Origin of the sequence: Pseudomonas sp. C1C7, assembly GCF_013359595.1 — a bacterium.
Classification (GTDB): Bacteria; Pseudomonadota; Gammaproteobacteria; order Pseudomonadales; family Pseudomonadaceae; genus Aquipseudomonas.
In genome coordinates this window covers 1-45,694 of record NZ_JABFMP010000048.1, presented here as the reverse complement: position 1 = coordinate 45,694, position 45,694 = coordinate 1, and the positions used below count along the sequence as shown (strand labels likewise).

Annotated in this window: 49 protein-coding genes, 1 tRNA gene and 1 pseudogene; 30 read left to right on the top strand and 21 right to left on the bottom strand. The window is 61.6% G+C overall.

All coding sequences use genetic code 11. From position 1 onward, the window contains the following. On the bottom strand, positions 1-337 hold a 337-nt coding region (locus tag HNO86_RS27145; protein ID WP_372242566.1), incomplete at its 3' end, for a toxin VasX. Positions 338-778: 441 nt separating this feature from the next. Continuing rightward, on the bottom strand, positions 779-997 hold the full coding sequence (locus HNO86_RS27140) for a PLDc N-terminal domain-containing protein (RefSeq protein WP_175380001.1): 219 nt from the start codon (positions 995-997) through the stop codon (positions 779-781). A 662-nt stretch (positions 998-1,659) separates the two neighbouring features. On the opposite strand from HNO86_RS27140, the gene HNO86_RS27135 reads away from it, so the two are divergent. Further along, positions 1,660-1,983 (top strand): hypothetical protein, encoded by a 324-nt coding sequence (locus tag HNO86_RS27135; RefSeq protein WP_175380000.1) that lies wholly within the window; start codon positions 1,660-1,662, stop codon positions 1,981-1,983. Positions 1,984-2,112: 129 nt separating this feature from the next. On the opposite strand, the gene HNO86_RS27130 is transcribed toward HNO86_RS27135, so the two are convergent. Beyond that, on the bottom strand, positions 2,113-2,622 hold the full coding sequence (locus HNO86_RS27130) for an Lrp/AsnC family transcriptional regulator (RefSeq protein WP_175379999.1): 510 nt from the start codon (positions 2,620-2,622) through the stop codon (positions 2,113-2,115). 164 nt (positions 2,623-2,786) lie between these two features. Here HNO86_RS27130 and HNO86_RS27125 point away from each other — a divergent pair, with 164 nt between their 5' ends. From HNO86_RS27125 to HNO86_RS27110, 4 genes are all read left to right on the top strand, one after another. Continuing rightward, positions 2,787-3,803 (top strand): 1-aminocyclopropane-1-carboxylate deaminase, encoded by a 1,017-nt coding sequence (locus HNO86_RS27125; RefSeq protein ID WP_175379998.1) that lies wholly within the window; start codon positions 2,787-2,789, stop codon positions 3,801-3,803. 157 nt (positions 3,804-3,960) lie between these two features. Then, positions 3,961-4,425, top strand: coding sequence for a transketolase (locus HNO86_RS27120; protein ID WP_175379997.1), 465 nt, complete (start codon positions 3,961-3,963; stop codon positions 4,423-4,425). Positions 4,426-4,481: 56 nt separating this feature from the next. Beyond that, entirely contained in the window at positions 4,482-7,181 is a 2,700-nt protein-coding gene (gene mdeB, locus HNO86_RS27115) for an alpha-ketoglutarate dehydrogenase (RefSeq protein WP_175379996.1), read from the top strand. A gap of 68 nt (positions 7,182-7,249) precedes the next feature. Continuing rightward, positions 7,250-7,990: a sulfite exporter TauE/SafE family protein gene (locus HNO86_RS27110; RefSeq protein ID WP_175379995.1), complete on the top strand. Its 741-nt coding sequence runs from the start codon at positions 7,250-7,252 to the stop codon at positions 7,988-7,990. Here the strand turns inward: HNO86_RS27110 and HNO86_RS27105 are convergent. Beyond that, positions 7,987-8,313 carry an AzlD domain-containing protein gene (locus HNO86_RS27105; RefSeq protein WP_175379994.1) on the bottom strand — a complete coding sequence of 109 codons (327 nt, stop codon included), beginning with the start codon at positions 8,311-8,313 and terminating at the stop codon, positions 7,987-7,989. The two genes, HNO86_RS27110 and HNO86_RS27105, sit on opposite strands and share 4 nt — an antisense overlap. Beyond that, on the bottom strand, positions 8,310-9,047 hold the full coding sequence (locus tag HNO86_RS27100; protein ID WP_175379993.1) for an AzlC family ABC transporter permease: 738 nt from the start codon (positions 9,045-9,047) through the stop codon (positions 8,310-8,312). The genes HNO86_RS27105 and HNO86_RS27100 overlap by 4 nt, the downstream gene beginning before the upstream one ends. Before the next feature lie 210 nt (positions 9,048-9,257). On the opposite strand from HNO86_RS27100, the gene HNO86_RS27095 reads away from it, so the two are divergent. After that, positions 9,258-10,136 (top strand): LysR family transcriptional regulator, encoded by an 879-nt coding sequence (locus tag HNO86_RS27095; RefSeq protein ID WP_175379992.1) that lies wholly within the window; start codon positions 9,258-9,260, stop codon positions 10,134-10,136. A 34-nt stretch (positions 10,137-10,170) separates the two neighbouring features. Here the strand turns inward: HNO86_RS27095 and HNO86_RS27090 are convergent, their stop codons facing one another. Then, positions 10,171-10,380 (bottom strand): hypothetical protein, encoded by a 210-nt coding sequence (locus HNO86_RS27090; protein ID WP_175379991.1) that lies wholly within the window; start codon positions 10,378-10,380, stop codon positions 10,171-10,173. 45 nt (positions 10,381-10,425) lie between these two features. Next, positions 10,426-11,136, bottom strand: a complete 711-nt coding sequence (locus tag HNO86_RS27085; protein WP_175379990.1) for a PIG-L family deacetylase — start codon at positions 11,134-11,136, stop codon at positions 10,426-10,428. Between the two features lie 579 nt (positions 11,137-11,715). Here HNO86_RS27085 and HNO86_RS30370 point away from each other — a divergent pair. After that, positions 11,716-11,850: a hypothetical protein gene (locus HNO86_RS30370; RefSeq protein WP_256672783.1), complete on the top strand. Its 135-nt coding sequence runs from the start codon at positions 11,716-11,718 to the stop codon at positions 11,848-11,850. A gap of 128 nt (positions 11,851-11,978) precedes the next feature. On the opposite strand, the gene HNO86_RS27080 is transcribed toward HNO86_RS30370, so the two are convergent. Next, entirely contained in the window at positions 11,979-12,200 is a 222-nt protein-coding gene (locus tag HNO86_RS27080; protein ID WP_175379989.1) for a hypothetical protein, read from the bottom strand. A 248-nt stretch (positions 12,201-12,448) separates the two neighbouring features. Between HNO86_RS27080 and HNO86_RS27075 the strand changes: the two genes are divergently transcribed. Next, positions 12,449-13,294 (top strand): diguanylate cyclase domain-containing protein, encoded by an 846-nt coding sequence (locus HNO86_RS27075; RefSeq protein ID WP_372242565.1) that lies wholly within the window; start codon positions 12,449-12,451, stop codon positions 13,292-13,294. A 26-nt stretch (positions 13,295-13,320) separates the two neighbouring features. Here HNO86_RS27075 and HNO86_RS27070 read toward each other — a convergent pair whose 3' ends face one another. Next, positions 13,321-14,115 carry a DUF1206 domain-containing protein gene (locus HNO86_RS27070; RefSeq protein WP_175379988.1) on the bottom strand — a complete coding sequence of 265 codons (795 nt, stop codon included), beginning with the start codon at positions 14,113-14,115 and terminating at the stop codon, positions 13,321-13,323. Positions 14,116-14,674: 559 nt separating this feature from the next. On the opposite strand from HNO86_RS27070, the gene HNO86_RS27065 reads away from it, so the two are divergent. Continuing rightward, positions 14,675-15,115 (top strand): CBS domain-containing protein, encoded by a 441-nt coding sequence (locus HNO86_RS27065; protein ID WP_175379987.1) that lies wholly within the window; start codon positions 14,675-14,677, stop codon positions 15,113-15,115. Between the two features lie 70 nt (positions 15,116-15,185). On the opposite strand, the gene HNO86_RS27060 is transcribed toward HNO86_RS27065, so the two are convergent. After that, positions 15,186-15,273, bottom strand: a tRNA-Ser gene (locus tag HNO86_RS27060). A 123-nt stretch (positions 15,274-15,396) separates the two neighbouring features. Here HNO86_RS27060 and HNO86_RS27055 point away from each other — a divergent pair. Next, positions 15,397-16,068, top strand: a complete 672-nt coding sequence (locus HNO86_RS27055; RefSeq protein WP_110963322.1) for a Bax inhibitor-1/YccA family protein — start codon at positions 15,397-15,399, stop codon at positions 16,066-16,068. Positions 16,069-16,134: 66 nt separating this feature from the next. On the opposite strand, the gene HNO86_RS27050 is transcribed toward HNO86_RS27055, so the two are convergent. Next, the gene (locus tag HNO86_RS27050; RefSeq protein ID WP_175379986.1) at positions 16,135-16,572 is read right to left on the bottom strand and encodes an Lrp/AsnC family transcriptional regulator; all 438 of its coding nucleotides are present in this window, start codon (positions 16,570-16,572) and stop codon (positions 16,135-16,137) included. A gap of 136 nt (positions 16,573-16,708) precedes the next feature. Here HNO86_RS27050 and HNO86_RS27045 point away from each other — a divergent pair, with 136 nt between their 5' ends. Next, positions 16,709-17,605: a DMT family transporter gene (locus tag HNO86_RS27045; protein WP_175379985.1), complete on the top strand. Its 897-nt coding sequence runs from the start codon at positions 16,709-16,711 to the stop codon at positions 17,603-17,605. On the opposite strand, the gene HNO86_RS27040 is transcribed toward HNO86_RS27045, so the two are convergent. Both HNO86_RS27040 and HNO86_RS27035 read right to left on the bottom strand, forming a co-directional pair. After that, positions 17,602-18,645 carry an FUSC family protein gene (locus HNO86_RS27040; RefSeq protein ID WP_175380003.1) on the bottom strand — a complete coding sequence of 348 codons (1,044 nt, stop codon included), beginning with the start codon at positions 18,643-18,645 and terminating at the stop codon, positions 17,602-17,604. The genes HNO86_RS27045 and HNO86_RS27040 overlap by 4 nt on opposite strands. Positions 18,646-18,688: 43 nt before the next feature. Continuing rightward, positions 18,689-20,314 (bottom strand): NADP-dependent glyceraldehyde-3-phosphate dehydrogenase, encoded by a 1,626-nt coding sequence (locus HNO86_RS27035; protein WP_175379984.1) that lies wholly within the window; start codon positions 20,312-20,314, stop codon positions 18,689-18,691. 291 nt (positions 20,315-20,605) lie between these two features. On the opposite strand from HNO86_RS27035, the gene HNO86_RS27030 reads away from it, so the two are divergent. From HNO86_RS27030 to HNO86_RS26985, 10 genes are all read left to right on the top strand, one after another. After that, positions 20,606-21,502: a Dyp-type peroxidase gene (locus HNO86_RS27030; protein ID WP_175379983.1), complete on the top strand. Its 897-nt coding sequence runs from the start codon at positions 20,606-20,608 to the stop codon at positions 21,500-21,502. After that, positions 21,499-22,467, top strand: a complete 969-nt coding sequence (locus HNO86_RS27025; protein ID WP_175379982.1) for a Gfo/Idh/MocA family protein — start codon at positions 21,499-21,501, stop codon at positions 22,465-22,467. The genes HNO86_RS27030 and HNO86_RS27025 overlap by 4 nt, the downstream gene beginning before the upstream one ends. A gap of 258 nt (positions 22,468-22,725) precedes the next feature. Further along, complete coding sequence (locus HNO86_RS27020) at positions 22,726-23,478, top strand: GntR family transcriptional regulator (RefSeq protein WP_175379981.1); 753 nt, start codon at positions 22,726-22,728, stop codon at positions 23,476-23,478. Next, the gene (locus tag HNO86_RS27015) at positions 23,475-25,217 is read left to right on the top strand and encodes a fumarate reductase/succinate dehydrogenase flavoprotein subunit (protein ID WP_175379980.1); all 1,743 of its coding nucleotides are present in this window, start codon (positions 23,475-23,477) and stop codon (positions 25,215-25,217) included. Before HNO86_RS27020 ends, HNO86_RS27015 begins: the two co-directional genes overlap by 4 nt. Before the next feature lie 25 nt (positions 25,218-25,242). After that, a complete protein-coding gene (locus HNO86_RS27010) occupies positions 25,243-25,488 on the top strand; it encodes a ferredoxin family protein (RefSeq protein ID WP_008060065.1) in 246 nt (81 codons plus the stop codon). A 152-nt stretch (positions 25,489-25,640) separates the two neighbouring features. Then, the gene (locus tag HNO86_RS27005; RefSeq protein ID WP_175379979.1) at positions 25,641-27,047 is read left to right on the top strand and encodes an ABC transporter substrate-binding protein; all 1,407 of its coding nucleotides are present in this window, start codon (positions 25,641-25,643) and stop codon (positions 27,045-27,047) included. A 40-nt stretch (positions 27,048-27,087) separates the two neighbouring features. After that, entirely contained in the window at positions 27,088-27,870 is a 783-nt protein-coding gene (locus HNO86_RS27000) for an ABC transporter permease (RefSeq protein WP_175379978.1), read from the top strand. Continuing rightward, positions 27,870-28,718 carry an ABC transporter ATP-binding protein gene (locus tag HNO86_RS26995; RefSeq protein WP_175379977.1) on the top strand — a complete coding sequence of 283 codons (849 nt, stop codon included), beginning with the start codon at positions 27,870-27,872 and terminating at the stop codon, positions 28,716-28,718. The genes HNO86_RS27000 and HNO86_RS26995 overlap by 1 nt, the downstream gene beginning before the upstream one ends. After that, positions 28,715-29,677, top strand: a complete 963-nt coding sequence (locus HNO86_RS26990; RefSeq protein WP_175379976.1) for a HEAT repeat domain-containing protein — start codon at positions 28,715-28,717, stop codon at positions 29,675-29,677. Before HNO86_RS26995 ends, HNO86_RS26990 begins: the two co-directional genes overlap by 4 nt. Further along, positions 29,674-29,955 carry a gamma-butyrobetaine hydroxylase-like domain-containing protein gene (locus HNO86_RS26985; RefSeq protein WP_175379975.1) on the top strand — a complete coding sequence of 94 codons (282 nt, stop codon included), beginning with the start codon at positions 29,674-29,676 and terminating at the stop codon, positions 29,953-29,955. The genes HNO86_RS26990 and HNO86_RS26985 overlap by 4 nt, the downstream gene beginning before the upstream one ends. 79 nt (positions 29,956-30,034) lie before the next feature. Here the strand turns inward: HNO86_RS26985 and HNO86_RS26980 are convergent, their stop codons facing one another. Next, positions 30,035-30,916 carry a LysR family transcriptional regulator gene (locus HNO86_RS26980; RefSeq protein WP_175379974.1) on the bottom strand — a complete coding sequence of 294 codons (882 nt, stop codon included), beginning with the start codon at positions 30,914-30,916 and terminating at the stop codon, positions 30,035-30,037. A gap of 114 nt (positions 30,917-31,030) precedes the next feature. On the opposite strand from HNO86_RS26980, the gene HNO86_RS26975 reads away from it, so the two are divergent. From HNO86_RS26975 to HNO86_RS26965, 3 genes are all read left to right on the top strand, one after another. Further along, complete coding sequence (locus HNO86_RS26975; protein ID WP_175379973.1) at positions 31,031-31,708, top strand: MOSC domain-containing protein; 678 nt, start codon at positions 31,031-31,033, stop codon at positions 31,706-31,708. 254 nt (positions 31,709-31,962) lie between these two features. Beyond that, the gene (locus HNO86_RS26970; protein ID WP_175379972.1) at positions 31,963-32,352 is read left to right on the top strand and encodes a tautomerase family protein; all 390 of its coding nucleotides are present in this window, start codon (positions 31,963-31,965) and stop codon (positions 32,350-32,352) included. Between the two features lie 33 nt (positions 32,353-32,385). Next, entirely contained in the window at positions 32,386-33,432 is a 1,047-nt protein-coding gene (locus HNO86_RS26965; RefSeq protein ID WP_175379971.1) for a nitronate monooxygenase family protein, read from the top strand. Between the two features lie 14 nt (positions 33,433-33,446). On the opposite strand, the gene HNO86_RS26960 is transcribed toward HNO86_RS26965, so the two are convergent. Beyond that, the gene (locus HNO86_RS26960) at positions 33,447-34,334 is read right to left on the bottom strand and encodes a LysR family transcriptional regulator (protein ID WP_218583539.1); all 888 of its coding nucleotides are present in this window, start codon (positions 34,332-34,334) and stop codon (positions 33,447-33,449) included. A gap of 146 nt (positions 34,335-34,480) precedes the next feature. On the opposite strand from HNO86_RS26960, the gene HNO86_RS26955 reads away from it, so the two are divergent. Then, positions 34,481-35,020, top strand: a complete 540-nt coding sequence (locus HNO86_RS26955) for a carbonic anhydrase (protein ID WP_175379970.1) — start codon at positions 34,481-34,483, stop codon at positions 35,018-35,020. A 75-nt stretch (positions 35,021-35,095) separates the two neighbouring features. Here the strand turns inward: HNO86_RS26955 and HNO86_RS26950 are convergent, their stop codons facing one another. After that, on the bottom strand, positions 35,096-37,543 hold the full coding sequence (locus HNO86_RS26950; protein WP_175379969.1) for a TonB-dependent receptor: 2,448 nt from the start codon (positions 37,541-37,543) through the stop codon (positions 35,096-35,098). Positions 37,544-37,790: 247 nt separating this feature from the next. Between HNO86_RS26950 and HNO86_RS26945 the strand changes: the two genes are divergently transcribed. Further along, positions 37,791-38,237 carry a cupin domain-containing protein gene (locus tag HNO86_RS26945; protein WP_175379968.1) on the top strand — a complete coding sequence of 149 codons (447 nt, stop codon included), beginning with the start codon at positions 37,791-37,793 and terminating at the stop codon, positions 38,235-38,237. A 178-nt stretch (positions 38,238-38,415) separates the two neighbouring features. Here HNO86_RS26945 and HNO86_RS26940 read toward each other — a convergent pair whose 3' ends face one another. Further along, entirely contained in the window at positions 38,416-39,768 is a 1,353-nt protein-coding gene (locus HNO86_RS26940) for an MFS transporter (protein WP_175379967.1), read from the bottom strand. 135 nt (positions 39,769-39,903) lie between these two features. Here HNO86_RS26940 and HNO86_RS26935 point away from each other — a divergent pair, with 135 nt between their 5' ends. Next, entirely contained in the window at positions 39,904-40,794 is an 891-nt protein-coding gene (locus HNO86_RS26935; RefSeq protein ID WP_175379966.1) for a LysR family transcriptional regulator, read from the top strand. An 80-nt stretch (positions 40,795-40,874) separates the two neighbouring features. On the opposite strand, the gene HNO86_RS26930 is transcribed toward HNO86_RS26935, so the two are convergent. Beyond that, complete coding sequence (locus HNO86_RS26930; protein WP_175379965.1) at positions 40,875-41,138, bottom strand: hypothetical protein; 264 nt, start codon at positions 41,136-41,138, stop codon at positions 40,875-40,877. Between the two features lie 327 nt (positions 41,139-41,465). On the opposite strand from HNO86_RS26930, the gene HNO86_RS26925 reads away from it, so the two are divergent. Together HNO86_RS26925 and HNO86_RS26920 are read left to right on the top strand one after the other, a co-directional pair. Continuing rightward, complete coding sequence (locus HNO86_RS26925) at positions 41,466-42,530, top strand: hypothetical protein (RefSeq protein ID WP_175379964.1); 1,065 nt, start codon at positions 41,466-41,468, stop codon at positions 42,528-42,530. A gap of 16 nt (positions 42,531-42,546) precedes the next feature. Beyond that, positions 42,547-42,900 carry a DUF1428 domain-containing protein gene (locus tag HNO86_RS26920; protein ID WP_175379963.1) on the top strand — a complete coding sequence of 118 codons (354 nt, stop codon included), beginning with the start codon at positions 42,547-42,549 and terminating at the stop codon, positions 42,898-42,900. Positions 42,901-43,176: 276 nt separating this feature from the next. On the opposite strand, the gene HNO86_RS26915 is transcribed toward HNO86_RS26920, so the two are convergent. Further along, on the bottom strand, positions 43,177-43,368 hold the full coding sequence (locus HNO86_RS26915; protein WP_175379962.1) for a hypothetical protein: 192 nt from the start codon (positions 43,366-43,368) through the stop codon (positions 43,177-43,179). Positions 43,369-43,489: 121 nt separating this feature from the next. Between HNO86_RS26915 and thpR the strand changes: the two genes are divergently transcribed. Next, positions 43,490-44,029 (top strand): RNA 2',3'-cyclic phosphodiesterase, encoded by a 540-nt coding sequence (gene thpR / locus HNO86_RS26910; protein ID WP_175379961.1) that lies wholly within the window; start codon positions 43,490-43,492, stop codon positions 44,027-44,029. A 103-nt stretch (positions 44,030-44,132) separates the two neighbouring features. On the opposite strand, the gene HNO86_RS26905 is transcribed toward thpR, so the two are convergent. Both HNO86_RS26905 and HNO86_RS26900 read right to left on the bottom strand, forming a co-directional pair. Then, positions 44,133-45,230: a polyamine ABC transporter substrate-binding protein gene (locus tag HNO86_RS26905; RefSeq protein ID WP_175379960.1), complete on the bottom strand. Its 1,098-nt coding sequence runs from the start codon at positions 45,228-45,230 to the stop codon at positions 44,133-44,135. 165 nt (positions 45,231-45,395) lie between these two features. Next, positions 45,396-45,694 (bottom strand): annotated as a pseudogene (locus HNO86_RS26900) (putrescine ABC transporter permease PotI); the annotation flags it as partial.

The following is a 45,694-nucleotide window of genomic DNA, read 5'->3' as shown; positions in this document are numbered from 1 at the left end:
CGGTCCATTCGTGGCGAATGAGCATCTCGCGTTCCACCTGATACTCATGGAAGGTGTCGTCGGCGCTGCTCCACACGTACAGCCAGCCGTCCCGCAGCTGGCGCAGGGTGTAGCTGCGGGTCTTCAACGGCGGCAGGGTGGGGGCTGACCATTTTTTCGGAAGCGGATTCGGGCCTTGAGAACTGCCTTTTTGCGGCGACTCGTCCACGGCATAGCGAACGGGGAAAACCGCGACCTCCCTTTGCATCAACCCGCACTGGCCGGAGCCTACGGGCACGTTCTGAAATCGCTGATTACGCCTGGCCTGTCTCAACTGGGATTCTGTTGCGTAGCTCATCACATGTCCTTGTGGTTTTCGGTGTTCTGCAGGGCAAAACCGCCATGCGGGGGATGAACACGTAGTCAAGGAACGTGCCAGAGATAACGAAGGTCAATGAATTCAGGAGGATGAGGCGATTACGTGGAGACTATGGACGCCGAAAAGGCGAAAAAACCCTGAAAAGTGCGCAAGAAGTTGCGCAGTGCCTGGCAACTTCTTGCGCACTCGTCTGTACACGCCGGACGACGCGCTCTGCAGCAATGTTCACACAGGGTTATCCACACTTTTAGTGTGCAACTTCTTGCGCATCATGGCCCGAGGGCATCATGTCGGGATTGCGCAGAAAGGACGTGTAGGAGCGAGCTTGCTCGCGATGGACGTCAACGATAACGCTGGCTGTCTGATGCCCCGCGGTGGCCGGGCCTCCATCGCGAGCAGGCTCGCACACAGGGGTGGTGTTTATTGTCGGGTTTGCGGTGAATTCGGGTTATGCGAAATATGCTTGGGCCCCGCCAGCAGCCAGAGCAACAGCCCAAACAGGGGCACGAACACGATCACCACCATCCACACCCCCTTGGTGCTCGATTTCCCCTCACTCTTGCGCACCCGGTTGATCGCCCACAATTCCGCAACCAAGAGCACTGCCGCCAGCACGATCCACGTCGGTTCAAATTGCATGAGTTACCTCCTGATAGTCCCTGGTTTAGGTACGACCGGATCAGCAGGGTTCATTAAATTTCGGCTTCGCATGGGCTTTCGGTTGTCCGCAGATTCTCCGCCACCCCCGCCTGTAGGAGCGAGGCTTGCCCGCGAAGAGGCCAGCAGATCCGGCATTGATGGCGGCTGATACTCCGTCTTCGCGGGCGAGCCTCGCTCCTACAGGCGGGGGGCGTTATCGAGTGTAGGAAATATCTGTATTTCCTAGGACGTGGGAATGCCCGGTGGCTGCGGCTTGGAGGGGATTGATGTTGTTTTGGGAAGGCGAATGCCGCTGGTCCTAGGACATTTCTGGGCAAGGTCTTCGGAGATTTCCTTCGAATTGTGGCGATTTGCGTGAAGTGGTTTGGAAGGTGTTGGGTGGGTAGGCTTTGGTGGTCGCTGGTCATCCAGAGACAGGGTGTAGGAACCCTTCTAGACCGATGGGATGCATTTGGCGTCGAAGCCTGGTTTGCGGCCGTTTACCGGCGTCCGTAAGATCACCTGCGGCGGCTGTGCACGGGCACGCTTCGGCGTGGTCGAGTTTTCCCAAAGGTCTCGATATTCCTACCCCGTGCATGGCTGCCACCCTAGCCCGTAGGAAGGCTAACGGCAGCTCCGTTTCTCCTTTGGGAATTTTGAAAATGAAAACACTTCATCCAGATCCACCCTACGAAAAACCATTGCCTCCCCCCGGCAACCGCTACATGGCCATGACCGGCAATTGCAGCGACATGCCCACTTTCTTCATCGACACCCATGTCCCGCTCGACATTCTGATGGACGCTGCCAACTACCGGATCCGCGCAGTCGTCGAGGTCCTGGAAAACCTGTCCATGCGCGGTTCGATCGAGTGTGAATCCTTCATCCTCAGCGACTTCGCCTTGCTATGCGCCATCCCGTTACGTGATGGTTGTGATGTGCTGGATGTGATTGGCCGGCGATTGCGCGCGCGGCCTTCCCAGTAACACATCCCCTTGTGGGAGCGGGCTTGCTCGCGAAGGCGGTGTGTCAGTCGACGATGATGTCGTTTGACACTGCGCATTCGCGAGCAAGCCCGCTCCCACACAACGGCGGGGAAATACGATCGAATCAATTCAGAGTGGAATCTGCGGCGTCGACAACACCTGCCGCAACCCCATGAACGAGCGAATCTGCCGCACGCCCGGCAGGTACAGCAGTTGTTCGGCATGCAGCCGGTTGAAGCTCTGGCTGTCCTTGGTGCGCAGCAGCATGAAGTAGTCGAATTCCCCCGTGACCACATGGCACTCCATGCAGCCCGAGACCTTTTGCGCCGCGGCTTCGAAGGCGGCGAAGGATTCCGGGGTGGAGCGGTCCAGCACCACGCCGATCAACACCACCATGCCGGCGTCCAGCGCATCGGGGTTGAGCAGGGCGACGATGCCCTTGATCAGCCCGGCCTGCTTGAGCCGTTCGACACGTCGCAGGCATGCCGGCGGGCTCAGTTTCACTTTCTCGGCCAGGGCCACATTGGAGATGGAAGCGTCGCGTTGCAGGGCCTTGAGGATGGCGCGGTCGGTGCGATCAAGTGGCATCGGCTCTGCAGCCTGGGTGGCGGATCGTTTGTGATTATTTGTTGCGTTCATGTCGACCTGTACGCAATAAAGTTTCTTTGAGATGTTTCTGTAAGGAATAAAGCAACTATAAATCGACAAAATTTGCAACACGGATTTTCAGGTTTTTTCTTAATATTGAAATATCGAAGCCCGCCAGAGTGCTTGGATATCCCACCCCATTAAGGATTAGCGCCATGAACCTGAATCGTTTTAAACGTTATCCGTTGACCTTCGGCCCATCGCCCATCACTCCCTTGAAGCGCCTCAGCGAGCACCTGGGCGGCAAGGTCGAGCTGTATGCCAAACGTGAAGATTGCAACAGTGGCCTGGCCTTCGGTGGGAACAAGACGCGCAAGCTCGAGTACCTGATTCCCGAGGCGATCGAGCAGGGCTGCGACACCCTGGTGTCCATCGGCGGCATCCAGTCCAACCAGACCCGTCAGGTGGCGGCGGTCGCGGCGCACCTGGGCATGCAGTGCGTGCTGGTGCAGGAGAATTGGGTGAATTATTCCGACGCGGTGTATGACCGGGTCGGCAACATCGAGATGTCGCGGATCATGGGCGCAGACGTACGCCTCGATGCAGCAGGCTTCGACATCGGCATTCGTCCCAGCTGGGAGAAGGCCATGAGCGATGTGCGGGAGCGGGGCGGCAAGCCGTTTCCGATTCCGGCCGGTTGTTCCGAGCATCCTTACGGTGGCCTGGGGTTTGTCGGTTTTGCCGAGGAAGTGCGGCAGCAGGAACAGGAGCTTGGCTTCAAGTTCGATTACATCGTGGTCTGCTCGGTGACCGGCAGCACCCAGGCCGGGATGATCGTGGGGTTTGCCGCCGACGGTCGTTCGAAAAAGGTGATCGGGATTGATGCGTCGGCCAAGCCGGACAAGACCCGTGCACAGATCCTGCGCATCGCCCGGCATACGGCGGAACTGGTGGACCTGGGCCGTGAGATCACCGAAGAGGATGTGGTGCTCGATACGCGCTTTGCGCATCCGGAATACGGGCTGCCCAACGAAGGCACGCTGGAAGCGATTCGTCTGTGCGGGCGGCTGGAAGGGGTGTTGACCGATCCGGTGTACGAGGGCAAATCGATGAACGGGATGATCGAGATGGTGCGTCGCGGGGAGTTTCCGGAGGGATCGAGAGTGCTGTATGCGCACCTGGGTGGGGTGCCGGCGTTGAATGCGTACAGCTTTCTGTTTCGTAACGGTTGAGTAACTGCACATGCAGTCCCCTGTGGGAGCGGGCTTGCTCGCGAAAGCGGTGTGTCGGGCAGCGCAAGTGTCGACTGACACGACGCCTTCGCGAGCAAGCCCGCTCCCACATTTGATCCTGTGTTATCTGAGGCTTTGTGTGACAGGAGTCACCACCATGCAAGGAACACCGCCATCCGCCACCTGGCTCAAACCACCCTCGGCCGATGCCGCCGTGGTGATCGTGTCCAGCGCCACGCTGCCGCCATACATGAACCACCAACTGCACAGGGCCATCGACGACTGGGACCAGGTGGCCCATCTGGTCGTCCAGCAATCCGGGGCTTTCATGCAGGACTGGTTGCAGGCCGGCTCCAACCCGGACGAGCCGACGCTCGCCGCCACCTGTCAGGCCAGCCAGTTGCTGAGCTGCGTCGCCAAGGGCTGCTTTTTGCTGGATGTCGAAGTCGGCCCGGTCCCCAGCCTCACCTGGCTCGGTTCGGTGCGCGGTCATCCGTTGCGGCTGGTCAGGCTCGGCAAGGAGGCGTCGTCCCATGCCGCGATGGATCAGCAGGTGGAGGAGATTCTCGCGCTCACCCGGACGCTGGCCAAAAGCGTGTTGCAAGAACGCTGTGGTCTCTAGCGAAAGTCGCGCAGAGCGACCACATTGATGTAATGCCGATTTTGCAGGAGTCGCCCATGAACCCGTCCGATCAACACGCCCAATCACCGGGCCAGGCAGCGGAAGACCTTCAGGAAATCGCCGAGTGGCGCGACGCCTTGCTCTCGGTCATCGCCTATGGCGGCACGGAGCAGGCGAAAAGGATCCTCGATACCTTGCTGGCGGTGGCCAGCGAAGCGGACATCGGGTGGCGCCCCAGCCTCGGCTCTCCCTACATCAACACCATCAGCGTCGACCGCCAGCCGGTGTTTCCCGGGGACCTGGCCATCGAGGAGCGCCTGGCGTCGATCATGCGCTGGAACGCCCTGGCGATGGTGGCCCGGGCCAATCAGGCCTACGGCGAACTGGGCGGACACATCGCCAGTTATGCCAGCGCCGCCGATCTGTTCGAAGTGGGTTTCAACCATTTTTTCAAGGCCCGAACCCAGAGCAGCGGTGGCGATCTGGTGTTCTACCAGCCGCACTCGGCGCCGGGTGTCTACGCCCGCGCTTTCCTCGAAGGACGGCTCGAGGAGCGGGACCTGCACCACTATCGGCAGGAAATCGGTGCCCGGGCCAACGGCGCCCGGGGCCTGTCGAGTTACCCGCATCCGTGGCTGATGCCCGACTTCTGGCAATTTCCCACCGGCTCCATGGGCATCGGCCCGATCAGCTCGATCTACCAGGCGCGCTTCATGCGTTATCTGCAGCATCGCGGTTTGCTGGACACCAGCGGCCGCACCGTCTGGGGCGTGTTCGGCGACGGGGAAATGGACGAACCGGAAAGCATGTCGGCGCTGACCCTGGCGGCGCGCGAAGGGCTGGACAACCTGGTGTGGGTGGTCAACTGCAACCTGCAACGGCTGGATGGGCCTGTGCGTGGCAACGGTCGGATCATCGACGAACTGGAAGCGCTGTTCGGCGGCGCCGGCTGGAACGTGATCAAGCTGGTCTGGGGTTCCGACTGGGACGGCCTGTTTGCGCGGGACACCGATGGGGCGCTGGTCAAGGCGTTGTCCGCCACCGTCGATGGCCAGTTCCAGACGTTCGCGGCAAAGGACGGTCAGTTCAACCGCGAGTACTTCTTCGGCCAGAACGAGGCCTTGGCAAAACTGGCCCAGGGCCTGAGCGACGAGCAGATCGACCGTCTCAAGCGCGGTGGCCATGACCTGGTGAAAATATTCGCCGCCTATCATGCCGCCCAGCGCGAAGGTCGAAAGCCCACGGTGATTCTGGCGCAGACCAAGAAAGGCTTTGGCATGGGCGAGGCGGGGCAGGGGCGGATGACCGTGCACCAGCAGAAGAAGCTCGACCGGGAGGCGCTGATCGCATTCCGCAACCGTTTCAACCTGCCATTGACCGATGAACAGGCCGCCGAGTTGAGCTTCTTCAAACCCGACGAAAACAGCCGTGAAATGCGCTACCTGCACGAACGCCGCCGGGCCCTGGGTGGTTATCTGCCGGCGCGACCCTCGGCTTGCCCGCCATTGGCCATCCCCGAGGTCGACAGCTATGCCGGCTTTGCGATCGCCGCCGACGGCAAGGAAATGTCCACCACCATGGCCTTCGTGCGCATGCTCGGCGGGTTGCTGCGGGACCGGCAACTGGGGCCGCGCATCGTACCGATCGTGGCCGATGAGGCTCGCACATTCGGCATGGCCAGCCTGTTCAAGCAGATCGGCATCTACTCCAGCGTCGGCCAGCGCTACGAGCCGGAAGACATCGGTTCGATCCTCAGTTACCGCGAAGCCCTCAACGGGCAGATTCTGGAAGAAGGCATCAGCGAGGCCGGGGCGATCAGTTCCTGGGTGGCGGCCGCGACCAGCTATTCGGTGCACGGCCTGCCCATGTTGCCGTTCTACATCTACTACTCGATGTTCGGCTTCCAGCGTATCGGCGACCTGATCTGGGCCGCGGCGGATCAACGGGCCCGCGGCTTCCTCCTGGGCGCCACCGCCGGGCGCACGACCCTGGGCGGCGAGGGCCTGCAACACCAGGACGGCAGCAGCCACCTGATGGCCGCGATGGTCCCCAACTGCCGCGCTTACGATCCGGCCTTCGCCTGCGAATTCGCGGTCATCCTCGACCACGGCATGCGCCAGATGCTGGAGCGTCAGGTGGACGAGTTCTACTACGTCACCCTGATGAACGAAAACTACCCGCAACCCAACCTGCCCGAGGGTGCGGAGCAGGCGATCATCAAGGGCATGTACCGCTTCGCTCGGCATGAGGTCGCCGATGCGCGCGGCAGTGTCCAGCTGCTGGGGTCGGGGGCGATCCTGCGCGAAGTGATTGCCGCATCGCAGTTGCTGGCCAGCGACTGGAACGTCGACAGCCAGGTCTGGAGCGTCACCAGCTTCAGCGAGCTGGCCCGGGATGCCCGGGAGGTCGAGCGCTGGAACCGCCTGCATCCGCAACAACCGGCCCGCCGCAGTCACCTTCAGGCTTCGCTCGAGGGATCTGCACCGATCATTGCCTGCTCCGATTACGTGCGCGCCTTGCCCCAGCTGATCGGCAGTTACCTCGATGGCCGCTACACGGTGCTGGGCACCGACGGCTTCGGCCGCAGCGATACCCGTGACAGGCTGCGCAGGTTCTTTGAAGTGGACCGTTATCAGATCGTGTTGAGTGCGCTGACGGCGCTGGTTCACGAAGGCAAGCTTGCGGCGAGCGTTTGCGGCGAGGCGATTGCGAAGTACGTCATCGATATCGACTGTGTTGCGCCATGGGAGAGCTAGGATCTTCCTAAACCCGACGCCTGGCCGTAAGGTGGCCGAAGTTTTCAACGGTCGAGACGGAGCAAGGCATGTCGCTGGTCGAGTTATTTTTGTTGGGGATACCGGCGGTCTTGCTGACGGGGATTTCGAAGGGCGGTTTCGGTGGTGCGTTGGGCGGCATTGCCGTGCCGTTGCTGGCGCTGAACATGCCGCCCACCCAGGCGGCGGCGATCATGCTGCCGATCCTGTGCCTGGCCGATATCACCGGGCTGCGGCGCTTTCGGGGCAAGTGGGACAAGGGCAACCTGAAGATCATGATTCCGGGCGCCCTGGTCGGCGTGCTGATTGGCGCGCTGTCGTTCGGTGCCTTGAGTGAGCGGCTGATCGCGCTGTTGATGGGGGGCATCGCGATTGCGTTTTTCTGCCTGAACGTCTGGACCGCTCGGCACACCCTGGCGCCGGCGCAACCCCATGCCGGCAAGGGCACCTTCTATTCCGCCCTGGCGGGTTTCACCAGTTTCGTCGCACACGCGGGCGGGCCGCCGCTGATGATGTACCTGCTGCCGCAACAGATGGACAAGGTGCGCTACATCGCCACCACCAACGTGTTCTTCCTGCTGACCAATGCGATCAAACTGGTGCCCTATGCGCTGCTGGGACAGTTTACGACGACCAACCTCGGCGCCAGTCTGGCGCTGGCTCCGATCGTGATTCCCGGGGTCTGGCTGGGGATCTGGCTGCAGGGGCGGGTCAACCAGAAATGGTTCTATCGCATCGCCTGGTTCGGGCTGCTCGTCACTGGGGTGCAGCTGGTGCTGCATAACCTCTAAAGCCCCCAGTATTTCAGCGCCCACAACGTGCCCATCCCGACCAACAGCGTGAGCAAGGTACTGCGGGTTCGCCAGGCGACGAGGGCTGCGAGTATCGCCGCAGGAATCTGCGGATTGCTCCAGTCGAACGTCCCGTGGCGATCGGGGTAGACCACCGCCGGCAACACCAGCGCGGCCAGCACGCTCGCCGGGACGTAGAGCAGGGCGCGGCTGAGCAGCGGCGGGATGCGCAAACTGCCGTAGAACTGGATGAAGGACAGGCGAATGGCAAAAGTACCGGCGCCGATCAACAGAAACAGGCCCCACTGGGACAACTCGCTCATGAGGCCTCCTGTTCGGCGTCGGTGGCTTGTGCGGTGTTCAAATCCTTTCGCAGATGCTCGACGACAAGTCCGGCGATAACACCGCCGAGCGAAGCCGTGAGCATGCCCAGGTTGTAGGGCAGGTCGACGCCGAGTATCGCCAGCGAACCTCCCGCAATGGCGGCGCTCAAGGTCGCGGCATTGCGGATGCTGGGGATCAGCAGCGCCAGGAATGACAGAGGAATCGCGAAGCCCAATGACCAGGACTCGGGTATGCGCGCGCCCAGAAACACGCCCGCCAGCACCGCCAGGTTCCAAGCCAGCCACATCGTGATCGCGGCGCCCATGTAGTAGGGAAACGCGAAACGGCCGAGTCCGCCCGCGGCCGTTCTCAGGCTGAACAGCGCGAACACCTGATCGGCGAGCAGATAGGACAGCGGCCAGGTTTTGCGCCGGGGCAGATCGTGCAGGTGCGGCGCGAGCGATGCGCTGTACATCAGAAAGCGAAGATTGATCACCAGCGCGGTGAGCACGATGGTCACCGGCAGGGCGCCGTTCTGCAGCATCTGCAAGACGGCGATCTGCGCCGATCCTGAATAGAACAGCAGCGTCATGCCCATGGCCTTGGTGGCCGACATGCCCATCCCGGCAGCGGTGACGCCAGCGATCAAGCCAAAAGGAATGACCCCGGTGGTCAAAGGGGAAGCGCTGTGAGCACCGTGCACGAACGCCTGTGTCCCACTTCGATAATTCATTTGAGTTCCTTGAGCTTGAGCGGGCGGTTTAGCGTAAACAGATGTTTCATGATCAAAATAATGCGCGCGCCAACTGGGAACAACGGTAGATTTCTGAAATATTAGGCCTAGAAAAAATGAGGCTCACGGCCAGTCAAGAGATTGAACGGGCGATGAGTAAATTGTGGCGAGAATCTGTTCGGCTTAACTTACAGGCATCAGGCGCACTCCATGTTTCTCGACTCTCCCATCCGCCACACCCTGCAACTCAACGCCCTGCGCGCCTTCGAGGCCTCGGCCCGTCTCGGCGGCTTCGCCCGGGCGGCCCATGAGCTGAAGGTGACACCCGGCGCTATCGCCGCCCAGGTCAAGGCGCTGGAAAACGAATACGGCGCGGCCCTGTTCGAACGCCATGCCAAGGGCGTGCGGCTGACGGCCCTTGGCGAAAGCATGAAGGACCAGTTCATCGAAGCATTCGACGCCGTAGAGGAAGCCGCCCGAACCCTGCGCCGACTCTCCGCTCCACAGCGGGTGCATATCGTCACTTCGCCTGCGCTGGCCGAACTGTGGATCGGCCCGCGCCTGCCACGCCTGACCGAAATGCTGGCGCCCATCGAAATTTCCGTCACCGCCGTCGATGAAGCGCCCAACCTCAAACGCAGCCCTTTCGATCTCTGCCTGTTCTACACCGAGCAGCTTGAGCGCGGGCAACGCATGCTCGCGGTCGAGGAGGTTCTGCCGGTCTGCGTGCCTGCGCTGGCGGCCCGGATCAGTCAACCAGAGGACCTTGCCGATGTACGCTGCATCGCCGATGTGGGATGGAGCGACTGGGACGTCTGGACCCGTTCGGTCATGCCCGGCCAGAAGTTCGTGGCGCGCGGGCCGGGTTTTTCGCTGTACTCCATCGCCGTGCAACAAGCCTTGCTGGCGTCGGGTGTGCTGATCGGCCGGCGCAGCCTCATACAGCGCTATCTGGACAGCGGTGAACTGGTGGCGCCGGTCGATCAGTCAGTGCCACTGGGGATGGTCATCGCGGCGTGGAAACTGCCGGGAGCCAAGGGCAACCGCATGGTGGCTGCGGTGGAAGAGGCGTTGATGCAGCTGGCGTAGCCGCCAGCGCACGGATGAGGCTGGAAGCGCTGTTTCAGTCCGGCGCCATGAACACCGCCAGCGTCAGCTTGATGAACTCTTCATTTTTGTCGATGACGTCCAGGGCGGCATGCACGTTGTCGGCAATGTCCTTGGCGCCGTGCTGCTCGGCCCAGTTCGTGAGCTCCATGATGGCCGCTTCGAGAGCGAGCTGGTTCTCGTTGATCTTGTACAGCAGGGAAGGGAGCAGGTCGGAATTTGGCATCACGAATCCTCAGGTTTCGGGTCAGCGTAGCTCACCAATGCGACACTATTCGAGATCCAGCTGCCAATAACGTTCAAGAGCAAACATATCCGCCCGCTTGGCGGCTCCGAATTGCGCCAGTTGACTGCGATACGCGCCGACGGCGTGGGCTTTCTTTTTAAGGCTCGAGGTGGCGAACTCGACCGGCCGCATCCTCAGCCCGGCCTGCTTGCAGGCGGCGAGCCGGGTAAGCACCAGGCCGGGCACCTGCCGATAGACCGCCTCCTCGTAGACCAGCCATTTGTTGGGATGATCGATGGCGTCATCCTCGGCGTATTCTTGCGAACGCAGAAACGCTTCGCGTACCGCCAGACAGGCGTTGCTGGTCAGCAGATGGTCGGGGTGCAAAAGCCCCATGGGCAAGACCACGGTGCCGCCCCGTTGCTCGAGGATCGCTTCCAGCGCCGGTACCAGGTCGCTCGTTTGATAGGTCCGACCGTACTGGCCGTCCCAGAAACTCAGCCGAATCCCTATCGTCCCAAGCCTGCGCATCGCTTCCGTATCTTCATCACGCCGGGCAAGCACCGCCTGATTCGCGCTATTGAAACCCGTTGCCGCATCCCAGGCCGTGGTCGCGACTTCGGGATCCGGCACGCCCGCGAAGACGGTGATGACCAGCGCGTCGGGACTTTCGGCCAAAAGACAACCGCAACTGAAGACCGCATCATCGAGATGGGGGGAGACGACGGTGATTTTCTTGGGGATCGGCAAAAACATTTGATTTCACGTCCTGACAGCAAAGCGCTTGTCACTTCAGCCATTCACGCAAACCGTGCCTCTTCTTGGTTATAGCGATCGGGCGCGCAGGGCGGCGTTGAAAGGGAGTTGACTTGAAAAAGAAATATTGTGTTTAGGAGTACTTATTATTTGCAGTTTGGGAGGCTGGATTTTCTTTACGGTCAGTCGCGCCATTGTGCATGAACCTCTGCCACACTGAAGTATCAAACCCATTGGGAAAGGGAAAACAATGGAGCACCCGATGAGCCCGAACAGTCACGATTCGATGCGCAAGTTGAAAGCCTCGCTCGCAAAGGACCGCAGGGATAAGGAATGGCCGGAGGCGACGTGTGAGGCTTGTCACTTGCCATTCCGCTATCACTGCAGCTGGACGCCGGCGCCGGTGTTTTGCAGAAGCTGTCGGGCGGGTCGGGACGCAGCGCACAAGTCGGACGAGGGTGACGCTGGAGCACTCCCCTAGCTGTTTTCATAGAGAGGGGCGCTCATCGATATGTTTTGACTCTTCGGTTCTCGATCGATATATAGCCTCGCGTCATTAATGTATTGGAAGGTCATGTCATGAGTAACGAGAACGAGGCTCCTGAACCGGAGCATGAACATCTTCTTGACCATGAGTTCGCGTCTCAATATGACGAAGACGAGGAGTATGAGGACGAGGACCTGAATTCCTATCTGGACGAAGAAGACGATTAAGCCCGTTCTGTCCACGAAGGTGGGAGCGCGAATTGAACAATGGAATGAACTGGAAGTTTCATTCCAAGAGATTGAGCCCTGGCATCCCCCAGGGCTTTTTCATGTGCGCTGCGAAGTAATGAACGCGCTCAGTCATCACCCAGAAACTGCCTCGCCCCCTCCGACTCCATATCCATCGCCCACACAGGCGCGACCAGACCGCGCGCTATCGTTTCCTGTCGATGCACTACGATGACAGCTCTGAACGCGATGTGCCCCATGAGCACCGGCAGTTGATGGATGCGGCGTTGGCCAAGGACACGGAATACGAATGGCAGCGTCTCCATCCAGTCTTCAATGGTTACTTTCACCGATAGCATCCTCTGACATTGGCTTTGCGCCGGTAAAAACGTTTATCCACGGCTAAATCGCAGATGATTTTTGTGGATGAGCGGGGCAGTATGTCTGATCTGCGCAATGGACGATGCAAAATGAAATGGACTAAACGGCGCAGCTCGCTGATGGGCTTTATTGCGCTGGCTATCGGGCTGGTACTGTTTTCGGCTTTGCTGTTGTTGAATTCCGAGACCCAGCGGCGACAGACGTATTTCTGGAGGCCGTGAATGAAGCCAACATCGATCCGTTGGTTCATATCACTGCCGTACTGAAGAACGCTGCGGGATCGGAGAGCGACATCTTTTCAACGCAGGTTCAACAAGCGGGATTTCTCGATCGTCTGCTCCTGCCGCAATTGACCGACAGGATCGAGATCCGCAGTGCATCGCAGCCCATGACCTTGATGTTCGAACGTCAGCTGCGCCTCGGGGATGTGCTGACCGAAGAGATGCTGATGATTCTGCTGGTGCTCGCCGGGGCACTGGTGTTGATGCCGATGGTCCTGATTCGGCACTTCAGGGCGATAGAAAGGGCGGATGTCGAGCATGAGCGTTCGGTCTATCTGGCGACTCACGATGTCCTCACGCAATTGCCGAATCGCTACCTGTTCGCCGAGCGGTTCAACCAGGCGTTTTCCGACTGGCAAGTGAAAGGCATCCCGTTCGCCCTGCTGGTGATCGACCTGGATCACTTCAAGGACATCAACGACCGGCACGGCCATGAAGTGGGCGACCAGGTGCTGCGGGCGGTTGCCAATCGAATGCTGCACAGCACGCGCACCGGTGACACCGCGGCGCGGTACGGCGGCGATGAGTTCGTGATGCTGATTGCCGATCTGCAAGACCTCGAAAGTGCGCAGGCGAAGGCGGCGAGGGTTTTCGGCAGCCTCTCGCAGCCAGTGATGACGAGCGCCGGAGAGTTATCGGTATCGTGCAGCATCGGCGTTTCATTGTGTCCGGTTCATGGCCAGAGTCTGGATACGTTGCTCAAGGCGGCGGATCAGGCCATGTATGGGGTCAAGCAGTTGGGGCGCAAGGGCGTTGCGATTACCTCTGTTCCAGAAGCCTGAGTCACCCGGGAGATGATCAGCCAGAGCTACATCACGTTTATCTTTCGCCAGGCGGCCTCGGCGAAGCTGTAAACCGAAAAGGCGATCAGCCCCAGGGCCATCAACATCAGGACCAGCCCGCCAGCCGGCAGATTCTGCAGGGCGTCGAGAGCGTCCTTCATGCCTGGCGGATGCAGCGCCTGGTAATTCGAGCCACTGAGTATCAGCAGCAGGCCGATTTCGATGAAAACCACGCCACGGGCCATGAGGCCAAGCCGAGACACCGGGCGGACGTACTGCATGACCTCTTCATCCGCTTCAAAGTACTTCTCGAACGACGCCTTCCAGCCCTTGATGATGTGAGCGATGCCTACGCCAAGCGGCACGATTGCGATGAGATATACCAGCAGGTTCGATTCCTCCCAGGACAGCACATGCGCGAGCAAATCCCGGGTTTGCCCGCCTTGGGAATCACCGGAACGTCTGATTCCGCTGATCAGCAATCCCAGGGCAAAAAAAGCCAGCCCTCCATTGAAAAGGCCACCGGCCAACAGACCTGCACGAATGACCAATCCCTTGAATCGCTTACCGTGATGATCAACGTCGCGGACGGCCTGAAACACTCGCCATACCGCATAGGCGAACAGACCAATCACCACCAGCGCGACCAGCACATAGCCAAAGGGTTGGCTCAGCAACGCTTCAAGACTCTTCTCACTGTCTTTGGGTTTGGTCGAATCGAGAGCCGCCAACAGCGCGAAAATCCCGATGATCAGATAGAGAACGCCACGGGCGGCATAACCGCCCCGTGCGAGTGCGATGAGGCTCTGTTGAGTGGACATGACGTCGAGTTCCCGAGAGCTGGTACAGCAGAAGACCAGCTTGGCGGGGAGGGGTTCGCTGGAAGCGGGCTGGCGATTTCGGTTTTTTTGCAGCGTCAGACCCGACAAGATCTTCGATCAGGGAATTGCCAAGCGATCGAGTAATCCGGACATGCACTGTTGTAATGCTCTGCGCTTATCAACGTGCACCACTCGCAAGCATCCTGATGAGCTTATGCCTCCATCAGCTCAAAGCTCATCGATCTGCTCGACTTGTCTGCCTCCGCTTGAATTCAATTGGACCGCAGTTGGCGTGCGTGAAGTTCGAATGCCCGCACAGGATGAAAAGTCCGCTGGCACAAAGGCTGCAAGACACGCATCAGATCCAGCCAGATGTTGCTCTGGACACCGCATCGGTCAACGTTGATCGACGGGCCGAACAGGCCATGAATCGCATGGATATCTCAGGCGGAGGACTCTGGCTGCAACACCACCGAACAACAGGCAAAGGCGCCTGAAACCTAAAGGTTTCAGGCGTTTTTTTTTGCGTTTTTATCCGCCATTAGCATCGGAGCCGCCCATGAAAACAGCCGCACAATTGCTGAAACTGAAGGTCACGCAAAACCAGCAGGTACATAGCATCGCGCCAGATCAGATGGTGTATGAAGCGCTAAGGATGATGGCTGAAAAGAATGTGGGTGCATTGCCCGTGATAGAGGAGGGGCAGGTGGTTGGCGTGATCAGTGAGCGCGACTATGCGCGCAAGGTGGTACTACAGGGACGATCCTCAGTCGGCACGCCGGTCAGGACCATCATGAGCGCGCCCGTCGTGACGGCAGAGAGTCAGCAGAGCATTGAGCGTTGCATGGAGGTCATGACTGACAGGCATCTACGCCATTTACCGGTGGTGGAAGGTGATCAACTCATTGGTCTCCTGTCGATCGGTGATCTGGTGAAGGAGGCGATCGTTGAGCAGGCCGATCTGATCCGGCAGTTGGAACACTACATTCGCGGGCATTGAGTGGCTGAGTGTGTTGCGGATGCCAGAAACGACAAAGCCCTGAATAATCAGGGCTTTGTCGTATCAAATATGGCGGAGGCGATGGGATTCGAACTCATGGACCTGTTACAGTCGACGGTTTTCAAGACCGTTGCCTTAAACCACTCGGCCACACCTCCGTTTCTGTTGCGGGCGCCATAATACCTGAATGAAACACACTGTCAAACTCTCTGCATAGCTTGTTACAGAGCGTCTGTTATGATCTTTGCGTCTGAACGTTACAAACCAACAGGAGTGTCGCCATGCGCGAACAGGATTACGCAGTTAATAACAGCTTGCAGGCTGAGCAGCTAGAGGTTAGCCGCGTCCTGCGCAACACATACGGCTTGCTCGCCCTTACGCTGGCTTTCAGCGGTATCACCGCCTACGTGGCCCAGCAGATGCGTGTTGGCTACCCCAACATCTTCGTGGTGCTGATCGGCTTCTACGGTCTTTTCTTCCTCACCAACAAACTCCGTGATTCGGCCTGGGGCCTGGTGTCGGCATTTGCCCTGACCGGTTTCATGGGTTTCCTGCTCGGCCCGATCCTCAACCGTTACCTGGGCATGCAGGGCGGCGCTGAAGTCGTCAGCTCGGCGTTCGCGATGACGGCACTGGTGTTCGGTGGTCTGTCGGCATATGTGCTGATCACCCGCAAGGACATGAGCTTCCTCGGCGGTTTCATCACCGCGGGTTTCTTCGTCCTGCTGGGTGCAACGCTGGCCAGCTTCTTCTTCCAGATCAGCGGTCTGCAACTGGCGATCAGCGCAGGTTTCGTGCTGTTCTCCTCGGTCTGCATTCTGTTCCAGACCAGCGCCATCATCCATGGCGGCGAGCGTAACTACATCATGGCGACCATCAGCCTGTATGTATCGATCTACAACCTGTTCGTCAGCCTGCTGCAGCTGTTCGGCATCATGGGTCGCGATGACTGATCATCGGCCTTGAAATGAAAAACCCGCTTCGGCGGGTTTTTTATTGGCTGCGATTCGAGCGAAGGCTCACGCCATTGGGGGCAAGCGGCGTTTGACCGGGGTTTTCTTGACGATTGCCGTGTTGGTTTCCGCGAGCGTGTTGAGGCGATCGAGCAGGGTGTCCAGCTGCTCCATCGAGCGTACGTGCAGGCGCGCGATGAAGCAGTCTTCGCCGGTGACCTTGTCGCACTCGGTGAACTCGGGAATGGACATGATCTGCCGCTCCACTTCATGCAGCTGGCCTGGCAGCGGACGAACCCGCACGATGGCCTGAAGCTGGTAGCCGAAGCACTTCGGGTCGATTTCAACGGTGTAGCCCTTGAGCACGCCGCGTTCTTCCAGGCGGCGCAGACGCTCGGCGACGCTGGGCGAGGACAATCCGCTGATCTGCGCCAGGGCCTTGAGCGAGCGTCGCGAGTCTTCCATCAAGGCGCTGATCAGCACCTGGTCGATATCGTCGGTCATGATGAAATCCTCGATTAGGCAGTTTCCGAAAATCGCCTTGATAAAAAAGGCAGATGCCGAGTTTAGCCTGATTTTTGCGCTGGAGAAGCGCCTGCACGGCTTGTCATACTTTGCCCATCAACAGAGGAGTCTGAAGATGGACAAGACAATACGCCGTGGCTCGTTGGAAATGACCGCCGCCATGCTGATCTCCGGCACCATCGGCTGGTTTGTGCTGGTGTCCGGGCAACCGGTTCTGGATGTGGTGTTCTGGCGCTGCCTGTTCGGCGCGGGCACGTTGTTGCTGATTTGCGCGGCATTCGGCTTCCTGCGTCCGGGGATCCTGACCCGCACCACCTTCCTGCTGGCCGTGCTCAGCGGCGTGGCGATTGTCGGCAACTGGGTGCTGCTGTTCGCCTCCTACTCCCGGGCTTCCATTGCCATCGGCACGGCGGTCTACAACGTTCAGCCGTTCATGCTGGTGGGGCTGGCCGCAGTGTTTCTCAACGAGAAAATCACCGTGCAGAAACTCTCCTGGCTGGGCGTTTCGTTCCTCGGCATGCTGGCAATCGTCAGCGCCCATGGCGGGCAGGGCGAGAGTGGCAATGAATACCTGATTGGCATCGTGCTGGCGCTGGGCGCCGCGTTCCTTTACGCGATTGCCGCGCTGATCATCAAGCGCCTGACCGGTACGCCGCCGCATCTGATCGCACTGATTCAGGTCAGCACCGGCGTGCTGTTACTCGCACCCTTCGCGCACTTTTCCGCGCTGCCACAGGCGCCGAGTGCCTGGGCCAGTCTGGTGACCCTGGGGATCGTGCACACCGGCGTGATGTACGTGCTGCTGTACGGTGCCATCCAGAAACTGCCGACCGCATTGACCGGCGCGCTGTCGTTCATCTACCCGATCGCAGCGATCTTCGTCGACTGGTTTGCCTTCGGTCACCGTCTGGAACCGTTGCAATGGATCGGCGTGGTCGCCATCTTGCTGGCCGCTGCCGGGATGCAGCAGGGCTGGAGCCTGAAGTTTCGCAAGGCGGTAACCAACGCCTAGATGCTCCACTGCGGCGCGGTCCTGGCCAGGCGCTGGCGCATCTCGCCGATGTTGGCCGCCAACTGGCGAATCAACAGTCGGTAACCGTCCAGAGAACTATGGATTGGCGTGTCCTGAAGGGAGTCCGACGGCACCGGCACGGACCGCTCGAGGCGCAGGTATTCACCGGTCTTGAGCGCCCGGGCCATGCCAATCAGTTGCACCCGAATCAGCCGATGCTCGGCCTTGAACTCGGATTGCAGCTGAAGCATCGCATCAGCATCCCCGCCATCCGGACGCGTATTGCCCAGAATCTCCAGCGTACTGACACACATGCGCAAGTGCCGCTGGATGGCGTCGAGTTCGGTCATGGAAATCTTCACTTCCTTGGACACCGATGGCATCAGCGAGCGCAGTTGCACCATCACCGCGTTCAGGCGGCCCACGAGTTTGAGGTGTTCGTCGGCGGTGACGGGCTGGCCGTCGATAATCCGTCCGTAGATTTTCGCGCAGTCCCGCAGGGCGTCGGCCAGGTTGTAGCGCCAGGAGTAGACGGCGTAGAGCGGCAATGCGAAGGAAAATGCCAGGGCCAGCGCAATGCCGATCAGGATATCGACCCCGCGCCACAAACCGTCGGAGATCGGGTTGTCGCCATGACCGGCGACGATGAAGACGGTAATGCCCGCCAGCAGTGCGGTGTATCCGCCCTTGCCGATGGCGTGATAGGAGAAAAATCCGCAAATCACCGCCATCACGAAATAGGTCAGCCAGGGCATGCCGAGCCAGGCCTGTTGCAGCACCAGCAACAGACCGATCGCCGCACCGACCAGGGTGCCGATGGCCCGTTCCGCGGCCTTCTTGCCGATGTTGCCGTGGTGCTGCAAACCGCCGATCACCACCAGCATCGTCACCGAAGCCCATTCGCCATGGGGCAGATGAATGCCGGTGGTCAGCAGGATCGATGCCAGCAACCCCAGCGACACACGGACTGCGTGGATGACCTTGGCATGGCGATAACGCCGGTACGGGTCCAGCAGCGGACGCAGCAGCCGGCGCAGCAGTGGTGGCAGTCGATGCTCCAGGGACCTGCTCAGATTCGCCTCCTCAGAAAATGTAGTCGGTGGTCAAAAAGCTCGAACTGCGGCCACTGATGATCTCGCTGATCAGGTCCTTGTTGGTCTCCTGGAATTTGGTGGCGACCAGGGTCCGGATCGAAAACACCCTCAGCGCGTCATGTACCGACAGGGTGCCCTCGGCGGAATTCTTGCGGCCGTTGAACGGGTAGGTGTCCGGGCCGCGCTGGCATTGGGCGTTGAGGTTGATCCGGCCGACCTGATTGGCGAAGGTGTCGACCAGGCGCCCGACCGCCACCGGGTTGGTGCCGAAGATGCTCAGTTGCTGGCCGAAGTCCGATTCGAGGACGTAATCGATCACCGTGTCCAGGTGGCGGTACGGCACGATGGGCACCACCGGGCCGAATTGTTCTTCCTGATAGACCCGCATCTGCGGCGTCACCGGGTACAGCACCGCCGGGTAGAAGAACGACGCCCGGGCCGCGCCACCGTTGGGGTTGACCACTTTCGCGCCTTTCTCGACGGCATCGGCCACCAGTCCATGCAGATAATCGACCTTGCCTTTTTCCGGCAGCGGCGTCAGCGCCACGCCACTGTCCCAAGGCATGCCGGGCTTGAGCGCGGCCAGTTTGGCGTTGAATTTCTCGATGAAGGTGTCGACCACGTCTTCGTGGACGAAGAGGATTTTCAACGCGGTGCAACGCTGGCCGTTGAACGACAGGGAGCCGGTGAGCGCTTCGCTGACCGCGTTGTCCAGATCCACTTCCGGCAGGACGATGCCGGGGTTCTTCGCATCCAGCCCCAATGCCGCCCGCAGGCGGTGAGGGCGCGGGTGCAGTTTCTTCAGGTCGCTGGCGGCCTTGTTGGTGCCGATGAAGGCAAAGATGTCGATCTTGCCGCTGGCCATCAGGGCGCTGACGGTCTCGCGGCCGCTGCCGTAGATCACGTTGATCACCCCGGCCGGGAAGCTGTCGCGAAAGGCCTCCAGCAGCGGGCGAATCAGCAGCACGCCGAGCTTGGCCGGCTTGAAGACCACTGTGTTGCCCATGATCAACGCTGGAATCAACGTGGTGAAGGTTTCGTTCAACGGATAGTTGTAGGGCCCCATGCACAGCGCCACGCCCATCGGCACGCGACGGATCTGGCCGAGTGTGTCCTGTTCCAGTTCGAAGCGGCTGGAGCGGCGGTCGAGTTCTTTCAGGGCGTTGATGGTGTCGACGATGTAATCGCAGGTGCGGTCGAATTCCTTTTCCGAATCCTTGAGGTTCTTGCCGATTTCCCACATCAGCAGTTTCACCACGGCTTCGCGCTGTTCGCGCATGTGTTTGAGGAAGGTTTCGACATGCTGGATGCGCTCGGCCACGCGCAGGGTCGGCCACAGGCCCTGGCCACGATCGTAGGCGCGGACGGCGGCGTCGAGGGCGGTGAGGGCGGTCTCGGCGTCCAGCAGCGGTGTGCTGCCGAGGATGACCTGTTCGTCGCCCGCCGCGCTGCTCAAATAAACCGGGCTGCGTACGGTCGCGAGGGCGCCGGGCCAGGTTTTCAGGACGCCGTCGACCAGGTATTCGCGTTGCTCGATCTGCGCGTCGAAGCGGTATTTTTCCGGGATGCTGCCGGCCTCGGGGAAGAGGTTGCCGAGGAAGTCTGCTGTGCTCATGTCGCTACCTCATAAGAAATGTCTGCCACACACCTCACCTGCAGGAGCGAGCTTGCTCGCGATGGTCGTCAACGATGACGCGGGCTGTCTGGTTTCCCGCGTCGTCCGGGCCTCCATCGCGAGCAAGCTCGCTCCTGCAGTTTGGGTACGTGTTTTTGATGGCTAACCGGCAGAATAGAGAGGCTGAGGGTCTGGATCTTGTGCCTCAAGCGTAGACCGCAATCTTTGACCTCGCCGCACACAAGCGGCGATGCCGGAGTTAAACTTCGCGCTCTTTCTGAAGGAGTTCACATGAGTCACTACCAGCCGGGCATTCTCGCCACCCCCGTTCCGCCTCAAGCCCGTCATATGTTCTTCGCCCTCGATTCGGTCGCCGATCTGCCGGGCGCGCTCGACAAACTGACGCAACTGGTGGATGGCGCGTCGGCGGTAGTGGGCTTCGGTGAACCGCTGGTCAAGGCCCTGGGCACGAATATCGAAGGGCTGCGCACCTTTCCGGCGATGACCGGCGTGGGCGTGAACAACCCCTCGACGCAACTGGCCCTGTGGTGCTGGCTGCACGGCACTGATCGGGGCGAGTTGCTCAATCGCAGCAACGCCTTTGCCGCTGCATTGGCGCCGGCCCTGCGTCTGGTCCAGGTCACCGAAGGCTTCCGCCACCGCGACGGCCACGACCTGACCGGCTACGAAGACGGCACCGAGAACCCGCAGGACGAAGCCGCTGTCGCTGCGGCGCTGATCGGCAACGGCGCCGAGGGCATGGTCGGTGGCAGCTTCGCCGCGATCCAGCAGTGGCAGCATGACCTCAAGCGCTTCCACGCCATGCCTTCCCACGAAACCGACGACATCATGGGCCGTCGCCTGAGCGACAACGAAGAGCTCGACGACGCGCCGATCTCCGCCCACGTCAAACGCACCGCCCAGGAAAGCTTCGCCCCTGAAGCCTTCGTCGTCCGCCGTTCCATGCCGTGGATCGAAGACGATCGCGCTGGCCTGATGTTCCTCGCCTTTGGCTTCTCCCTCGATGCCTTCGAAGTCCAGTTGCGCCGCATGAGCGGTCTGGAAGACGGCGTCACCGACGGCCTGTACCGCATCAGCCGGCCGATCACCGGCGGCTACTACTGGTGCCCGCCGCTCAAGGATGGCCGACTGGACCTGCGCGCCCTGAGCATCGGGACCGCCGCATGAATGTCGTGCGCTGGGGGATGATCGGTTGCGGCAGCGTCGCCGAGCGCAAGAGCGGGCCGGCCTTCTACAAGGCACCCGGCTCGGCGCTGGTGGCGGTGATGGGGCGACGGCCGGAGGCGGTCAGCGATTACGCCGCGCGCCACGGCATTGCCCGGACCTGCACCGACGTCGACACGCTGATCAACGATCCGCAGGTCGACGCCGTGTACATCGCCACACCCCCCGACAGTCATCACGGCTACGCCCTGAAGGTTGCCGCCGCCGGCAAGCATTGCTGCGTCGAGAAACCGATGTCGCTCAGCGGCGCGCAAAGCCGCGAGATGCACCAGGCGTTCGCCGATGCCGGACTGCACCTGTTCGTTTCCTACTACCGCCGTTCGTTGCCGCGCTTCCAGCAGGTGCGGCAGTGGTTGGCGCAAGGGCGCATTGGCGACGTCCGGCACCTGAGCTGGACGCTGACCAAGGCACCGTCGCCCAAGGATCTGGACGGTAGCGACAACTGGCGAACCGATCCGGCGATTGCCGGTGGCGGTTATTTCGCGGACCTGGCCAGTCACGGCTTCGACCTGTTCCAGTATCTGCTGGGGGATATCGTCGAAGTGGCCGGATTCACCGCGCGTCAGGCCGGCCTGTATGCCGCCGAAGACGCGGTCAGCGCCAGTTGGCGGTTTGCCAGCGGGGCGTTGGGGATGGGCGGCTGGAACTTCGTCGCCGATGGTCGCGAGGATCGGGTCGAGATGATCGGCAGCCAAGGGCGGATCAGGTTTTCGGTGTTCGATGAACATCCGGTCGAGTTATGCGCCGATGAACACCTCAGCCTGAGCATTGCCAATCATGAGCACATTCAGTGGCATCACGTGATGGGCATGAATGCGCATATTCGGGGTGAGGCGCGGCATCCTGCGTTGGCGCAAGAGGCGTTGAAGACGGATTGGGTGATGGATCAGATCCTCAATCGCCGCTGACCCCTGTAGCAGCTGCCGAGCCTGCGAGGCTGCGTCCGGCGGCGAAGCCGTCGTAAACCCTGAATCCCGAATTTCCCTGACACACCGAGCCGCATGATTTCGCGACGGCTTCGCCGCCGAACGCAGCCTCGCAGGCTCGGCAGCGGCTACAAGGGATCGCGTTCGGCCAATCTATCCTTATTCTCAAACGGTATTTCTCAGGCAGTCCGTTATAACCCTAAGATCACGTCATAACTCGTTATAACAAGTGATCTCCAGATGACCGATAACGTTCTATCCCTCGGCAGCGTCCCTCTGCACACCCAACTGCGCGACATCCTGCGCGCGCGCATTCTTGACGGCGAATACCCGCAAGACAGCCAGATGCCCTCCGAAAGCGAACTGGGGGCGCTGTTCAAGGTCAGCCGCATCACCGTGCGCCAGGCTCTGGGCGATCTGCAGAAGGAAGGGCTGATCTTCAAGATCCACGGCAAGGGCACCTTCGTCGCCAAGCCCAAGACCTTTCAGAACGTCAGCACCCTGCAAGGCCTGGCCGAATCCATGACCGGTCGCGGCTACGAGGTGATCAACCGCCTGCGCAGCTTCAAGTTCATCGCCGCCGACAAGCTGGTCGCCGAGCGCCTGCAGGTGGCTGAAGGCGAAATCGTCGCGCAGATCAAGCGCGTGCGGCTGATCAATCGCCAGCCCATCTCGCTGGAAATCACCTACCTGCCCAAGGCCGTTGGCGGGCGCCTGGAGAAGGCCGATCTGGTGACCCGCGACATTTTCCTGATCCTGGAAAACGACTGCGGCCTGGCCCTCGGGCACGCCGACCTGGCCATCGATGCGGTGCTGGCCGACAGCGATCTGACCCAGGCGCTGGGCGTCGAAACCGGCTCGCCGATCATGCGCATCGAGCGTCTGACCCATGACGCCGCCGGCCAGCCGCTGGACTTCGAACACCTCTACTACCGTGGCGATGCCTTCCAGTACCGCCTGCGGATCGACCGGCAAAAAGGGGATCAGGCATGACCCACATCATCACCAGAACCACGCAGGAACAGGAATACGATATCGTCGTGATCGGCGGCGGCACCGCCGGTCCCATGGCGGCGATCAAGGCCAAGGAACGCAACCGCGACCTGCGGGTGTTGCTGATCGACAAGGCCAACGTCAAGCGCAGCGGCGCGATCAGCATGGGCATGGACGGCCTGAACAACGCGATCATTCCGGGCCACTCCACGCCTGAGCAGTACACCAAGGAAATCACCATCGCCAACGACGGCATCGTCAATCAGGCCGCGGTGTACGCCTATGCCACCCACAGCTTCGAAACCATCGAGCAACTGGACCGCTGGGGCGTGAAGTTCGAGAAGGACGAGACCGGCGACTACGCGGTGAAAAAGGTCCATCACATGGGCGCCTATGTGCTGCCGATGCCTGAAGGCCACGACATCAAGAAAGTCCTGTACCGCCAACTGAAGCGGGCGCGGGTGAGCATCACCAATCGCCTGGTCTGCACCCGTTTGCTGACGGACGAGGAGGGCGCGGTCAACGGCGTGATGGGCTTCGATTGCCGCAATGCCGATTTCCATGTGATCAAGGCCAAGGCAGTGATTCTCGCGTGCGGCGCCGCCGGACGCCTGGGGCTGCCGTCCTCGGGCTACCTGATGGGCACCTACGAGAACCCGACCAACGCCGGCGACGGGTACGCCATGGCCTATCACGCAGGCGCCGAACTGGCGAATCTGGAGTGCTTCCAGATCAACCCGTTGATCAAGGATTACAACGGCCCGGCCTGCGCCTACGTCACCGGCCCCCTGGGTGGCTACACCGCCAACAACAAGGGCGAACGCTTCATCGAGTGCGACTACTGGAGCGGTCAGATGATGTGGGAGTTCCACCAGGAACTGGAAAGCGGCAACGGCCCGGTGTTCCTCAAGCTCGATCACCTGGCCGAGGAAACCATCCAGAACATCGAGGAAATCCTGCACAGCAACGAACGTCCGAGCCGCGGCCAGTTCCACGCCAACCGCGGTACCGACTACCGCACGCAGATGGTCGAGATGCACATCTCCGAAATCGGTTTTTGCAGCGGGCATTCGGCGTCCGGGGTGTGGGTCAACGAGAAGGCCGAGACTTCGGTCAAGGGGTTGTATTCGGCCGGTGACATGGCGGCGGTGCCGCACAACTACATGCTTGGCGCGTTCACTTACGGCTGGTTTGCCGGGAACAACGCGGCGGATTTTGTCGCTGAGCGGGAATTTACCGCGCTGAGCGTCGAGCAGATCGAAGCGGAAAAACAACGGGTCTACGCGCCACTGGATCGCGAGCACGGCCTGCCGCCGGCCCAGGTCGAGTACAAGCTGCGCCGCTTCGTGAACGACTATCTGCAACCGCCGAAAGTGACGAAGAAGATGCAGATCGGCCTGCAGCGTTTCAGCGACATCCAGCGCGATCTCGATCAGATCAAGGCGCACAACGCCCACGAACTGATGCGCGCCATGGAGGTCAGCGTGATCCGCGACTGCGCGCAAATGGCCGCCCGGGCTTCGTTGTTCCGTGCCGAAAGTCGCTGGGGGCTGTACCACTATCGGGTCGATCACCCGCAACGCAACGACGGCGACTGGTTCTGCCACTGCCATCTGAAGAAGGACGAAAATGGTGTGATGAGCAGTTTCAAGAAAGCCGTCGAGCCCTACATCATCCCGCTGGATGCCGAAGAAATGCAGGCCTACGACAGGCTGCGCGTCGGCGCCTTTGCGGCCTGAGCCTGACCCACGAGGAGACCGCGAAATGGCCTATCAACCCCAGGAAATCTTCTTCCGCTCCAACGCACCGGTCACGGTCGACGAAGACCTCTGCATCGCCCACAAAGGCTGCACCGTGTGCGTCGACGTCTGCCCCATGGACCTGCTGGCCATCAACCCGGCCACCCAAAAGGCCTACATGGCCTTCGACGAATGCTGGTACTGCATGCCCTGCGAAAAGGACTGCCCGACGGGGGCTGTGAAAGTCGATATCCCTTACTTGTTGCGGTGACTGACAGGACGCCATCGCGAGCAGGCCACCACAGACAAAGAAACCGCCATCCGGCCACCCCCGGACGCTTGCTTTACGAAACCCCTCGTTTCCCACCGCGCCCTGATCGTGGCGGAGACGAACTTCCTATAAATGATTCGAGGGGATTGACCATGTTCTTACGTGCAACTTTTGCCGGTCTGGTACTGGCTTCATTCATCTTGCCGGCGCAAGCCCAAACCATCCGTATCGCCATCGGCACCCAGGACACCACCATCAACTGCGCCGCCGGCGGGCTGTTGATTCGCGAGCTGGGCCTGCTGGACAAATACCTGCCCCACGACGGCCAGTACAAGGACGCCCAATACGATGTGCAGTGGAAGAACTTCACCAGCGGCGCACCGCTGACCAACGAGATGGTCGCCGGCAAACTCGACTTCGGCGCCATGGCCGATTTCCCCGGTGCCTTCAACGGCGTGGCGTTCGAAACTGCGGGCAAACACAGCCTGTTCATCAGCGTGCTGTCGGGCAGCATCAAGGGCAGCGGCAACGGCATCGTGGTGCCGAGCGCGTCGAGCGTGCAGTCACTGTCTGAGCTCAAGGGCAAGACCATTTCCGTACCGTTCGCCTCGACGTCCCATGGCATGTTGCTGCGGGCCGTGGCTGATCAGGGCTGGGATCCGCTCAAGGATGTGAACATCATCGCCCAGGCGCCGGAAGTCGCCGGATCCGCACTGCAAGCCGGGAAGATCGACGCCCACGCCGACTTCGTACCCTTCGCCGAGCTGTTCACCAGCCGGGGTTTCGCACGCAAGATTTTCGACGGCTCCCAGGCGAACACGCCGACCTTCCACGGCGCACTGGTGGATCAGGCCTACGCGAAAAAGTACCCGGAGATCGTCGTCGCCTACCTGCGCGCCAGCCTCGAAGCCAACCAGTTGCTCGCCGCCGAGCCGGAGAAGTACAGCGAGCTGATCGCCAAGGTCACCGGGGTCGATGCCGAGGTCAACTACCTGTTCCACGGCCCGCTGGGCGTGCAGACCCGCGACCTGAGCTGGAAGCCGGAATACCGCCAGGCCGTCGGTACCGCCATCGACACCCTGAAGCTGCTGAAGAAAGCCGATCGCGGCCTCGACCTGAACACCTTCATCGACGACCAGTACATCCGCGCCGCCTTCAAGGCTTCGAACGTGGACTACACCGCGCAACTGGCCAACTACGCGCAAACCCCGCTCAAGGCGGTGGATGCCTCGACGGGCAAGGCGATCACTGACTTCAGCCATGTGGCCGAGATCTGGGTGCGCGGCGAGGACAAGGTCCGTCAATACGCCTCGGCCGAATCGGCGTTCAGCGCCCTGGCCGCCTTGAAGCAGGAGGGCAAGAACATCCGCGCGGTGTATGCCCAGGCGTGCGACAGCGGGATCAAGTTGCTGGCTGATCAGGCGTGGTTCGCCAGCGATGCGCAAGGCCGCCTGAACGCCTTTCTGCTCAAGGGCCAGGCCCAGCAATTCGCCACGGCCCAGGGCGGCAAGGTGTTCGATTTCACCGACGCCACCACCCAGGCGGTTGCCGCCCGTTAACCACGAAAAAAACGGTTGTGGCCGTCATCGGGAATTGTGTATGTCCAGACCCTTTTTACGCTGGCTCCCCCGAGCCACCTCAATGCTGCTCTGCCTGCTGTTCTGGCAACTCGCCGCCAGCCACCACTGGAGCCTGGGCCTCGTCACCTTCGCCAACGTGCCCACTCCACTGGCGGTGATCGAAGCCGCGCTGGGCCTGGGCGACTCCGGCAAACTCGCCCGGCACCTGGGCAGCAGCCTCGGTCGGGTCTTCGCCGGTTACCTCGCGGCGCTGGTCATCGGCATCGCCCTGGGCCTGGCCATCGGCCGCTCGAAATGGGCCGAAGACCTGCTGCTGCCACCGCTGGAAGTGCTGCGCCCGATCCCGGCCGTGGCGTGGATTCCGCTGGCGATCCTGATGTTCCCCTCGTCGGAGCTGTCGATGGTCTTCATCACCTTCACCGGCGCCTTGTTCCCGATCCTGCTCAACACCGTGCACGGCGTCGAAGGCGTCGACCCACGGCTGATCGCGTCGGCGAAAAGCCTCGGGGCAGGGCGCCGGGCGATGCTGCTGGAAGTGATCCTGCCGGGCGCCGCGCCGAGCATCATCACCGGCCTTGCGATCGGCATGGGCACCTCCTGGTTCTGCCTGGTGACGGCGGAAATGATCTCCGGCCAGTTCGGCATCGGCTATTACACCTGGGAGTCCTACACCATCCAGAACTACCCCGACATCGTGGTCGGCATGTTGCTGATCGGCGTTCTGGGGATGGGCAGCAGCCTGCTGATCAAACGCCTGGGCGGGCTGTTCACGCCCTGGCATCGACCACGAGGAAAAGCCTGATGAGCAGTTTTCAGCAGCCCGAGGGGCATATCGATATCCGCGGATTGTCGATCAGCCTGGGTGAAGGCAAAGCCGCGTTCGAAGCCGTGCAGGGCCTGGATTGCCAGATCGAACCGGGCCAGTTCGTGTGCATTCTCGGGCCGTCCGGCTGCGGCAAATCCACCTTGCTCGGCGCCCTGGCCGGGCACCTGCAACCGCGCAGTGGCAGCCTCAAGGTTGATGGCGCGCAGGTCGCCGGGCCGTCGCCGCAACGGGGCATGGTGTTCCAGCAACACACGCTGTTTCCCTGGCGCACGGTGCGCGACAACGTCGCCTTCGGCCTCAAAATGCGCGGCATCGGCAAGGCCGAACGGCACCGGGCCGCCGATGAAATCCTTGCGCTGATGGGGCTCGAAGGCTTCGCCGAGCGCTGGCCGAACCAGCTGTCCGGCGGCATGCAGCAGCGGGTGGAGATCGCCCGGGTGCTGGTCAATCGTCCGCGGCTGTTGCTGATGGACGAGCCGTTCGGTGCCCTCGATGCCTTGACCCGTCTGAACATGCAGGCACTGTTGCTCGACATCTGGACGCGGGTTCGTACCACCGTGGTGTTCGTCACCCATGACATCGACGAGGCGTTGTTCCTCGCCGATCGCCTGCTGGTCATGAGTTCGCGCCCTGGCCGGGTCATCGAAGACCTGCGCCCGGATTTCCCAAGGCCGCGCACCACCGAACTGGTGACCAGCCACGAATTCTCCCGCTTGAAACGCCATTGTCTGGAGCTGCTGCATCACCAGGACGGTCGACAACTGCCGCGCCTGAACCCGCTCGGACTTCCCACAGAAAACAAACTGCTGCGATTTGCCCTATGACCACACTATTGGATGTAACCGACAACGACGACATTCTGGCCCTGCAACCGCGCCTGACCGATGAGGATGCTGGCGTGCGACGCATTGCCCTGATCGAACTGGCCGACCTTGAGGAACCCGACGGCCTGCTGTGGCTGATCGATCGACTGGCCGACGACCCGAGCGAAGAGGTCCGCGCCGAAGCCGCGCGGTTGCTCGAAGCCTGGGAAGACGCGCCGGTGGTCGAGGCCCTGTGCCGGGCCCTGACCGATCCTTCGCCGGCGGTGCAGGCTGCCGCCGCGCAAAGCCTGAGCCTGCTCAAGTGCGCGGAGGCGGGAAGAGTGATCCTGCCGTGGACCGGGCATGCCGACAGCAGCGTGCGCATCGCCGCGTTCCGTGCCTTGCGCGAGTTGCGTTTCGCCGAGGCGGCGCCGGCGGCATTGCAGGCGTTGAACGACCGGGACGCCAGCGTTCGGCGCGAGGCGGTGGGCGTGCTGGGCTGGCTCAAGCAGCTCGATGCCTTGCCTGCACTGGCGCGCCTGGCCAGCGATGATGCGGACACCGAAGTGCGCCGCGCCGCCACCGGCGCCCTGGGCCTGGCATCTGACGCACAGGTGCTGCCGGCCCTGAGCCAGGCCTTGCGGGACCAGGCCTGGCAGGTCCGCGAAGAGGCCGCAACCACCCTGGGCAAGGTCGGTCACGCCGACGCCGGCCCCGCCCTGATCGAGGCCCTGAGTGACGACTACTGGCAAGTGCGCCTGCGCGCCACCCGCAGCCTCGGGCGCCTGCGCTACAAAGCTGCCCTCGATCCGCTGATCGAAACCCTCTGCCATCGCATCAGCAACCTGCGCAAGGAGGCCGCGCTGGCCCTTGGGGAGCTGAACGACAAAGGCGCTATCGCGCCCTTGCAGGCCGCCCAGAAGGACGGCGATCCGGAAGTGCGCAAAGCGGTGCGCATCGCCTTGAGCCAGCTGCAATGAACCCGCTGGCGATCGGTAATTCCAGCAGCAAACACCAGCTGCGCCTGAGCTGGCCGGATGGCCGCGAGCAGGTGCTGGACCATGCCCAGTTGCGGCGCCAATGCCCGTGCTCGCAATGCCGGGCATTTCGGTTACGAGGGGTGACGCCGCTGGTGGATGAGCGGGTTCGGGTGATCGAGTTGAATCCGCAGGGATATGGTGTGCAGCTGGTCTTCAGCGATGGCCATGAGCGCGGGATCTATCCCTGGGCCTATCTCGCGGACCTGACCTCCATGTAGGCGCTGCCGGAGGCTGCGATCTTTTGATCTTACCCTTAAAAGATCGCAGCCTCGTTGCACTCGACAGCTCCTGCAGGGGTCATGGGGTGGAAGCCACCTGCTGCTGCGCCAACCCAATGAACGCACTCATTGCCGAGGTGATCATCGAGTCATTGCGGCGGATGAAGACGGTGGAGACGTTGGCGAATTCCGGGGGCAGGCTGTGCCAGCGGATGCCGTGGCGCACGCTGCAGTTTTCGGCGATGGCCCTGGGCAGCAGGGTCACGCCCATGCCCGCCGCGACGCAGGACAGGATGCCGTCGAGGGTGCCCAGTTCCATGATCTGATTCGGCACCAGCCCCACCTGATAGAACCAGTTCTCCAGCGTCGAGCGATAGAAGCAACCGGTGCGGAAGACCAGCACCGTCTGCAGGGGCATTTTCTCCATCAGCGCCTCAAGGGAGTCGAACTGGTTGCTGCTGACCAGCACCAGTTCCTCGCTGAACACCTCTTCCTGAAACAGCGCCGAGTTCTGATGAAAACCACCGACAAAGGCGCCGTCGAGCCGATGGCTTTCGATGGCCTTGATCAATTCGATGGTGGTGCCGGTCTGCAGCGACAACTGCACCTCGGGGTATTGCTCGCGGTACTTGGTCAGCACCTGGGGCAAGCGGATGGCGGCGGTGGTTTCCATCGAGCCCAGGCGCAGCAGGCCTGCGGGGCTGCCGGTGTCCATCAGGGCGCTGCGACTTTCTTCGGTCAGTTGCAGGATGCGCCGCGCGTAACCCAGGAAGATTTCGCCCGCCGCCGTCAGCATCACCCCGGATTTCTTGCGGATGAACAGCTCACGGTTGAGCTCGGCTTCCAGCTCTTTCACGCGCATGGTCACGTTGGACTGCACGGTGTTCACCTGCAATGCCGCGGCGGTAAAACTGCCAAGCTCGGCCACGGCGCAGAAAATCTTCAGTTGGCGCATTTCCATTATTGTTTTCATCCATCTCTAAAAGTGATTATGGACATATCTAACGATCACTTTACGGCCGTTTACGCCGATGAGTAAAGTGCCCGAAACCCTGCAAACGAGGCCGTTCGTCCCATGACCCTGACCACGAAAATCGACCACGTCTTCGCCGGTGGCCTGGGCGTGCTGCAGCCCGAGGGGCAGAGCACGGGGATCTTCAAACAGCGCCATAGCGGGCCGGTTCGCGTGGAGTTGCACGGCATCGTCGGCGACCAGCACGCGGATACCCGGGTTCACGGCGGCCCGGAAAAAGCCGTGCACCAGTACGCCACGCAGAATTACCAGCGCCTGGCCGAGGCCTTTCCTGACAGTGCTGCGCAACTGGTGGCAGGCAGCCTTGGCGAGAACCTCGCGGCGTTCGGGCTTTCGGAGTGCAACGTGCACATTGGCGATGTGTTCCGGGTCGGCAGCGTGGTGCTGCAGGTGTCGCAACCGCGCAGCCCGTGCTGGAAGATCAACCATCGCTTCGATGCCGAGCGCATGTCGATGTTCGTGGCCAGGGAGCGCATTACCGGGTGGTACTACCGGGTTCTGCAACCGGGATCTTTGGAGGCGGGGGGCAGCATCGAACTGCTGGAGCGGCATACCGAACGGTTTTCGATCGATGAGTTCTGGCAGGTGCAGTTGGCCCACAGGCCGGTGCTCGAGGATCTGTTTGCGCTGGCGCAGACGCCGGGGCTTTGCGCGGACTGGCAGCGGCGATTGGGTGAGCGGGCGAACTACCTGCAAAAACGCACGGCAAGCCTCTCTTGAACACACCCCTGTAGGAGCGAGGCTTGCCCGCGAAGGCGATCTTGAGGACGCTTTCGCGGGCAAGCCTTGCTCCTACAGGCTTTTTATTTCACTTAATGTGATTTTTACCATCATTAATCATCATTTTACATGATGGCATGACATCTCTATGTTGAAGCCTTCGGGTTGGAAAGCGTGCCGGCGCGGGCTGTCGCGCGGACCTTTATCCCAGGGGGCGGGCTCTTCGCTCCCGATTTATTGCGAGGTGAAGCGCCATGCCATTGCTCAAGTTCGACGTCATCCAGGGCCGTACCGATGAACAGTTGCGCACGTTGCTGGATGTGGCGCATCAGGCCATGGTCCAGGCATTCGACGTGCCCTTCAGCGACCGCTACCAGAGCGTCACCCAACACCGACCCGCAGAACTGATCCTGCACGACACCGGGCTCGGCTATACACGCTCGGCGCGGGTGGTGCTGTTGACCGTGGTGTCACGCCCCCGCACTCAGGAACAGAAAACCTCTTTCTACCGTTTGCTCGCCGAAAAGCTGCAGACCGCCTGTGGACTGTCCCCCGACGACCTGATCGTTTCGCTGGTGGAAAACAGCGATGCCGACTGGTCGTTCGGCGGTGGGCGGGCGCAGTTTCTGACTGGCGAGCTCTAAGTCTTTTTTCACCTATTTCGTTCAGGTGCTGTCATGTCCAATCCTCTGCTGTCGCTGTTGAACATCGAACTGCCGATCATCCAGTCGCCCATGGTCGGCGTCTCCACGCCCAAGCTCGCGGCTGCGGTGTCCAATGCCGGCGGGCTCGGTTCCATCGGCATCGGCGCGAGCAGCGTCGAGCAGGCGCGAGCCATGCTGCGCGACACCACGGCGCTGACCGACAAGCCCTTCAACGTGAACCTGTTCTGCCACACGCCTGCGGTGGCCGATGCAGAGCGAGAAGCGCAATGGCTGGATTTCCTCGCGCCTCTATTCGACAAATTCGACACTCCTGCGCCTACCGCCCTGCGCGAGATCTACACCTCGTTCGTCGAAGACTTCGGCATGCTGGAAATGCTCCTGGAAGAAAAGCCTGCGGTAGTCAGTTTCCACTTCGGCTTGCCGCCGCAGTCGAGCATCGATGCGCTGAAGGATGCCGGGATCGTGCTGCTGTGTTCCGTGACCAGCCTGGCCGAAGCGCAGCAGGCCGAACGTGCCGGAGTGCATGGGCTGGTGGCGCAAGGTTACGAGGCGGGGGGACATCGTGGAGTGTTCGACCCGCAGCAGGACAGCGAGATGGGCACCTTCGCCCTGGTTCGATTGCTGGCTGAAAACTGCAAACTGCCGGTGGTCGCAGCGGGCGGCATCATGGACGGCGCCGGTATCAAGTCGGTCATGCAACTGGGCGCCAGCGCCGCGCAACTCGGCACAGCCTTCATCCTGTGCCCCGAGTCCTCCGCCAACCCGGCTTACCGCGAAGCCCTCAAAGGCCCGCGCGCGCACCAGACCCGCGTCACCAGCGCGATCTCTGGCCGTCCTGCCCGGGGCATGGTCAACCGCAACTACATCGACCTCGAAACCAACGCCCCGGCGCTGCCGGACTATCCCATCGCCTACGACGCCAACAAGGCACTCAACGCCGCCGCCGCCACCAAGGCCAACACCGAGTTCGCCGTGCAATGGGCCGGACAGGGCGCGCCACTGGCTCGCGAAATGCCGGCAGCCGCCTTGGTAAAGCTGCTCGCTGCCGAACTCAAATAACCGCAATCCGGCCTTCATTCCACCAACTGCTCAACCAGAAAATCAGCAAACACCCGGGCCGCCAGGCGCGTCGTGCGGCCGTGGGGGAAGTAGGCGTGTACAGGCAGCTCCGCCATTTTCCAATCAGGCAGAAGCTGCACCAGAGCGCCGCTCTCCAACTCCAACCGACAGGCCCATGACGTCGTCGAGACAATCCCCAACCCGCCTGAAGCCGCCGCCACCGCGCCGGCGGTATCGTTGGTGGAAAACTGCGGACCAGGATCAACCGACACCGATTGCCCATCGCGCTGAAACTGCCATCCAGCAGCGTGAGCGCCCACCGGGCCGCCCACGATCCGGTGCCCCGAGAGATCCCCCGGCACGAGCGGTGTTCCATGGCGCGCCAGGTACGTCGGCGACGCCACGATCACCCGTTGCATCGTGCCGATCAGCCGCGCGGTGCCGGGCAGGTCCGGCAGGGCGCCCACGCGAATGCCGATATCGACCGCGCCCTTGACCATGTCCTTGCGTTGGTCTTCGAGCATCAACTCCAGATGCAGCAGGGGGTGGCGCTCGGTAAAGGCCGACAACCTGGGAATGATCACGCGAATACCCATGGTCGAAGGCATGCTGATGCGCAACACACCGCGCAACTCGCCGGTTTCCCGCACGCTGTTCTCGGCGTCGTCCAGAGCGGCCAGGATCGGTTCCATGCGCGCCAGAAACTCAAGGCCCGCCTCGGTCGGCGCCACCGAGCGGGTAGTGCGCGAAAGCAGTCGAACGCCCAGGCCCGCTTCCAGTTCGGCGATCATCCTCGACACCTGGGACTGCGTTAGCCCGCTTTCTCGGGCAGCCGCCGAAAAACTGCCCAGGTGCGCGACGCGGGTGTACAGCCGCAGGCTGAGGATGTCTTTCAATGGCATGCCTTTTCCCGTCCAGGCGCGATTGATGCTGGATGAAGATAGATGTTAGTCGAAATCGAAGACTACCGACCCCGGGGGCGGGAAGGGATAGTGGGCTCACGCGGTTGCCCCGGCACCGCACTTCCCGCTACCGATCGAGGTGATCCATGGACTTTCTTCAGACCCTGACCCAACGCAATGCCGACTTTGCAGAGAACGATTTTTCCGCCGGCCTCAAAATGATGCCTTCGCAAAGAACCACAATCATCGGCTGCGTCGACCCCAGGGTCGACCCGATGAACCTGCTCAAGCTGGAACCGGGTGAAGCGGCGGTGATCCGCAATGTCGGTGGCCGGGTCAATCCGGCGCTGCTGGAAACCATGGCCCTGCTGCGCAGCCTTTCGCGGGCTCGGGGTTCGGAAATCGGCGAGGGCTGGAACCTGATCCTGTTGCACCACACCGACTGCGGCATTGTCGGCTGCTCGCACCACGCCCCTGAACTGCTGGCCAAGCACCTGGGCGTTGCACCGCAAGACCTGCCGGCAATGGCCATCGACGACCCTTACCAGTCGATCGCCTACGACGTGGCAGCGCTCAAGGCCAACCCGAACCTGCCCGCCGACCTCACCGTCACCGGCCTTGTCTACGACGTGGCCACCGGCCGCATCGAAACCGTCGTCCCGCCCAGCCCGCTGCGCTCCGCCTGACCCCACCCATCAAAAGATCGCCGCCGCCCCCTCCAGGAGCTGCCGAAGGCTGCGATCTTTTGATCTTGATCGCCCTTAAAAATCCACCGTCGCCGACAACTTCAACGTCCGCGGCTCACCCTGAGTCAAGTAATTGTTGGCCGTCGAAGCCGAAGACCAGTACGCCTTGTTCGCCACGTTCTCCACATTGGCGCGCAGGGTGATGTACTTGTCGTCCGCCTTAAAACCATAACGCGCACCCAGATCCACACGGGTCCAGGCCGGAATGTTCAAGCTGTTGGCGGCGTTGACGTACTCGCCACCGGTGCGCAGCAGGCGACCATTGAGCGCGGCGCCCTGAATCCCGGGCACATCCCAATCCGCCCCCAGGTTGTACTGGAAACGCGGTACGCCGGCGGCGCGATTGCCGTCGTTGAGTCCGTTGGAGGTTTTCTTCTGTTCGGTGTCCATCCAGGTCGCGCCGGCCAGAACCCGCAGGCCGTCCAGCGGCTCGCCGAACACGTTCAGTTCCACACCCTTGTTCACTTGCTCGCCATCGACGCTGAAGGTCGGCAGGCGGTTGCCGGGGACGGTCGAAGTCGAGCTGTTGGGCATCTCGATGCGGTACACGCCCAGAGTCGCGCCAAAGCTGTTCCAGTCGAACTTGACCCCGGCTTCGGTCTGCTTGCTGCGGTTGGGTGCGAACACTTCGCCGGGGTTGGTCACGCCGGTGGTCGGTGCGGTCGGGCCCTGTTGCAGGCCTTCGATACGGTTGGCGTAGAACGACACGTGTTCCCACGGTTTCACCACCAGACCGTAGACCGGCGTGGTGATCGACTCTTCGTAGTTGGCGTTACGCGCACCGGTGGTGGTGTTCCAGGCGTCGACTTCGATGGTCTGGCGCCGCACGCCGAGGGTCAGCAGCACGCGGTCGTCGATGAAACCCAGGGTGTCGGAGACGGCGGCACTCTTGATGCGGTTTTTGCCGACGATGCGCGGGTCGTGGATGTCGCTGCCGAAATAGGTGTTGGTCGGACGCGGCACCTGCACCGGGTTGTACAGGTTGCCATTGACCCGGTTGGCCACCAGGATCGCCTCGAACGCCGAGCGCTGTTCACCCCAAGTGCCGGACAGGCCGAAGTTCATCTGGTGGGTGATCGGGCCGGTGTCGAAGTGACCGTTCAAGCCGGCGATCGCGCTCTTGTTGTCTTCGTCATGGGGCGAGTAGAGAAAGCCGACCTTGCCGCTGCCGTCGTTGCCGACATACAGCGAGGAATACTCGCCGTTTTCCCGGGTGTGCTTGGCGCCGCCACCGGCATAGGCCGTCCAGTTGTCGTTGAGGTCGTACTCGGCGTTGACCATGCCGTAGGTGTCTTCCAGCTCCGACCAGGTCCAGTCCTGGGCGTAGTTGTCCTTGGCCGACGGCGCGTGCGGGACCTTGGTGCCGTTGGGATAGACCACGGAGCGGCCGTTGTTGATGCGCTGCTTCTGGTAGCCCAGGTCGGTGGAGACGCGCAGGCGATCGCCGCGATAGTCCAGGCCGACGGCGATCAGTTGCGAATGTTCGGACTCGTCATCCACCGCGGTATCGCCACCGTGATTGGCGAGGTTGACCCGCGCGCCGAAGCGATTGTCTTCACCAAAACGCTGGCCCAGATCGATATGTCCGCCGATCTGGGAGTCGCTGGCGTAATCCAGGGTCACGCTGCGGGTCGGGGTGTCCTGGGCGCGCTTGGGCACCAGGTTGACGCTGCCACCAATGCCGCTGCCGCCCGGCGCCACGCCGTTGATGAAGGCGTTCGGGCCTTTGAACAGCTCGACCCGCTCCAGCGCCTCGGTGGTGATGATCTGCCGGGGCAATACGCCGTACAGACCGTTGTAAGAAATGTCATCGGTGGTCAGCGGCAGGCCACGAATGGTGAACACCTGGGAAAAGTTGCCGAAGCCGGCCGACTGGCGCACCGAGGCATCGTTGAGCAGGACATCGCCCACGGTGCGCGCCTGCTGGTCCTCGATGGTCTTGGCGGTGTAGCTGACCACGCTGAACGGCACATCATTGATGCTGCGATTGCCCAGCACACCCAGGCGCGCGGTCTTGGCGACCTGGCCGCCTTCGTAGGTGTCGGCGTTCTCGGCGATGCCGTTGACCGTGGTCGCGCCCAGTTCCAGCGCCGTGCCGCTATCGACCTGCGGCGCCACGGTGTAGCTGTCGGCACCGGTGTTGATCAGCGAGAAACCGCTGCCCTGCAGCAGGCGGGTGAAACCGGACTGCACGCTGTAATTGCCTTGCAGGCCGGCGCTTTGCTGGTCATTGAGTAGGTTGGTGTCGAACGACAGCAGCACGCCCGATTGCGCGGCGAACTGCGCCAGCACACTGGCCAGGGAACCCGCGCCGATGTTGTAGCTGCGGGTGGCTTCGGTCTGGTTGACCTCGGCGGCCAACGCGCTGTGAACCGGCGCCATGGCGCTCAGGGCGATGGCCAGGCTCAGCAGGTTCAGGGGGAGGCGGATTCTGGAGCGCAACTGCGGTGAAGTGGAAGTCATGCGGCATGCCTGTGGATGCAAAGGATAATGAGAATTCCTCTACACACCGAACGAGCGCGAAAAAGGTATCAGGGACACTGAAAATAATGTTTGCGGGTGTATCGCACTGTATCTCGTCCGCCGCCGGCTACGTGCACATACAAAAAAACGCCTGGCGCGACACGAGCCGGATACACGCTGGCCGCGTAATGGGGCTGCCTTATCCAGGCATCACCGCGCTATACCGTGCGCTCATTGGAGAATTGCGATGTCCCGAAATAACAAAACCAAAGCTATCGGCCTGTTCGGCGCCGCCCTCGTCACCGCGGCGCTCGGCGCGTTTACCACGTTGTCTCAAGCCGATACCGGCCAGGCAGCCGGGAAGAACTGGCAGACCGGCCTTACGCGTACCGACCTGATCAAGCGCGATCTGGATGTGCAGGGGCAGGAAGTCGTCCAGGTGATTGTGGATTTCGATCCGGGCGTCGTTTCGCCAAGGCATGCCCATCCGGGGGTTGAGGTTGCTCACGTGCTCTCGGGCACGTTCGAGTACGAGCTCGAGGGCCAGCCGAACGTCGTGCTCAAGGCCGGCCAATCCCTGTACATCCCGGCCGGGACTGCCCATGTGGCGAAGAACATCGGCAAGGACAAGGCCTCGGAACTGGCGACCTACATCGTCAAGAAAGACACACCGCTGGTGATCATCAAGCAATAACCACCGGCGCGTGTCCTTGTGGGAGCGAGCCTGCTCGCGATGGAGCCAAGTGCACTGCGGGGCATCAGATGCCCCGCGTCATCGTTGACGACCATCGCTCGCTCGTACAGGTCCTGTGGTTGGAACAACGATCACTGTGGGAGTGGGCTTGCTCGCGAAGAGGCCGGCACATCCGACATCAATGTCGCCTGGCACAACGACAGGCCAAGGCAATCAACGCCAACGCCACGACAAAGGTCACGCGCATACCTGCGGCTGCAAACACCGCCCCCAACGCCGAAGCCCCGGTGATCAAGCCCAGATTGCGCGACAGATTGAGCATCCCCGACACCACACCTCGCTGCTGCGCCTGAACATCCGCCATCACCAGCGTGTTATTGGCCGTCTGAAACACCGCATAACCCAGGGTAATCACCACCATCGGAACGATGTAGTCGACGACACCGAAGCTGATTGGCAAAACCGCCAGCAGCAGACAGCCAAGGGCGATAACGAGCAATCCGGCAAGGGTCATGCGCCGGGCGCCGAAGCGATCGGCGATGCGTCCCGCAGGCACCCCGGTCAGCGCCGCAACCAACGGCCCGACCGACAGCACCAACCCGGCCTCGACCGCACCCAATCCGAGCGCCTGGGACAGATAGAACGGCCCGACCACCAGCGTGCCCATCATCACCGTGGCCACCAGCAGGCTCATGATCAGACGGGTGGTGAGCTGCCGATCGTGGAACATCGCGAGCCGGACCAAGGGCTCCGTGACCCGCTGTTCAACCCGCACGAACACCCAGGCGCCAACGCCCGCCAACAGGATCAACGCAAGATTGAGCACGCCGAACTGCCCGCGCCCGAGGGTCATGGCCAGTGCGTAGGCGGCGAGGGTCAGCGCCAGCAGCAGGGTGCCTACTGAATCGAAAGCCACCTGTGTGTTTTTTGCTTGCTGTTGATCAGCAGGCAAATAACGCTGGGCAAGCAGCAACGTCAGCAGGCCCAAGGGTACGGTGATCAGGAAAATCCCCCGCCAGCCAAACTCGCCAATCAGCAAACCACCGAGCGACGGCCCCATCGCCGTGCCGATGGCCGACAGGGTGCCGAGCAGTCCCATGGCGCTGCCGGTTCTGTCCTTGGGCACCGTTTCGCCGACGAAGGCCAGGGTCAGCGCCATCATGATCGCCGCGCCCAAACCCTGCAGCGTCCGTGCGCCGATCAACAGTTCCAGGCTCGGCGCCAGCCCGCACAGGGCCGATGCAACGGTGAACAGACCAATGCCGGACAACAGCAGCCGACGTCGACCAGCGAGATCGCCCAGCCGGCCGACGCTGACGATCAGTGTGGTAATGGCCAGCAGGTAGGCGAGGACGACCCATTGCACTTGCTGGAAGGACGCGTCGAACACCTGGGCCAGCGTGGGCAGGCCGACGTTGGCAATGCTGGTGCCCAGGGAGGACAGCAGCATCGACAGTGACAGGCTGGCCAGCGCCCACCTGATTGAGCGGGTTGGTGGGCTGGCTGCGGTGACGGCGGTCGTGGAATTCATGGTGCACCCCTTGTATGGCGGCTCCCGATTGGAGCTACCGCCAATCTACGTTCGCGCCTAACATGGCGGAAGACGCATGGGTTGCACTTAATACATGCGTAGAACGCCATATCGCCGAGACAGTAGGGGCTCTTGATGTCCGCACCCGATTTCAATCTGTTGATCACTCTCGATGTGTTGCTGACCGAAGGCAGCGTCGTCGCGGCCGCCAAGCGCCTGCGCCTGAGCCCCTCGGCAATGAGCCGCGCATTGGCCCGCTTGCGCGAGACCACTGGTGATCCGTTGCTGGTCAGGGCAGGGCGCGGGTTGGTGCCGACGCCGCGGGCGCTGGAGTTGCGTGAGCGCGTCAGCCAGTTGGTACAGGACACCGAAGCGGTGCTGCGTCCGGCCGAACAACCGGATCTGCGACAGCTGGAACGCACCTTCACCCTGCGCACCAGCGAAGGTTTCGTCGAAAACTTCGGCGCCTCGCTGATCACCCGCATCGATGAACAGGCGCCGGGTGTGCGCCTGCGCTTCATGCACAAACCCGACAAGGACAGCGCCTCATTGCGTGACGGCACGGTGGATCTGGAAACCGGTGTGGTCGGCAAGACCGCCAGTCCGGAACTGCGCACCCAGGGGCTGTTTCGCGATCGATTCATCGGTGTGGTGCGCATTGACCATCCGCTAAGCGACGGCGAAATCACTCCCCAACGCTACGCGGCCGGCAGTCACATCAGCGTGTCGCGACGCGGGCTGGACAAGGGACCGATCGATGAAGCCCTGGCGCCGCTCGGCCTTGCGCGGCAGATCGCGACCATTGTTCCCGGTTTCTCGACGGCACTGGCGCTGGCCCGCAGCAGCGAGCTGATCGCCACCGTACCAGAGCGCCACACGGCCAACCTCAGGCTCGGCCTGCACAGCTTCGACCTGCCACTGACGTTGCCGGATTTCACCGTGGCCATGCTCTGGCACCCACGGCTGGATGCCGACCCGGTGCACCGCTGGTTGCGCGGCTGTCTGCGCGAGGTATGCAGCCGATAGGGCAAAAAAAAGCTCCCCGTCACGATCAATGAGGGGGAGCAAGGCACACGGAGTTCGGATCAGGTCGACGAGGCGTCGGCTCAGAAATACTGATGATTGCGACGGGCGGTCGCCGCGAGTTCAGCTTCCAGCAAATGCTCGGCCAGCACGTCGTTGAGGAAGCGGAACTGATCGTTCAGGCCGACCACTTCGTTGCTGAAGTGATGATCGGCAGCCGGAATCAGCAAGGCCTCGAATTTTTCGTCGAACACGAGGGTCAACACCTTACGGGACTCGAATGTCTGCGAGTAATAGTTGCTGCCGAATACCGGAAAGCTCACGGCAAGGGTGACTTCAGTGATCATGACGTGCGCTCCTCGGACAGGACGAACCAGGCAAATACGCTCAATGTGAAGGCCGTCAGGGCCATACAGGTCAAGAGATGGATCAGCATGATTGGCCCCTCCGTTTCAGGGTTTCGTGTTGGCTTGGGATTGATCCTACGCTGACGGTGGCGGGGCGGAAGGCAATCGTGGCGATTGTGAATATCGATGGGAGTGATGGTCGGGTTTGCGGGGTGTTCCTGCTCGCGATGGCGGCGGTGGGGTCACCACCCACCGCCACCTATACTCAATTCAGGGCTTTCAAGCGCCGGCCAGCCGGTCCGGCGCTGACTTTCAGGAGCCACGATCTTGAACCTGCGTTCGTTGATCGTCGCCGTGCTGCTGGTATTGGCCGGATGCGCCACGGCCCCGCGCGCGCCAGTGGAAGCGCCGCAAGTGATGATCGCGCCGAGCACCTGGCAACAGGTAGACCGCGAGATCATCGATGCCTCGCAGTCGGCCACCGAGCAGACCAAAATCTACGCCCGCGGCGCCATGGAATACTGGCGCACGCGGGTCTATCAGCTCACCGAAGAAAACTTCATCCCCTGGTTCAGCAGTTACTGGACCCAGGAATGGCTGTCGATGAAAGTCAGTTGGTACACCCTGAGCGCCCAAGGCGAGCAGGACGCCTCGGAAAAGCGCCTGGCCGCCTATCTGTTGGAGGCATACCAGGAAAAGGTATTGGCACCGGCCGCGGTGGAAATCGATCCTGATGCGATTCTCAGCCTGGCCTCGGCGTTCTACGTCGACATCCTCAAGGAAGAACTGCAGAAAATCTCCCAGCGCCATGGCGTGCCGATCGCCCAGCTCAACGGACGCATCCAGAAAGTCCCGGCCATCGCCCTGGGGCCGCCGTCGGCGCGGGATGCTTCGCTGTATCAGGTCATACGCATCGAATCACTGGACAAGTTGCCGGCCTATGCCGCACTGGTCGACAAAGTTCACAAGGCCGGCGGCGAAAAAGGTGTGGACTCCACCGAAAACGCCATGGCCCCGGTGGCCAGGCGCGCCAGCCGTCGCATGGAAGCGGAAATGGCCCCCCGGGGCGCCGCCAGTGCGGTGGCGGCCGCAGCGGGCAAGCTTGCTGGCGGATTGATCACGGTTGGCGTGGCCGGTATCCGCGCGCTGATCCAGGCCAGCGACCGGCCCGACAGCGAGGCGCTGATTCGCAGCAGCCTGGGCAACACCTTCGACAAGGCCTGGGCCAAGCTGCTGCAAAACCCGCAGTCGGGGGTGATGGCGGGAACCCTGTACATGGCGGGGCAGATCGAAGGCAATCTGGCCAAGACGGCCCAACCGCCGGTCGGACTGAGTGCGGGGACTGTCGAATGGCAGCCGACCGAATCGACTAACAAGCAGACCAACCCGTGAAGCAAGGAGAACACTCATGTCTTATGTCGATGCATTTTCTGCCTCGGTGCCCAGCGATAAACGCGAGCAATACCTCAAACATTGCAAAATCGCTGCCGAAGTCTTCAAGGAAAACGGCGCCCTGAGCATCGCCGAGTGCTGGGGCGATGACGTGCCGGAAGGCAAGCTCACCTCGTTCCCGATGGCGGTGAAATGCCAGGAAGGCGAAACCGTAGTGTTCGGCTGGATCATCTGGCCGGACAAGGCCACCCGCAACGCCGGCATGGAAAAAATGATGCAGGACCCGCGCATGAAACCCGACGTCAACCCGATGCCGTTCGATGGGCAGCGGATGATTTATGGCGGGTTTGAATTGATCATGCAGGCGTAGTGGTTCGGGCGAGGAAAACTGTGGCGAGGGGGCTTGCCCCAATGCCAGTCAGTTAAGGCAAAACACGGTCCATGTAGCAGCTGGCGAAGCCTGCGTCCGGCTGCGCAACAGTCGTGAAATCAGGCAACGCGGTGCTTCAGGAAGACCTCGCATTCAGGTTTTGCGACTGCTTCGCAGCCGGACGCAGGCTTCGCCAGCTGCTACATGTTTTGCGGCGGCTTGACTGACAAGCCCCTCGCCACAGCTAACCGTGTTGTCTCAAGGCTTTTGTCAGGGTCACTCCACCGGCGTGATCCTGCAACTCTTGCGCTGCAGGATCTCGTCGTCCGTCGGTCGTTCGCGGATGAATTCGAAGCGCGGCTCGCCTTCGCTGTAGTGCACCAGCCAGCCCCATTCCAGTTCGAATTCGTCCTGGCCGGGTTCGGGTGGGGCGGCCCACCAGGGTTCCTTGCTGAGGATCTGTCGCATGGCAGCCTCCGGGTAATTGGCGTGCATCAACTATAACGCGCATGTCGGCAGGCGCCAGAAACGGCGGTGGCGGTTGTACACTCGGGATACTCACGCAACAGCCTTCAGGAGAGCCCCCGTCATGTATGACGAATCCCGCGAACCCTTCAAACGACTGTTCTTCGCCCTGGACTGCCCGCCGGTCCAGCGCAAGGCCATCGGCCAATGGCGCAGCGCCCTGCAGCTGCGCAGCGGACGACCGGTGCCGGTGGAGAATTTTCATCTGACCCTTAAGTTTCTGGGCTCGGTCGATACCGCGCAGATCGCCGCGATCTGTGAAGCGGCGGCTTCAGTCCGCACGTCGGCCGAGCGTTTGACCGTGGTGCTGGATCGACTGGATGTCTGGCGCAGGGCAGGGGCGCTGGTCCTGGCTCCGCAACAGGCACCACCGACCCTGCTGCGGCTGGTGTATGACCTGGAACAGGCGCTGCTGCCGTTCGGCCTGGAAGAAACCTCCAGGGAGTTTCGCCCCCACCTGACCCTGGCCCGCGACTATCGCGCACCGGCGCCGGAATCACCGACGGCCCCGGAATTTTTCCTGCGTGCTGATCGTTTCACCCTGTTCGAATCCCACAAGGGCCGCTACCGGGCGCTGGCCGAATGGCCGCTGGGCCCACAATAAAAAAAAGGCGCCCGAGGGCGCCGAACTTCACCTTAACCGAGGAGCCAGGTGAGTAATGCAGCGGTGGTAAGGCGCTGCACGCAGGAAAAAGTTAGACGGGGTGTTATTTACCGAGTTTCACTTTGGTCCACCCACGAGTCATGACCCGCTGCACACCAATCGGCATATCCGGAATCGCATACAGGGTCGCCATCACTTCCTGGGACGGGTACGAACCCGGATCGCTGCGAATCGCTTCATCCACCAAGGGCGTGGCCGCCGCATTCGCGTTGCTGTAGCCGATGTTGTTGGTGATGTCCGCAATGACGTCCGGACGCATCAGGAAGTTCATGAACAGGTAAGCGTTCTCGACGTTGGCGGCATCGCGGGGGATGGCGACCATGTCATAGAAGCTGCCGGCGCCTTCTTTGGGGATGCTGTAGTCGATCTTCACCTTGCCCCCGGCTTCCTGGGCGCGGGCCTTGGCCTGCAGCACGTCGCCGGAGTAGCCCACGGCCACGCAGATGTTGCCGTTGGCAAGGTCAGAGATGTACTTCGAGGAATGGAAGTACGACACAGACGGACGAATCTTCATGAACAGCGCTTCGGCCTCGGCGATGTGCGCCTTGTCCTGATCGTTCACCGGGTAGCCCAGGTAGTGCAGGGCGGCCGGGATCATTTCGGTCGGCGAGTCGAGGAAGCTGATGCCGCAGGCTTTGAGTTTTTCAGCGTTTTGCGGCTTGAACAGCAAGTCCCAGGAATTGGTCGGGGCGTTGGCGCCGAGCACTTCCTTGACCTTCTCCGGGTTGAAGCCAATGCCGATCGAGCCCCACATGTAGGGGAAGGCATGGGCGTTGTCCGGGTCGCTGGCGGAGGCGTTTTTCAGCAGCACCGGGTTGAGATTCTTCCAGTTCGGCAGCTTCGATTTGTCCAGGGTCTGATAGACCCCGGCCTTGACCTGCTTGGCCAAAAAGCTGTTGGACGGCACGACGAGGTCGTAGCCGGATTTACCCGCCAGCAGGCGAGCCTCTAACGTTTCATTACTGTCGAACACATCGTAGGTCACCTGGATCCCGGTCTCGTCTTCGAACTTCTTGACGGTGTCCGGGGCAATGTAATCCGACCAGTTGTAGACGCGCAGTACCTTGTCATTGGCCTGGACGCCGGTTGCCATGGCGCCCAATAAGGACAGTGTCAGCAGAGTCCTGCCAAACATTTTCATCGGTACAACTCCATTTCTTTATATTCAATTACGCAAAACAGTGAACGCAGAACTCTTTTGTAGGAGCTGTCGAGTGAAACGAGGCTGCGATCTTTTGACTTCTAAAAACAAGATCAAAAGATCGCAGCCTGCGGCAGCTCCTACACAGTTAAGCCAGCAGCGGCCTTAGGCCGTCGCTTCTGACATCTGCTTTTCAGGTTGTTGCCAGGATTCGCTCGCGGTCTGCTCCATCGCTTCCTGGATCGCCCGCTTGCGGCTGGCTTCGGCGCGCCGGCTGAAGTACCAGACCATGAAGGTCACGATCGATACCGCCAGCAGGATCAGACTCGCCACGGCGTTGATCTCCGGCTTCACGCCCAGACGTACTGCCGAGAACACTTCCATCGGCAGGGTGGTGGAGCCGGGACCGGACACGAAGCTGGCCAGCACCAGGTCATCCAGCGACAGGGCGAAGGACATCATGC

Excerpts from the sequence above, each read along its gene's own strand:
- HNO86_RS27120 (WP_175379997.1), top strand. The coding sequence starts at position 3,961 with ATGCAAGGAACACCGCCATCCGCCACCTGGCTCAAACCACCCTCGGCC.
- HNO86_RS27065 (WP_175379987.1), top strand. The coding sequence starts at position 14,675 with ATGAAAACAGCCGCACAATTGCTGAAACTGAAGGTCACGCAAAACCAG.
- HNO86_RS27090 (WP_175379991.1), bottom strand. The coding sequence starts at position 10,380 with ATGCCAAATTCCGACCTGCTCCCTTCCCTGCTGTACAAGATCAACGAG.
- mdeB (WP_175379996.1), top strand. The coding sequence starts at position 4,482 with ATGAACCCGTCCGATCAACACGCCCAATCACCGGGCCAGGCAGCGGAA.
- thpR (WP_175379961.1), top strand. The coding sequence starts at position 43,490 with ATGTATGACGAATCCCGCGAACCCTTCAAACGACTGTTCTTCGCCCTG.
- HNO86_RS26905 (WP_175379960.1), bottom strand. The coding sequence starts at position 45,230 with ATGAAAATGTTTGGCAGGACTCTGCTGACACTGTCCTTATTGGGCGCC.
- HNO86_RS30370 (WP_256672783.1), top strand. The coding sequence starts at position 11,716 with ATGAGTAACGAGAACGAGGCTCCTGAACCGGAGCATGAACATCTTCTT.
- HNO86_RS27005 (WP_175379979.1), top strand. The coding sequence starts at position 25,641 with ATGTTCTTACGTGCAACTTTTGCCGGTCTGGTACTGGCTTCATTCATC.
- HNO86_RS26935 (WP_175379966.1), top strand. The coding sequence starts at position 39,904 with ATGTCCGCACCCGATTTCAATCTGTTGATCACTCTCGATGTGTTGCTG.
- HNO86_RS26915 (WP_175379962.1), bottom strand. The coding sequence starts at position 43,368 with ATGCGACAGATCCTCAGCAAGGAACCCTGGTGGGCCGCCCCACCCGAA.
- HNO86_RS26975 (WP_175379973.1), top strand. The coding sequence starts at position 31,031 with ATGACCCTGACCACGAAAATCGACCACGTCTTCGCCGGTGGCCTGGGC.
- HNO86_RS26950 (WP_175379969.1), bottom strand. The coding sequence starts at position 37,543 with ATGACTTCCACTTCACCGCAGTTGCGCTCCAGAATCCGCCTCCCCCTG.
- HNO86_RS26980 (WP_175379974.1), bottom strand. The coding sequence starts at position 30,916 with ATGGAAATGCGCCAACTGAAGATTTTCTGCGCCGTGGCCGAGCTTGGC.
- HNO86_RS27070 (WP_175379988.1), bottom strand. The coding sequence starts at position 14,115 with ATGTCCACTCAACAGAGCCTCATCGCACTCGCACGGGGCGGTTATGCC.
- HNO86_RS26930 (WP_175379965.1), bottom strand. The coding sequence starts at position 41,138 with ATGATCACTGAAGTCACCCTTGCCGTGAGCTTTCCGGTATTCGGCAGC.
- HNO86_RS27020 (WP_175379981.1), top strand. The coding sequence starts at position 22,726 with ATGACCGATAACGTTCTATCCCTCGGCAGCGTCCCTCTGCACACCCAA.
- HNO86_RS27130 (WP_175379999.1), bottom strand. The coding sequence starts at position 2,622 with ATGAACGCAACAAATAATCACAAACGATCCGCCACCCAGGCTGCAGAG.
- HNO86_RS27100 (WP_175379993.1), bottom strand. The coding sequence starts at position 9,047 with ATGAATTATCGAAGTGGGACACAGGCGTTCGTGCACGGTGCTCACAGC.
- HNO86_RS26940 (WP_175379967.1), bottom strand. The coding sequence starts at position 39,768 with ATGAATTCCACGACCGCCGTCACCGCAGCCAGCCCACCAACCCGCTCA.
- HNO86_RS27055 (WP_110963322.1), top strand. The coding sequence starts at position 15,397 with ATGCGCGAACAGGATTACGCAGTTAATAACAGCTTGCAGGCTGAGCAG.
- HNO86_RS26920 (WP_175379963.1), top strand. The coding sequence starts at position 42,547 with ATGTCTTATGTCGATGCATTTTCTGCCTCGGTGCCCAGCGATAAACGC.
- HNO86_RS27050 (WP_175379986.1), bottom strand. The coding sequence starts at position 16,572 with ATGACCGACGATATCGACCAGGTGCTGATCAGCGCCTTGATGGAAGAC.
- HNO86_RS27125 (WP_175379998.1), top strand. The coding sequence starts at position 2,787 with ATGAACCTGAATCGTTTTAAACGTTATCCGTTGACCTTCGGCCCATCG.
- HNO86_RS27110 (WP_175379995.1), top strand. The coding sequence starts at position 7,250 with ATGTCGCTGGTCGAGTTATTTTTGTTGGGGATACCGGCGGTCTTGCTG.
- HNO86_RS27015 (WP_175379980.1), top strand. The coding sequence starts at position 23,475 with ATGACCCACATCATCACCAGAACCACGCAGGAACAGGAATACGATATC.
- HNO86_RS27095 (WP_175379992.1), top strand. The coding sequence starts at position 9,258 with ATGTTTCTCGACTCTCCCATCCGCCACACCCTGCAACTCAACGCCCTG.
- HNO86_RS27025 (WP_175379982.1), top strand. The coding sequence starts at position 21,499 with ATGAATGTCGTGCGCTGGGGGATGATCGGTTGCGGCAGCGTCGCCGAG.
- HNO86_RS27045 (WP_175379985.1), top strand. The coding sequence starts at position 16,709 with ATGGACAAGACAATACGCCGTGGCTCGTTGGAAATGACCGCCGCCATG.
- HNO86_RS27000 (WP_175379978.1), top strand. The coding sequence starts at position 27,088 with ATGTCCAGACCCTTTTTACGCTGGCTCCCCCGAGCCACCTCAATGCTG.
- HNO86_RS27105 (WP_175379994.1), bottom strand. The coding sequence starts at position 8,313 with ATGAGCGAGTTGTCCCAGTGGGGCCTGTTTCTGTTGATCGGCGCCGGT.
- HNO86_RS27135 (WP_175380000.1), top strand. The coding sequence starts at position 1,660 with ATGAAAACACTTCATCCAGATCCACCCTACGAAAAACCATTGCCTCCC.
- HNO86_RS27035 (WP_175379984.1), bottom strand. The coding sequence starts at position 20,314 with ATGAGCACAGCAGACTTCCTCGGCAACCTCTTCCCCGAGGCCGGCAGC.
- HNO86_RS26990 (WP_175379976.1), top strand. The coding sequence starts at position 28,715 with ATGACCACACTATTGGATGTAACCGACAACGACGACATTCTGGCCCTG.
- HNO86_RS26945 (WP_175379968.1), top strand. The coding sequence starts at position 37,791 with ATGTCCCGAAATAACAAAACCAAAGCTATCGGCCTGTTCGGCGCCGCC.
- HNO86_RS27010 (WP_008060065.1), top strand. The coding sequence starts at position 25,243 with ATGGCCTATCAACCCCAGGAAATCTTCTTCCGCTCCAACGCACCGGTC.
- HNO86_RS27030 (WP_175379983.1), top strand. The coding sequence starts at position 20,606 with ATGAGTCACTACCAGCCGGGCATTCTCGCCACCCCCGTTCCGCCTCAA.
- HNO86_RS26965 (WP_175379971.1), top strand. The coding sequence starts at position 32,386 with ATGTCCAATCCTCTGCTGTCGCTGTTGAACATCGAACTGCCGATCATC.
- HNO86_RS26955 (WP_175379970.1), top strand. The coding sequence starts at position 34,481 with ATGGACTTTCTTCAGACCCTGACCCAACGCAATGCCGACTTTGCAGAG.
- HNO86_RS26970 (WP_175379972.1), top strand. The coding sequence starts at position 31,963 with ATGCCATTGCTCAAGTTCGACGTCATCCAGGGCCGTACCGATGAACAG.
- HNO86_RS27085 (WP_175379990.1), bottom strand. The coding sequence starts at position 11,136 with ATGTTTTTGCCGATCCCCAAGAAAATCACCGTCGTCTCCCCCCATCTC.
- HNO86_RS26960 (WP_218583539.1), bottom strand. The coding sequence starts at position 34,334 with ATGCCATTGAAAGACATCCTCAGCCTGCGGCTGTACACCCGCGTCGCG.
- HNO86_RS27140 (WP_175380001.1), bottom strand. The coding sequence starts at position 997 with ATGCAATTTGAACCGACGTGGATCGTGCTGGCGGCAGTGCTCTTGGTT.
- HNO86_RS26995 (WP_175379977.1), top strand. The coding sequence starts at position 27,870 with ATGAGCAGTTTTCAGCAGCCCGAGGGGCATATCGATATCCGCGGATTG.
- HNO86_RS26985 (WP_175379975.1), top strand. The coding sequence starts at position 29,674 with ATGAACCCGCTGGCGATCGGTAATTCCAGCAGCAAACACCAGCTGCGC.